This window comes from Thermomonas sp., from assembly GCF_029945965.1.
Classification (GTDB): Bacteria; Pseudomonadota; Gammaproteobacteria; order Xanthomonadales; family Xanthomonadaceae; genus Thermomonas.
In genome coordinates this window covers 111,674-169,204 of record NZ_JAQSDO010000020.1, presented here as the reverse complement: position 1 = coordinate 169,204, position 57,531 = coordinate 111,674, and the positions used below count along the sequence as shown (strand labels likewise).

50 protein-coding genes, 1 tRNA gene and 1 pseudogene (2 of these 52 only partly in view) are annotated in these 57,531 nt (G+C 61.9%); 14 read left to right on the top strand and 38 right to left on the bottom strand.

The annotated features are described in order from the left end of the window. Positions 1 to 1,792, top strand: partial view of an EAL domain-containing protein gene (locus tag PSV05_RS13480; RefSeq protein ID WP_300066127.1) — the 3' portion only. 410 nt of this gene lie to the left of the window's left edge; only the last 1,792 of its 2,202 coding nucleotides appear in the window; its start codon lies off the left edge, out of view; its stop codon occupies positions 1,790 to 1,792. 17 nt (positions 1,793 to 1,809) lie between these two features. On the opposite strand, the gene hmgA is transcribed toward PSV05_RS13480, so the two are convergent. Together hmgA and hppD are read right to left on the bottom strand one after the other, a co-directional pair. Next, a complete protein-coding gene (gene hmgA, locus PSV05_RS13475) occupies positions 1,810 to 3,111 on the bottom strand; it encodes a homogentisate 1,2-dioxygenase (protein ID WP_300066124.1) in 1,302 nt (433 codons plus the stop codon). 2 nt (positions 3,112 to 3,113) lie between these two features. Beyond that, positions 3,114 to 4,205 (bottom strand): 4-hydroxyphenylpyruvate dioxygenase, encoded by a 1,092-nt coding sequence (hppD, locus tag PSV05_RS13470; RefSeq protein ID WP_300066121.1) that lies wholly within the window; start codon positions 4,203 to 4,205, stop codon positions 3,114 to 3,116. Positions 4,206 to 4,318: 113 nt separating this feature from the next. On the opposite strand from hppD, the gene PSV05_RS13465 reads away from it, so the two are divergent. Further along, the gene (locus tag PSV05_RS13465; protein WP_300066119.1) at positions 4,319 to 4,798 is read left to right on the top strand and encodes a MarR family winged helix-turn-helix transcriptional regulator; all 480 of its coding nucleotides are present in this window, start codon (positions 4,319 to 4,321) and stop codon (positions 4,796 to 4,798) included. Positions 4,799 to 4,867: 69 nt separating this feature from the next. On the opposite strand, the gene PSV05_RS13460 is transcribed toward PSV05_RS13465, so the two are convergent. Beyond that, entirely contained in the window at positions 4,868 to 6,343 is a 1,476-nt protein-coding gene (locus PSV05_RS13460; RefSeq protein ID WP_300066992.1) for an oligopeptide:H+ symporter, read from the bottom strand. A 207-nt stretch (positions 6,344 to 6,550) separates the two neighbouring features. Then, positions 6,551 to 7,438: a tryptophan 2,3-dioxygenase family protein gene (locus tag PSV05_RS13455; RefSeq protein WP_300066116.1), complete on the bottom strand. Its 888-nt coding sequence runs from the start codon at positions 7,436 to 7,438 to the stop codon at positions 6,551 to 6,553. 86 nt (positions 7,439 to 7,524) lie between these two features. Here PSV05_RS13455 and pdhA point away from each other — a divergent pair, with 86 nt between their 5' ends. The 3 genes from pdhA (at position 7,525) to PSV05_RS13440 (ending at position 11,033) form a co-directional block, all read left to right on the top strand. Beyond that, complete coding sequence (pdhA, locus tag PSV05_RS13450; protein ID WP_300066114.1) at positions 7,525 to 8,598, top strand: pyruvate dehydrogenase (acetyl-transferring) E1 component subunit alpha; 1,074 nt, start codon at positions 7,525 to 7,527, stop codon at positions 8,596 to 8,598. After that, on the top strand, positions 8,595 to 9,584 hold the full coding sequence (locus PSV05_RS13445; RefSeq protein ID WP_300066111.1) for an alpha-ketoacid dehydrogenase subunit beta: 990 nt from the start codon (positions 8,595 to 8,597) through the stop codon (positions 9,582 to 9,584). The genes pdhA and PSV05_RS13445 overlap by 4 nt, the downstream gene beginning before the upstream one ends. 72 nt (positions 9,585 to 9,656) lie before the next feature. Beyond that, on the top strand, positions 9,657 to 11,033 hold the full coding sequence (locus tag PSV05_RS13440; RefSeq protein WP_300066108.1) for a dihydrolipoamide acetyltransferase family protein: 1,377 nt from the start codon (positions 9,657 to 9,659) through the stop codon (positions 11,031 to 11,033). A gap of 99 nt (positions 11,034 to 11,132) precedes the next feature. Here the strand turns inward: PSV05_RS13440 and PSV05_RS13435 are convergent, their stop codons facing one another. Then, on the bottom strand, positions 11,133 to 12,470 hold the full coding sequence (locus tag PSV05_RS13435; protein ID WP_300066106.1) for a tryptophan--tRNA ligase: 1,338 nt from the start codon (positions 12,468 to 12,470) through the stop codon (positions 11,133 to 11,135). 131 nt (positions 12,471 to 12,601) lie between these two features. Between PSV05_RS13435 and PSV05_RS13430 the strand changes: the two genes are divergently transcribed. Further along, on the top strand, positions 12,602 to 13,429 hold the full coding sequence (locus tag PSV05_RS13430; protein WP_300066103.1) for a hypothetical protein: 828 nt from the start codon (positions 12,602 to 12,604) through the stop codon (positions 13,427 to 13,429). 131 nt (positions 13,430 to 13,560) lie between these two features. Here PSV05_RS13430 and PSV05_RS13425 read toward each other — a convergent pair whose 3' ends face one another. The 4 genes from PSV05_RS13425 to PSV05_RS13410 all read right to left on the bottom strand — a co-directional run bounded on the left by PSV05_RS13425 (position 13,561) and on the right by PSV05_RS13410 (position 16,819). Further along, positions 13,561 to 13,713: an entericidin A/B family lipoprotein gene (locus tag PSV05_RS13425; protein ID WP_300066100.1), complete on the bottom strand. Its 153-nt coding sequence runs from the start codon at positions 13,711 to 13,713 to the stop codon at positions 13,561 to 13,563. A 146-nt stretch (positions 13,714 to 13,859) separates the two neighbouring features. Continuing rightward, the gene (rocF, locus tag PSV05_RS13420) at positions 13,860 to 14,783 is read right to left on the bottom strand and encodes an arginase (protein WP_300066098.1); all 924 of its coding nucleotides are present in this window, start codon (positions 14,781 to 14,783) and stop codon (positions 13,860 to 13,862) included. 378 nt (positions 14,784 to 15,161) lie between these two features. Continuing rightward, the gene (locus PSV05_RS13415) at positions 15,162 to 15,794 is read right to left on the bottom strand and encodes a hypothetical protein (RefSeq protein WP_300066095.1); all 633 of its coding nucleotides are present in this window, start codon (positions 15,792 to 15,794) and stop codon (positions 15,162 to 15,164) included. Beyond that, a complete protein-coding gene (locus PSV05_RS13410) occupies positions 15,794 to 16,819 on the bottom strand; it encodes an ImmA/IrrE family metallo-endopeptidase (protein ID WP_300066092.1) in 1,026 nt (341 codons plus the stop codon). The genes PSV05_RS13415 and PSV05_RS13410 overlap by 1 nt, the downstream gene beginning before the upstream one ends. 421 nt (positions 16,820 to 17,240) lie before the next feature. Between PSV05_RS13410 and PSV05_RS13405 the strand changes: the two genes are divergently transcribed. Then, on the top strand, positions 17,241 to 17,909 hold the full coding sequence (locus PSV05_RS13405) for a sce7726 family protein (protein ID WP_300066089.1): 669 nt from the start codon (positions 17,241 to 17,243) through the stop codon (positions 17,907 to 17,909). On the opposite strand, the gene PSV05_RS13400 is transcribed toward PSV05_RS13405, so the two are convergent. The 4 genes from PSV05_RS13400 to PSV05_RS13380 all read right to left on the bottom strand — a co-directional run bounded on the left by PSV05_RS13400 (position 17,836) and on the right by PSV05_RS13380 (position 25,390). Next, positions 17,836 to 18,873, bottom strand: a complete 1,038-nt coding sequence (locus PSV05_RS13400; protein WP_300066086.1) for a hypothetical protein — start codon at positions 18,871 to 18,873, stop codon at positions 17,836 to 17,838. The two genes, PSV05_RS13405 and PSV05_RS13400, sit on opposite strands and share 74 nt — an antisense overlap. 502 nt (positions 18,874 to 19,375) lie before the next feature. Next, positions 19,376 to 20,566: a GIY-YIG nuclease family protein gene (locus tag PSV05_RS13395; RefSeq protein WP_300066083.1), complete on the bottom strand. Its 1,191-nt coding sequence runs from the start codon at positions 20,564 to 20,566 to the stop codon at positions 19,376 to 19,378. Then, positions 20,559 to 22,652, bottom strand: coding sequence for a DEAD/DEAH box helicase (locus tag PSV05_RS13390; RefSeq protein WP_345782263.1), 2,094 nt, complete (start codon positions 22,650 to 22,652; stop codon positions 20,559 to 20,561). The genes PSV05_RS13395 and PSV05_RS13390 overlap by 8 nt, the downstream gene beginning before the upstream one ends. Further along, complete coding sequence (locus tag PSV05_RS13380; protein WP_300066074.1) at positions 22,649 to 25,390, bottom strand: DNA methyltransferase; 2,742 nt, start codon at positions 25,388 to 25,390, stop codon at positions 22,649 to 22,651. Before PSV05_RS13380 ends, PSV05_RS13390 begins: the two co-directional genes overlap by 4 nt. Positions 25,391 to 25,610: 220 nt before the next feature. On the opposite strand from PSV05_RS13380, the gene umuD reads away from it, so the two are divergent. Then, a complete protein-coding gene (gene umuD / locus PSV05_RS13375; protein ID WP_300066071.1) occupies positions 25,611 to 26,081 on the top strand; it encodes a translesion error-prone DNA polymerase V autoproteolytic subunit in 471 nt (156 codons plus the stop codon). Then, positions 26,078 to 27,382: a Y-family DNA polymerase gene (locus tag PSV05_RS13370; RefSeq protein WP_300066069.1), complete on the top strand. Its 1,305-nt coding sequence runs from the start codon at positions 26,078 to 26,080 to the stop codon at positions 27,380 to 27,382. The genes umuD and PSV05_RS13370 overlap by 4 nt, the downstream gene beginning before the upstream one ends. 83 nt (positions 27,383 to 27,465) lie before the next feature. Here PSV05_RS13370 and PSV05_RS13365 read toward each other — a convergent pair whose 3' ends face one another. The 14 genes from PSV05_RS13365 to PSV05_RS13300 all read right to left on the bottom strand — a co-directional run bounded on the left by PSV05_RS13365 (position 27,466) and on the right by PSV05_RS13300 (position 39,287). Beyond that, positions 27,466 to 27,663, bottom strand: coding sequence for a hypothetical protein (locus PSV05_RS13365; RefSeq protein WP_300066068.1), 198 nt, complete (start codon positions 27,661 to 27,663; stop codon positions 27,466 to 27,468). A gap of 182 nt (positions 27,664 to 27,845) precedes the next feature. After that, positions 27,846 to 28,712 carry a hypothetical protein gene (locus PSV05_RS13360; protein ID WP_300066065.1) on the bottom strand — a complete coding sequence of 289 codons (867 nt, stop codon included), beginning with the start codon at positions 28,710 to 28,712 and terminating at the stop codon, positions 27,846 to 27,848. Between the two features lie 777 nt (positions 28,713 to 29,489). Beyond that, a complete protein-coding gene (locus PSV05_RS13355) occupies positions 29,490 to 30,029 on the bottom strand; it encodes a hypothetical protein (RefSeq protein ID WP_300066062.1) in 540 nt (179 codons plus the stop codon). A gap of 636 nt (positions 30,030 to 30,665) precedes the next feature. Then, positions 30,666 to 30,932, bottom strand: coding sequence for an AlpA family transcriptional regulator (locus tag PSV05_RS13350; RefSeq protein WP_300066059.1), 267 nt, complete (start codon positions 30,930 to 30,932; stop codon positions 30,666 to 30,668). A 90-nt stretch (positions 30,933 to 31,022) separates the two neighbouring features. Then, positions 31,023 to 31,559, bottom strand: a complete 537-nt coding sequence (locus PSV05_RS13345) for a hypothetical protein (RefSeq protein WP_300066056.1) — start codon at positions 31,557 to 31,559, stop codon at positions 31,023 to 31,025. A gap of 278 nt (positions 31,560 to 31,837) precedes the next feature. Further along, positions 31,838 to 32,035: a hypothetical protein gene (locus PSV05_RS13340; RefSeq protein WP_300066053.1), complete on the bottom strand. Its 198-nt coding sequence runs from the start codon at positions 32,033 to 32,035 to the stop codon at positions 31,838 to 31,840. After that, positions 32,032 to 32,271 carry a hypothetical protein gene (locus PSV05_RS13335; protein ID WP_300066050.1) on the bottom strand — a complete coding sequence of 80 codons (240 nt, stop codon included), beginning with the start codon at positions 32,269 to 32,271 and terminating at the stop codon, positions 32,032 to 32,034. Before PSV05_RS13335 ends, PSV05_RS13340 begins: the two co-directional genes overlap by 4 nt. A 455-nt stretch (positions 32,272 to 32,726) precedes the next feature. Then, positions 32,727 to 33,989, bottom strand: a complete 1,263-nt coding sequence (locus PSV05_RS13330; protein WP_300066047.1) for an integrase arm-type DNA-binding domain-containing protein — start codon at positions 33,987 to 33,989, stop codon at positions 32,727 to 32,729. 172 nt (positions 33,990 to 34,161) lie between these two features. Beyond that, positions 34,162 to 34,237 (bottom strand) — tRNA-Thr (locus PSV05_RS13325). A 42-nt stretch (positions 34,238 to 34,279) separates the two neighbouring features. Continuing rightward, on the bottom strand, positions 34,280 to 34,987 hold the full coding sequence (locus PSV05_RS13320; protein WP_300066044.1) for an SPOR domain-containing protein: 708 nt from the start codon (positions 34,985 to 34,987) through the stop codon (positions 34,280 to 34,282). 9 nt (positions 34,988 to 34,996) lie between these two features. After that, on the bottom strand, positions 34,997 to 35,716 hold the full coding sequence (locus tag PSV05_RS13315) for a type III pantothenate kinase (protein WP_300066041.1): 720 nt from the start codon (positions 35,714 to 35,716) through the stop codon (positions 34,997 to 34,999). A gap of 5 nt (positions 35,717 to 35,721) precedes the next feature. Then, positions 35,722 to 36,723 carry a bifunctional biotin--[acetyl-CoA-carboxylase] ligase/biotin operon repressor BirA gene (gene birA, locus PSV05_RS13310; protein WP_300066038.1) on the bottom strand — a complete coding sequence of 334 codons (1,002 nt, stop codon included), beginning with the start codon at positions 36,721 to 36,723 and terminating at the stop codon, positions 35,722 to 35,724. A 7-nt stretch (positions 36,724 to 36,730) separates the two neighbouring features. After that, on the bottom strand, positions 36,731 to 37,393 hold the full coding sequence (gene plsY / locus PSV05_RS13305) for a glycerol-3-phosphate 1-O-acyltransferase PlsY (protein ID WP_300066035.1): 663 nt from the start codon (positions 37,391 to 37,393) through the stop codon (positions 36,731 to 36,733). Positions 37,394 to 37,460: 67 nt separating this feature from the next. After that, positions 37,461 to 39,287: a DegV family protein gene (locus PSV05_RS13300; protein ID WP_300066032.1), complete on the bottom strand. Its 1,827-nt coding sequence runs from the start codon at positions 39,285 to 39,287 to the stop codon at positions 37,461 to 37,463. Between the two features lie 173 nt (positions 39,288 to 39,460). Between PSV05_RS13300 and PSV05_RS13295 the strand changes: the two genes are divergently transcribed. Next, positions 39,461 to 39,730, top strand: coding sequence for a hypothetical protein (locus tag PSV05_RS13295; RefSeq protein WP_300066030.1), 270 nt, complete (start codon positions 39,461 to 39,463; stop codon positions 39,728 to 39,730). Positions 39,731 to 39,824: 94 nt separating this feature from the next. On the opposite strand, the gene PSV05_RS13290 is transcribed toward PSV05_RS13295, so the two are convergent. The 11 genes and pseudogenes from PSV05_RS13290 to PSV05_RS13240 all read right to left on the bottom strand — a co-directional run bounded on the left by PSV05_RS13290 (position 39,825) and on the right by PSV05_RS13240 (position 51,331). Beyond that, a complete protein-coding gene (locus PSV05_RS13290) occupies positions 39,825 to 41,219 on the bottom strand; it encodes an ATP-binding protein (RefSeq protein WP_300066989.1) in 1,395 nt (464 codons plus the stop codon). 94 nt (positions 41,220 to 41,313) lie between these two features. After that, positions 41,314 to 41,997 (bottom strand): response regulator transcription factor, encoded by a 684-nt coding sequence (locus PSV05_RS13285; protein WP_300066027.1) that lies wholly within the window; start codon positions 41,995 to 41,997, stop codon positions 41,314 to 41,316. Positions 41,998 to 42,067: 70 nt separating this feature from the next. Beyond that, positions 42,068 to 42,478, bottom strand: coding sequence for a hypothetical protein (locus PSV05_RS13280; RefSeq protein ID WP_300066024.1), 411 nt, complete (start codon positions 42,476 to 42,478; stop codon positions 42,068 to 42,070). A 120-nt stretch (positions 42,479 to 42,598) separates the two neighbouring features. Continuing rightward, positions 42,599 to 43,510, bottom strand: coding sequence for an arginine deiminase-related protein (locus PSV05_RS13275; protein ID WP_300066021.1), 912 nt, complete (start codon positions 43,508 to 43,510; stop codon positions 42,599 to 42,601). Continuing rightward, the gene (gene dusA, locus PSV05_RS13270) at positions 43,507 to 44,508 is read right to left on the bottom strand and encodes a tRNA dihydrouridine(20/20a) synthase DusA (protein WP_300066018.1); all 1,002 of its coding nucleotides are present in this window, start codon (positions 44,506 to 44,508) and stop codon (positions 43,507 to 43,509) included. Before dusA ends, PSV05_RS13275 begins: the two co-directional genes overlap by 4 nt. Then, positions 44,447 to 45,148: a DUF6671 family protein gene (locus tag PSV05_RS13265; RefSeq protein WP_300066015.1), complete on the bottom strand. Its 702-nt coding sequence runs from the start codon at positions 45,146 to 45,148 to the stop codon at positions 44,447 to 44,449. The genes dusA and PSV05_RS13265 overlap by 62 nt, the downstream gene beginning before the upstream one ends. Continuing rightward, on the bottom strand, positions 45,132 to 46,049 hold the full coding sequence (cysD, locus tag PSV05_RS13260) for a sulfate adenylyltransferase subunit CysD (RefSeq protein WP_345782262.1): 918 nt from the start codon (positions 46,047 to 46,049) through the stop codon (positions 45,132 to 45,134). The genes PSV05_RS13265 and cysD overlap by 17 nt, the downstream gene beginning before the upstream one ends. Before the next feature lie 61 nt (positions 46,050 to 46,110). Continuing rightward, positions 46,111 to 46,572, bottom strand: a complete 462-nt coding sequence (locus tag PSV05_RS13255; protein WP_300066987.1) for a Sua5 family C-terminal domain-containing protein — start codon at positions 46,570 to 46,572, stop codon at positions 46,111 to 46,113. Beyond that, positions 46,549 to 47,064, bottom strand: a pseudogene (locus tag PSV05_RS13250) (L-threonylcarbamoyladenylate synthase); the annotation flags it as partial. The gene PSV05_RS13255 and the pseudogene PSV05_RS13250, both read right to left, overlap by 24 nt. 38 nt (positions 47,065 to 47,102) lie before the next feature. Next, positions 47,103 to 49,637: a DUF2309 domain-containing protein gene (locus PSV05_RS13245; protein WP_300066009.1), complete on the bottom strand. Its 2,535-nt coding sequence runs from the start codon at positions 49,635 to 49,637 to the stop codon at positions 47,103 to 47,105. Then, on the bottom strand, positions 49,634 to 51,331 hold the full coding sequence (locus PSV05_RS13240) for a proton-conducting transporter membrane subunit (protein WP_300066007.1): 1,698 nt from the start codon (positions 51,329 to 51,331) through the stop codon (positions 49,634 to 49,636). Before PSV05_RS13240 ends, PSV05_RS13245 begins: the two co-directional genes overlap by 4 nt. A gap of 105 nt (positions 51,332 to 51,436) precedes the next feature. Here PSV05_RS13240 and PSV05_RS13235 point away from each other — a divergent pair, with 105 nt between their 5' ends. The 4 genes from PSV05_RS13235 to PSV05_RS13220 all read left to right on the top strand — a co-directional run. Further along, positions 51,437 to 52,327, top strand: coding sequence for a LysR family transcriptional regulator (locus PSV05_RS13235; protein WP_300066004.1), 891 nt, complete (start codon positions 51,437 to 51,439; stop codon positions 52,325 to 52,327). 81 nt (positions 52,328 to 52,408) lie between these two features. Continuing rightward, positions 52,409 to 55,018: a Fe/S-dependent 2-methylisocitrate dehydratase AcnD gene (acnD, locus tag PSV05_RS13230; protein ID WP_300066000.1), complete on the top strand. Its 2,610-nt coding sequence runs from the start codon at positions 52,409 to 52,411 to the stop codon at positions 55,016 to 55,018. A 121-nt stretch (positions 55,019 to 55,139) separates the two neighbouring features. Continuing rightward, positions 55,140 to 56,843 (top strand): GGDEF domain-containing protein, encoded by a 1,704-nt coding sequence (locus PSV05_RS13225; protein WP_300065997.1) that lies wholly within the window; start codon positions 55,140 to 55,142, stop codon positions 56,841 to 56,843. 78 nt (positions 56,844 to 56,921) lie between these two features. Continuing rightward, positions 56,922 to 57,531, top strand: the start of a protein-coding gene (locus PSV05_RS13220) for a bifunctional 2-methylcitrate dehydratase/aconitate hydratase (protein WP_300065994.1). 842 nt of this gene lie beyond the right edge of the window; only the first 610 of its 1,452 coding nucleotides appear in the window; the start codon lies at positions 56,922 to 56,924; the stop codon falls past the right edge of the window.

Here is a 57,531-nt window from a genome sequence, read left to right as displayed (position 1 = left end):
CCTGATCCGGGAATCATCGGAACTCGACGCGCTGGTGAAATGGTCGCTGGGCGACCTGCTCGGCATCGTCAGTATTGCGCCCGCATTGCTGATGATCGGTTTCCGCAAGCCGGCCGACAAAATTGACCGGGCATCGAATTACGGCACGGAGAACGAAAAACTGGCATGGAACATGGCCCTCGCCGCCAGCTTTCTGTTGCTGGCCTGGGGCGGTTCGCAAGGCGGCCAATTCGTGCTGGGCCTGAGCAGCCTGCCGTTGTCGATCATGGTCTGGAGCGCGTTGCGCTTCGAACCGATACGCACTGCGGTCGCGGTGCTGCTGAGCGAACTGTTGATCGGCATGCTGGCCGGCCTTGGCCTGGCCGGCTTCCAGGCGCCCGTGCAGGCGCTCGACAGCGCTATCCTGCTCGGCTACCTGTGCCTGCTTGCGATCCTGCCGATCATCCTGACCTTGACCGTGCACGAGCAGCGCCTGGCTGCACGCAGGCTGGCCACGCACGCCAACATCGACAGCCTGACCGGATTGCCGAACCGCAACGCCTTCGAAGCCAAGGTCAACCGGATCCTGGGCGATCCGGGCGAACCACCGATGGCACTGGCTTATCTGGACCTGGACAACTTTTCCCTGATCAACGACACCTCAAGCCATGTGGCCGGCGACGTGATGATCGTCGGTGTCGCCGGCGCACTCGCATCCAGCCTGCGCGAAGGCGACCTGCTGGCACACCTGGGCGCCGACGAATTCGCGGTACTGCTGCGCAATTGCAACCCGACCATGGCGCGCGAAGCCGCCGGTGCGCTGGCCCGCGCCGTCGAACACTATCGTTGCGAATGGCAAGGCCACGCGATGGCCACCAGCATCAGTATTGGCGTGGTGCCGTTCCGCACCGGCGAGGCAAAATTCGCGGAAGTTCTTTCGAAAGCGGATGCCGCCTGCTTCACCGCCAAGGAGCTTGGTGGCAACCGGGTGTTCCTCGCCAGCGGACTGGCCAGCGAGGTGCTGGATCGCACCGCCAGCATGCGCTGGGCGCTGCGGATTCGCGAAGCACTGGAGCATCACCACTTCCTCCTGCATGCCCAGACCCTCGCACCATTGCACGCAAACACGGAGCAGGGCCGTCACTTCGAATTGCTGATCAGGCTCAAGGAGCCAGGCCAGGACACCCTGCTGATGCCCAGTCAGTTCATGCCGGCGGCGGAGCGCTTCGGCCTGGGCCTGCGCATCGACCGCGAAGCGGTCATGCTCGCGCTGGACTGGCTGGAAGCACACCCCGAGCAAGCGGCGCAGGTGGCAACCTGCAGCATCAACCTTTCCGGTGAAGCGATGGTCGACGAAAGCTTCATCGGTTTCGTCGCCGAGCGCCTGCGCAACAGCAGCTTCCCCGGCAATCGCCTGTGCTTCGAAGTGACCGAGACCAGCGCCGTGCGCGACCTCGCCCGCGCGCAGCGCTTCATCGACGAGATGCGCAGCCTCGGCTGCCGTTTCGCGCTGGACGACTTCGGCACCGGCTTCTGTTCCTTCAGCTACCTGCGCGCACTGGACGTGGACTATTTCAAGATCGACGGCAGTTTCGTGCGCGAGATGGACACCTCACCGCTGGCCGCCGAGGTCGTGCGCTCAATCACCAAGATCTCGCACCTGCTGATGAAGAAAACCGTGGCCGAGCACACCGAAACCATCGCCCAGCGCGACGCGCTGGCTGCACTCGGCGTTGATTTCGCGCAGGGCTATGCAATCGACCGGCCGATGCCGCTGGATGAGTATTTCAACCAGCGGCAGGATGCAATCTAGCGGGCGTTTGTGTCTGCTCAGCCGCCGCCGTTGAAATGCTTGCGCAGCCCAGCCCAGCAGGCCTGGTAATCACGCTGCCGATTCGTGGCATCGAGTGCTTGCGCCGTTGGCCGGATGACTTTGCAGGTCTCGAACATGATCGCCATGGTGTCACGCACATAGTCCGGCTTCGACGTGTCCGCATGGCTGGCCTTCTCGAACGTAACCGCATCTGGGCCGTGGCCGGTCATGCAGTTGTGCAGCGAACAGCCACCCGGTGCGAACCCCTCAGCCTTGGCATCGTATTCACCATGGATCAAGCCCATGAACTCGCTGGCGATGTTGCGGTGGAACCACGGCGGCCGGAACGTGTCCTGCGCAGCCAGGACGCGCGGCGGGAAGATGGCGAAATCAAGGTTGCCCACGCCGGGCGTGTCGGTTGGCGAGGTCAGTACCAGGAAGATCGACGGATCTGGATGGTCATAGCTGATCGAACCGATCGTATTGAACCTGCGCAGGTCATATTTGTACGGCACGTGGCTGCCATGCCAGCCGACCACGTCCAGCGGCGAATGACCGATGTCGGCGCGCCACAGATGTCCCTGGAATTTTGCAATGAGTTCGAAGTCACCTTCGAGATCCTCGAACGCCGCATTCGGGGTCAGGAAATCGCGCGGATTCGCCAGCCCATTGCTGCCAATCGGCCCGAGGTCTGGCAGGCGCAGGAATCCGCCGAAGTTCTCACAGACATAACCGCGCGACGGCCCATCGGGAAGCTCGACCCGAAAGCGGATGCCACGCGGGATCACCGCGATCTCCTGCGGCTCGATGTCGAGCACACCGAGTTCGGTTTCGATATGCAGACGGCCTTGCTGCGGCACGATCAGCAGCTCGCCGTCGGCATCGTAGAAGTAGCGCCCCTGCATCGACGCATTGGCTGCGTACAAGTGCACGCCGATGCCGGACTGCGCCTCAGGCGAGCCATTGCCAGCCATGGTCACCAGCCCATCGACGAAATCAACGGATGCATCCGCACCCGGCAGTGGCAGCGGATCCCAGCGCAACTGGTCCGGGGTCACCGGGCCGCTGCCGAAATCGTTGTGTAAGCCAGGCTGATTGAACGGCACGAACGGCCCATGCATCGCCGCCGGACGTATCCGATACAACCAGCTGCGGCGGTTCTGGTGGCGCGGCGCAGTGAACGCGGTGCCCGTCAGCTGTTCCGCGTACAAACCATGCGCGACCTGTTGGGGCGAGTTGCGCCCAACGGGCAATGTGCCGGGCAACGCTTCGGTCGCGAATTCGTTGCCGAAGCCGGACTGATAGCCGTTCGATTGCATGGTCACAGCACGCCGCGTTCCATCTGGTCGCGTTCGATGCTCTCGAACAGCGCCTGGAAGTTGCCTTCACCGAAGCCTTCATTGCCCTTGCGCTGGATGATTTCGAAGAAGATCGGGCCAAACGCGTTCTTGGTGAAGATCTGCAACAGCTTTTGCGTCTTGGTTTCCAGGTCGGCGTCGATCAAAATCGAATTGCGCCGCAGCCGTGCCACGTCTTCGCCATGGTTGGGCACGCGCTGATCGATTACATCGAAATACGTTTCCGGCGTGTCCAGGAACGTGAGCCCGGCCTCGCGCATTTTTTCGACCGTGGCGTAGATGTCGTCGGTGAAACAGGCGATGTGCTGGATGCCCTCGCCCTTGTAGGCGTCGAGGTATTCGTTGATCTGCGATTTCGGATCGTTGGATTCATTCAACGGGATGCGCACGATGCCGTCCGGTGCGGTCATCGCCTTGGACACCAGCCCGGTCTTGGCGCCCTTGATGTCGAAGTAGCGGATCTCGCGGAAGTTGAACAGCTTTTCGTAATAGTCCGACCACTTCTGCATGTTGCCGAAGTACAGGTTGTGGGTCAGGTGGTCGATGAAGGTCAGCCCGAAGCCGACCGGATCCTGGTCCGCGCCTTCGATCGGCAGGTAGTCCTCATACATCGAACCGTTGTCGCCATAGCGGTCGACCAGGTACAGCATGCAATCGCCGATACCCTTGACCACCGGCGCATCGACGGCTTTCGATTCAGGCTTGTGCTCGATCGCTTCACCGCCGTTGCCGATGACCATGGCGCAGACTTCGTCAGCCGGCTTGCGGAAACGGATCGCGAAACCGCAGGCGCAAGGGCCATGCGCCGCGGCGAAATCCGCAGCGAACGAATCCGGGTCTTCGTTGAGCAGGAAATTGACCCCGCCCTGGCGATACACGGTTATCGCGCGCGACTTGTGGCGCAGCACCGCGGTGAAGCCCATGTTGCGGAAGTAGTCATGCATGAACCCGGCCTCACCTGCCGGTGCGGCGAATTCGACGAACTCGAAGCCATCGATCCCCATCGGGTTCTCGAAGGTGGTGACCTGCATGCCAAGATTGGGTTGAGCGCTCATGGTGGTTCCTGTAAGTGCATGTGGCGACTTGCACGTGAACCTCAGAGTCTATAGTTTCACATGCAACCATTTCAAGCCGCGATGCAGCACACGAACACCCCGGGGAACCGACCATGCGGCCTATCCAGCTGGACCTGAAGCATTTCCTGCCCTACCGGTTGAGCGTGTTATCCAACCGGATCAGCAGCGCGATCGCCCGCGAGTACTCGCAGCGGTTCGGGCTGGGCGTGACCGAATGGCGGGTGATGGCCGTACTCGGCCGCAAGGGCGGCCTGTCCGCCAACCAGGTCGCACAGCGCACCGCGATGGACAAGGTCGCGGTCAGCCGTGCGGTGGCCAGCCTGATCGCGGCGGGCCGCCTGCTGCGCGAGTTCGACGACAACGACCGCAGGCGCTCGGTGCTGCGCTTGTCCGACGCCGGTTACGTGGTGTACGACCAGGTCGCACTGCTGGCGCTGGCCTTCGAGAAGCATGTGCTCGGCGGCATGCCCGACGAGGAACGTGACCTGCTGTTCCGCCTGCTCGACCGACTGGATGAGCTGGAACTCCACGCCGAGCAGTTCGCATCGGAACATGACGCCACGCAGGACTGAAGCGAATGCATGCCCCAACAAAAACGGCAGCCGAAGCTGCCGTTTTTGTTGCGCGAAGCGGATCGGGCGTTATTTCACGCCATGCATCCAGCGCTGGATCAGCGGCGCGATCAGGAACAGCAGCACGCCTGCACCGACCAGCGCGTAGAAGCCGAAGGTGTAACCGGCATGCGCCGATTCCACCGTCATGCCGCCTTCGCCGCTAACCTTGCCAGCGAAAATACCGGCCAGGTTGTTGCCGATCGCAATCGACAGGAACCAGCAGCCCATCGCGAAACCGGTCAACTTGGCCGGGGCCAGCTTGGTGGTCATCGAAAGACCAATCGGCGACAGGCACAGCTCGCCGACCGACTGGATCACGTAGACCATGATCAGGGTCCAGAACGGGATCTTGCCGGCATCGTCGACCATGCCCTTGAGCGCGACCATCAGCAGCAGGAAGGCCAGGCCATTGAAGATCAGGCCCAGGCCGAACTTGCGCGGGATGGTCGGGTTGTTCTTGCCCATCCTGACCCACAGCCAAGCCAGGATCGGCGCGAAAAGAATAATCGCCACCGAGTTCACCGACTGGAACCAGGACACCGGGAAATCGTTGGTGCCCGCGAGTGCGTTGAACATACCCACCATGCCGATGTCGCGATTGACGATCTTCTCGGCCAGGAAGTTGAACGAACTGCCCGCCTGCTCGAAGAACATCCAGAACAGCACGTTGAACACGAAGATGGTCAGCATCGCCATTACTTTGTCGCGTTGCACGCTGCCTTCGCGCACGCCCTCGCGGAACAGCATCACCGCCGGAATCACGAACAACGCCATCAGGATGTATTGCAGGACCGTGGCATCGATGGTCAGCAGCGTATAGAACACCGGCACGCCGATCAGCACGCCACCCAGCAACACCAGCGAGACATTGCGCATGCCAGCCTGGTGCTCGGCATGCTGGCCGAGCCCCTTGAGCTGGCGACGGCCGAACCAGAACCACACCAAGCTCAGCAGCATGCCGATGCCGGCAGCGATGAAAACGATCTTGTAGGCCGGCATGTCTTCGATGCCGAAGATCTTCTTGGCCAGGTACTGGGTGATCAGCGGGGCGATCAGTGCGCCCATGTTGATACCCATGTAGAAGATGGTGAAGCCGGAATCACGACGGTCGTCGCTTTGCGCGTAGAGCTTGCCGACCAGGGTCGAGATGATCGGCTTGAACAGGCCGTTACCGACGATGACCGTGGCCAGGCCCAGCTTGAACATCGACTCCGACGGCATCGCCAGCAAGAACAGGCCGGAAGCCATGATGACCGCGCCAAGCAGGATCGAACGCTGGTGTCCGATCAATTTGTCGGCGATGAAGCCACCGAAGATCGCACCGGCATACACCAACGCCAGGTAGGCGCCGTAGAGCTCACTTGCGGGCTTTTCGCCGGAGGCGTCGCCGCCGTGGAACTGGGCGACGATGTACAGCACCATTGCCCAGCGGATGCCGTAGAACGCGAAGCGTTCCCAGAATTCCGACATGAACAGCATCCACAACGGACGCGGATGCCCCATCAGCTGTGGGAAGTCCGGCGGGTTGCCGTTCACGGGTGAATCCACCGATGGGCCAGCTGGCTCCACGGCATTGGGGACATTGGTCGAGGTCATCGCGTTTCCCGGTTGGACGGAGGTCAACCGGCCAAGAATGACCGACCCTGTATCGCAGCGTCAAACCTTGGAAGGCTGCCGAAATATGCTGCGCTGCAGCGCAGTACGTGTAGCTCAGCGCGTGTCCGCGTCCGCGCCATAGCCCTTTCCAGGCCCGACAACGGTGCGCACTTCGAACAATTCAGGGAAGAAGGTCAGCTCCAGCGCCTTGCTCAGGAAGGCCACGCCACTGGAGCCACCAGTTCCTCGCTTGAACCCTATGATCCGCATCACCGTGCGCATATGCCGGAAGCGCCACAGCTGGAACTGGGTTTCCAGGTCCACCAGGTCCTCGCACAGCGCGTACTCGCGCGAGTAACGGTCCGTATCCTCGTAAATGCGTTCGAACACCGGCAGCAGCCCCTGGTCCATCACATGCGGCTGCGACCAGTCGCGCTCCAGGTGGACTGCCGGGATGTCGTGGCCCCAGCGCGCGAGGTAGCGCAGGAATTCGTCGTACAGGCTAGGCGCGTTCAGCACCGACTCAAGTGCTGCATGGCCGTACACGTCATGCGCGAACACCTTCAGCATCGCCGCGTTCTTGTTGCCCATCAGGAATTCGACGGTGCGATATTGCAGCGACTGGAACCCGGACGATGGCCCCAGGATGTCCCGGAACTCCATGTATTCGGAAGGCGTCAGCGTCTCCAGCACCGACCACTGCGCGGTCAATTGATCCAGCACCCGCTTGCAACGGGCGGCAACCTTGCCGAACTGCCAGGCGCGATCATGGCGCAGGTGCTCGGTGGCGGCGCTCAGTTCATGGATCAACAGCTTCAGCCATAACTCGCTGGTCTGGTGCTGGATGATGAACAGCATCTCGTCGTGGTGCGGCGGATTCGACAGCGGATGCTGCGCCGACAGCAGCCGGTCCAGTTGCAGGTAGCCGCCGTAACTTAGCCGTCCGGCAAGATCGGTATGGATGCTGGCTTCCAGGTCGCGCTGGTTCTTTTCGATGCTCATTTCGCAAGTTTGGCATGCCGCGCCGCGCAATGGCCCGAGCGCAGGCTCCGGTATCATGAGCGTTTCCGCCGCGGATGCCATTGCCAATGACCGTCGCCGCCACGTTCGAAATCGAATACCTGCAATACCTGAAACCTGATGGCAGCCTGTCCGGCCCGCTGCCGCCCGCGGTACCCAATGCCGAAGCATTGCTCCCGCTGTTCAAGCAGATGCTCTACGTGCGCACCTTCGACACCAAGGCGATTGCCCTGCAGCGCACCGGCAAGCTCGGTACCTACGCGGCCTGCCTGGGCCACGAGGCGACCCATGTCGGTATCGGCGCATCGATGAAACCTGAAGACGTGTTCGCGCCCAGTTATCGCGAATACGGCGCGCAGTTCATGCGCGGGGTGAAGCCACGCGAAGTGCTGATGTACTGGGGCGGCGACGAACGTGGCAACGATTTCGAAGGACCGCGCAACGACTATCCCTGGTGCGTGCCGATTTCCACCCAATGCCTGATGGCCGCTGGCGCCGCGCTCAGCTTCAAGCTGCGCAAGCAGGACCGGGTCGCGGTGGCAACCTGCGGTGATGGCGGCTCGTCGAAGACGGATTTCTATGCCGCGCTCAATTCGGCGGGCGCGTATTCGCTGCCGCTGGTGCTGTGCGTGATCAACAACGGCTGGGCCATCTCGGTTCCGCGCGCGTCGCAAACCGGCGCGCAGACGCTCGCGCAAAAGGGTATCGCCGGCGGCCTGCACTGCCTGCAAGTGGACGGCAACGACCTGGTGGCGGTGCTCGAGGCAATGCGTCGTGCCCATGAACGCGCACGTAGCGGCGAAGGCGGCAGCGTGATCGAATTCATGACCTATCGCCTGCATGACCACACCACCGCCGACGACGCCCGCCGTTATCGCGGCGAGCAGGAAGTGAAGGATGCCTGGTTGAAAGAACCGTTCCTGCGCCTGCGCAAATTCCTGACCGACCAGAAACTGTGGGACGAGGCACAGGAAAAGGCGTGGATCGAGGAATGCGGAAAATTGATCGACGTCGAGATCAACGCCTACCTGGAATGCCCGGTGCAGCCAGTGGAGGCGATGTTCGATTTTCTTTATGCCGAGTTGCCTGAAGAGCTGCATGCGCAACGCGCGGCCGCAATTGCACTGGAGAAGCGCCCATGAGCGACGCCAAACCTATCGCATTGATCGAAGCGATCACCCAAGCCCTGGCTTATGAGCTGCGCAACGACGACAGCGTCGTAGTGCTGGGCGAGGACGTCGGCATCAATGGCGGCGTGTTCCGCGCCACCGCCGGTCTGTCCGCCACCTTCGGCACCGAGCGCATCCTCGACACACCGCTGGACGAAACCACCATTGCCGGGCTGACCGTTGGCATGGCCTCGCAAGGCATGCGCCCGGTCGCCGAAGCGCAGTTCGATGGCTTCATGTATCCGATGGTCGACTTCATCGTCTGCCACGCGGCACGCATGCGCTACCGCACCCGCGGCCGCCTGAGTTGCCCGATGGTGCTGCGAGTGCCGTGGGGCGGCGGCATCCGCGCGCCGGAACACCATTCCGAAGCCAACGAATCCATCTTCACCAACGTACCTGGATTACGCGTGGTGATGCCGTCGTCACCGGCACGCGCCTATGGCTTGTTGCTGGCTGCGATCCGCGACCCGGATCCGGTGATCTACATGGAGCCCAAGCGCATCTATCGCCAGTACAAGGAACTGGTGCCAGATGACGGCGAGGCGCTGCCGCTGGATGTCTGCTTCGTGCTGCGCGACGGCAGCGACATCACCCTGGTCACCTGGGGCGCGCAGGTCAAGGAAACCCTGGAAGCCGCCGAGGCACTGGCGAAGGATGGCATCAGCGCCGAAGTGATCGATGTCGCCACGCTGACGCCGCTGGACTTCGCCACCATTGCCGAATCCATCGCCAAGACGGGGCGCTGCGTGATCGTGCACGAGGCCGCCAAGACCGCGGGCTTCGGCGCCGAGATCGCCGCGCGCTGCGCCGAGGAATGCATGTTCGACCTGGTTGCGCCGGTCGAGCGTGTGACCGGCTACGACACCCACATCCCGCTGTTCCGCCTGGAAATGAAATACCTGCCCAGCGTCGACAAGATCGTCGCCGCGGCCAAGCGCGCCACGGCACATTCGTAGGGCGGACCCAGGCCTGCCTTCGGATACCACGACATTTCAACGACGGGCCAAGGCCCAACGGACAAAACCAACATGGCGAACAAACAATTCAAGCTGCCCGACCTCGGTGAAGGCCTGCCGGATGCGACCATCGTCGAGTGGTACGTCAAGGTCGGCGACACCATCAAGCTGGACGACAACCTGGTCTCGATGGAGACCGCCAAGGCCGTAGTCGACGTGCCCTCGCCGGTCTCCGGCAAAGTGCTCAAGCTGGCCGGTGACGCAGGTGACATCGTGATCACCGGACACATGCTGGCCGAGTTCGAGCTGGATGCGTCGATGCCGCAGCGTGCCGAAGGCCAGGACACCGGCCACAGCCACGGCTCCGCGCATGAGGAAGAACCTGCCCCCGTACCTGCCGCACCGACCAAGCCCGAACCCGCCGCCAAAGCGGAAGCAGCCGACGACGCCGGCACGGTAGTCGGCGCGATGCAGGTCGGTACTGCGGTGATGGCCCAGGCCGCGATCGCATCTGGTGGGGTCAAGGCGATGCCGGCCGTCCGCGCAACAGCACGCAAGCTCGGCGTCGATATCGCCCGCGTGTCGCCCAGCGGCACCGATGGCACGGTCAGCATGGCTGACGTCAAGCGGGCAGCCGCTGATGGTTCGCTCTTGCTCCCCTCTCCCGCGAGCGGGAGAGGGGCTGGGGGTGAGGGCACGCCTCCCCCATCCGCCCTTCGGGCACCTTCCCCCGCAAGCGGGGGAAGAGAGAGGTCCACGCTGTCGCAATCCGGCAAGCCGATGCGCACCCAGCCGCCGGGTGCAGTCGCGACCGGCCAGCCCGAACAACTCAAGGGCGTACGCCGCAACATGGCGCGGGTCATGGCCGATGCACACGCGCAGGTGGTACCCACGACGCTTGTCGACGATGCCGACCTGCACGCGTGGAGCGGCCGCCAGGACATCACTGCCCGACTGGTGCGTTCGATTGTCGCCGCATGCAAGGCAGTGCCCGCGCTCAATGCCTGGTTCGATGGGCCCAACCTGAGCCGTACCCTGCATCCGCATGTCGACATCGGTATTGCCGTCGACACCGACGATGGACTGTTCGTGCCCGCCCTGCGCAATGCCGACATGCTCGACGCCGTCGGCGTGCGCGCGGCGATCAAGCGTTTGCGCGTGCAGGTCGAGGACCGTTCAATCGCGACCTCGGAACTGTCCGGCTACACGATCTCGCTGTCGAACTTCGGCATGTTCGCCGGACGCTACGCGACACCAATCGTCGTGCCGCCGACTGTGGCTATTATTGGTGCAGGCAAGTTGTCGCACGACGTGGTCGCGGTGATGGGCGGGATCGAAGTGCATCGGCGCATGCCGATCTCGCTGACCTTCGACCATCGCGCCTGCACGGGTGGCGAGGCGGCGCGCTTCCTGGCTGCGCTGCTGGACGACATGGCACAATCGAATTGAGGCAGGACGGCTGTAGGGCGGGCTCAGGCCGCCGAGACACAAGCCCGCCGAGACAGACTCCATAAAAGCTGGCATGCGGTTTCGGTCAGGCCGACAGGTTCACGACTTGTCGGCCTCACCTTCCAGCTGCGCGGCGACGAACGCGGCCAGCGCAGCGTTGACGTCATCGGAACTCACGTCATCACCCAGGCTGAAGTCGAGCTGGTCGCTGTCCAGCGTGCCCTGTTTGATCGCGGCGATGCGCTCGCCGGCATCACGCGGCGAGGCGAAGCCGGCGCTTTGCAGCAGCACGCGCTCGCCAAGCATCAGCTTGAAGTAGAACTTGCCATCGGCATCGCGATATTGCTTGAAGGTCGGTACCAGGGCCGTGTCGGCTTTCTTCGCAGATGCCTGCGTTCCTGCATCGCCTGCATTGGACAGGTCACGTAGCCCGACCGCGTCCCGCAAGGCCTGCATGCTGGGTGTTGCATGCGCCGTGCGCAGGCGCTGCGCGCCATCGCGCAGGATCGCCTCGATGTCGGCAGGCTTGGCGATCAGCGCTTCGTACTGCTCGCGCAGCGGTGACACTTCGGCATCGATGCGCTCGAATAGTTTTTGTTTGGCATCACCCCAGCCAATGCCGTCGGCATAGGCCTGGCGCATCGCGGCGGTCTCTTCCAAGGTGGCAAATGCCTGGTAGATCTGGAACAACGCCGAGCCTTCGGTGTCCTTGGCTTCGCCGGGCGCACGCGAATCAGTGAGGATGCCGGCGATGAGCTTTTTCAGTTCCGCGCGCGGCGCGAACATCGGAATGGTGTTGTCGTAGCTCTTGCTCATCTTGCGGCCATCGAGTCCCGGCAAGGTCGCGACCTGTTCCTCGATCGCGGCCTCCGGCAAGGTGAAGAATTCCCTTGATGAAGGCTGGCCGTACAGATGATTGAAGCGCTGGCCGAAATCGCGCGCCATTTCGATGTGCTGCACCTGGTCGCGACCGACCGGCACCTTGTGCGCATTGAACAGCAGAATGTCGGCGGCCATCAGCACCGGGTACATGAACAGGCCGGCGCTGATACCGGCATCGTCGTCCTCGCCTTCGGCGCGGTTGCGGTCCACTGACGCCTTGTAGGCATGCGCGCGGTTGAGCAGGCCCTTGCCGGCGACGCAGGTCAGCAGCCATGTCAGTTCAGAAATTTCCGGGATGTCGGACTGCCGGTAGAACCACACCGATTGCGGGTCCAGGCCACAGGCCAGCCACGCGGCGGCGATCTCCAGCGTGCTGCGCTGCACCCGCGCCGGCTCGCTGATCTTCACCAGCGAGTGGTAGTCGGCGAGGAAGTAGAAGCTCTCCACGCCGGGCGTGCGCGAGGCGGCGATGGCCGGGCGGATCGCGCCGACGTAATTGCCGAGGTGCGGGGTGCCGGAGGTGGTGATGCCGGTCAGGACGCGGGTCTTGCTCATGGAATTCAGTGCTGTCGATGCGGCGCACAGTTTAACCGCCGCGGCCATCAACCCCATCCGCACGCGTGGGGCGTTTGCATCCATGCACACCAACTGCGCCTTGCGCGCGCCAATCTCTCCTGGAGACCGCCATGATCCGTCGCCCATCGCTCCACTTACCGCTCGTCCTGGCTCTTGCCCTGACGTCCGCAGCGGCCTGTTCGCCGCTATCCGCCCGAGACCTGGTCGGCCTTGACATCATCGACCGCGATACCGGCCAGGTCCTGCCGGAATACGGCCAGCACGGCCAGCGCGGCCAGGACTGGGTCGCCGGCGTACCGGGCCATCGTTATTCGGTGCGCCTGATCAATACCACCGGCGAACGCGTGCTGGTGGTGCTGTCGGTCGATGGCGTCAACGCGGTCAGCGGCCAGACCGCTTCGGCCTCGCAGGGCGGCTATGTGCTGGATCCATGGGAAACCGCGGAGATCGCCGGCTGGCGCAAGTCACTGGACGATGTCGCCCAGTTCCTGTTCACCGACCTGCCTGACAGTTATGCGGCGCGCACCGGGCGCCCGGACGATGTCGGGGTGATCGGCATCGCGGTGTTCAAGGAGCGCCACGTGCAGCCGTACTACGCGCCTACGGCCCCACCCATCGCATCGAACCGTGCGCGCCAAGAGGCTTCAGGCAAGGCTGCCGCGCCGGCTGCGTCAGCCGACCGTGCGATGTCCCAGGCGGAAGCGATGCCGCAACAACTGGGCACCGGCCATGGTGAACGCGAATGGGCGCCGGTCGGGCAGACCGAATTCGTCCGCGCCAGCCGCAGCCCGCAACAGGTCAGCCAGCTGCGCTATGACGATGCCGACCACCTGGTGGCGATCGGCGTGCTGCCGCGCCCGTATCCGCCCTATGTGCAAAGCGGTCCACGCGCGTTCCCGAACGGTTTCGTCGCCGATCCACCACGCGGATGGCGCTAAACGCAAATGCGGCGCAGATGCGCGAATGGCCAGCACAAATAAGACGGGCCAGGTTTCCCTGGCCCGTCGGGCATCCTTGCGTTGTTGCCTTCCTTGATCGCTTGGCAGGCGCTAACTGATCGAAACTTCGATCAGCACTTGGCGTCCTTGCAGTCTTCCGCCTTCTGCTCAACCTTCTCGCCGACCTTCTGCACGTCCTTGCCGGCGCCGGCCATGGTGTTACAAGCGGTCAACGCGAATGTCGAGAACGAAGCCAACACCAACAGGGCAAACAAACGCTTCATAGGGATCTCCTGATGATCGGGGATGATCAAAGCGCAACCGGATGGTCAGCGCGTGCGTGCATGAAAGCGCACCCGACTGTGAAGCCAGTGTGCAATCGCCGCCAAGTGGCACAACCGCGGATGAACCGAAGCGTGGAAATCAAGTATCAATCGCGCATCAAGGTCGACTTGCCGAACAGGCTCTCGACCAGGTCCACGGTCAGTTTGGCGGTGGCGTTGCGCCGATCCAGCGCCGGATTGACCTCGACGATATCCAGCGAGGCCATGCGCCCGGTGTCGGCCACCATTTCCATGATCAGCTGGGCTTCGCGGTAATTCACGCCGCCCGGCACGCGCGTGCCAGTGCCAGGTGCGATCGAGGGATCCAGCATGTCGACGTCGAAACTGACATGCAAATGGGTGTCTGCATCCACGCCGTCCAGCGCTTCCTCCATCACCCGGCGCATGCCGACTTCGTCGATGTAACGCATGTCGTAGATGTCCAGGCCATGCTCCTGCACCAGCCGCTTTTCGCCGCGGTCCACCGAGCGGATGCCGATCAGGCGAAGCTGGTCCGGTCGCAGGGCGGGCGCCGCGCCGCCCATGGTTGTCAACTGTTTCGGCCCCAGACCGCACAGGCAGGCCACCGGCATGCCATGGATATTGCCCGAGGGGGTGATGTCGCGGGTGTTGAAATCGGCGTGCGCATCCAACCACAACACGCGCAGCTTCTTGCCCTGGGTGCGGCAATGCGCGGCTACCGCGGCGATTGAACCGATCCCCAGGCAATGGTCGCCACCGAGCAGGATCGGCATGCGGCCGGCCTGCAGCTCGCGCGTGCTGGCATCGAACACGGCCTGGTTCCACGCGACCACTTCGACCAGGTGGCGGTATCCATCCACCGGCGGACTGACCGGATTGCGCGGCCCGGGAAGATCACCCAGATCGCGGGCATCCACGCCACGCTTGCAGATCGCTTCGACCAAGCCGGCCACGCGCAATGACTCTGGCCCCATCGAAGCGCCGCGACGCGATGCGCCTATGTCGGTGGGCACGCCGAACACGGATACAGGTGGATAGCTGTGGCTCATGGGGTCGTCCTCGTGGGTGGGTGCGAGCAGACGTGCCGCGACGATTGGTGCCGCTTATCAGCACCGAATAGTCAGCCTAAGCGGCTGTTTTACCTGGCACTGGCAAGCGGATATTAGCGTTAGTGCCCCCATTTATGCCCCCGGCGCGGCTTCGCTGGGTGCCTCAATGACGGACGACAACTACCTTGGTCGAAGTGTATCGCGAGGTAGTGCCCGCTCAAAGAGTCAGTGGCTTCTTACTTTCTTCGGTCATTGCGACCTACAAGTTGAGCCGTCACTTACCGCAAGAGTCGACGTTGCGGTCAGTAGTTTCAAGCAGTAATCCCTAGCCTAGAGCGGAATCGTCGTGAATGCGACGTAAAGTCTAGGTCACGCCAGTCAATCCAATCCATGGCCGCGAGCCATCAAGTGAGGCGACGCTTGGTTCAGATTCATTAGGTAGGACGTAAGACCCTCTTCGATTTGCGGCTGCGACTTTGCCTCGGTTCGCCCCACTATCGCGAGCGTTGCCATGTCTCGATCTGGATATTTCCGAACCCGGCGCAACAACTCGTCCGGACCTAGGACAGAGAGAGCGTGCCAAAGCAAATGCTCCATACACAAGACCCGCCCGGTGAGTTCGGGGATCACTCCCTCGGCATGCAGGAGCGCGAGTGCGCGAATGGCCCGTTTGTCGCCCGTCAGAACGAAAGCTTCGGCCGCACCGCCAGTGGCGGCGAACAGCACCTGTTCTCCTACGTCGATGTCAGGACGCCCCTGCAGCCTGGCGATCAGACTGACATCCGGGTCGGGCATTGGAGTGCATTGCGCCAAATACGGAACTAGCGTTGCAGCCACCGCCGGGTCCTTAAACAATTTCGGGTCGGCTTTCCTTGCCCGCGGGGGCAACGATGCTAAGACAGCCACCTCCGCCCAAGTGGCCCCGACGAGGGTGGGCACCATATCCAATAGACCCCAATGGGCTGCGCTGAGCAGCACATCGTTGTCGACCAAAAGAACCACCGTGTGCATCAGGCCGCTCGAGCAGCCACCCCAGTGATCTGTTCGACAAACTCCTGTAGATCGCCGGCAATTGCTCCGGTGTCAATTTGTTTAGCCAACCGATCCACCAGAGTCGCCTGGGCATCCACGTCATCGGCCAAGAACCGCAAGGCCAGATTGGCATCCGCCCATCGCCGTGAAGTGAAGGCGTAACGCAGAATTAGGTGGCCCGGCGCTGTTCTTAGCCGCGGCCCGCCCTCCAGTGCCTTGTCCACGAGCTCCATCATCGTCGCCCGGGTACCCCAACTGCTCACGACCTGCTCGAGATCGCGCCCACCCAAAACGCTGTGCGCAAAAGCATTGGCTTCGCGCTCTTGCTGGTCGAGTTGAGATTCGGCTTCGAAGTCGGACGTATCTTTGATAGACCCCTCCACTATCGAGCCGTTGTCCGGTACGTGGCCGAGCAGGATATGTCCCAACTCGTGGGCCAATATGAAGCTTAGCCAGGCCTTGGAGTCGTTCTTGCGTGCAATCACGATCGCGGGCCGCGACTCAACCTTCATCGCCACCGCGTCCATTTTCTTGACGCCAGGCGGAAGGTTGGGGAGAGGAATCACGGGGATCCCGCATTCCCAGGCAAAGTCGAGGAGGCTGTCGAAGTCGACCCGGCCGTTGCGATTGGCGAGAATCTTGTCGCGCACCTCCTGGGCTGACAGCAGCGGCACAGGCGTCGGGTTCGGCATGGCAGCCACCACCGCCTTGGCCAAGGCGCCTGCAATACGGCTGGCCGCTTGAAGGTCTTCTGCGGTCACTCGGGCGGTGTGCTTGAATCGCGGCTCGGAAACCTCGCCCAAGGAATGAACCTGACCCTGAGCCAGGAGCACTGCATCCAATCCGAGGCGCCGGCTCATCATTAGCACGAACTCCCACGCGCCGGCCGTCGTTGAGGCCGTCGTGTCTTCCCACCATTCGGGCAACAGGGCTCCGACCTGCCTTTTGTTTAGGCCGATCCCACGCATCGTCGCCATCAGATCACGGTATGGGAGAACGTTCATGGGTGCTCCTTATCGGCACGCATCGCCGGCGGGTCGCGTAGTAGCGCCAGAGTGGGTGCCAAGGCCTCGATGACTCTGGCCAAGACCGCCGCGCCGCACGGGTTGTCCATTATGACTTGTCCAACGGCGTAAGAAAGGCGTCGCTCGTGAGCAGATATGGGCAATACCGCTTCAAGGTCTATATTTGCATATTTGCATATCTCACGCACCGGGTCGGTCACACGAGTCCGCTTGCCGGCCAACAAGCGGCTTATCTGGCTTTGCGGCTGCCCAGTCAACCTTTCTACGTCAGGCTGAGTGTGCCCATGCGCCAACATATGGGCTTTGATGCGCGGAATCGCGTCCAATATTCGGGGATCTATGGGCTGTTTTCCTCTCGGCATAATGGCATTATGGCATAAAGCGTGGCATAATCGCCAGCATGAGTTTCGTCCGCCACCGCGTCACCGAGCAGGAGCTTCGCCAAGCTCTCGCCACATGGTTTACGCCTCGGCTCGCCGCGGGTGATCTCCTAGTGGAGGAGATGGGAATCGAGAACGGCACGGCCCGTGTGGACGTCGCTCAGCTTGGTAGCTCGCTGTGTGGGTTCGAGATTAAAAGCGATTTCGATACGCTCGATCGCCTAGCTCATCAGATGCACGCCTACCATCGCGTGTTCGATGAGTTGACCATCGTTACTACCGCAGCGTTCGTTCCTCAGGTGTCGCTCCTGCTGGCACCTTGGTGGGGCATCCTCCAGGCCGAGCGCACAGACTCCGGTGAAGTGAGCCTGACACAAGTGCGCCCTCCCGACTTCAATCCGCGGCAGGAGCTTGAAAGCATCGCCGCCCTCCTTTGGCGCGACGAGGCCGCTGTCATTCTTCGGGACAATCTCGGCGCCAAGGTGGCCAGCTCGGCAAATCGGGCCAAACTCTACCGCCAGTTGGCCGACCTCACCGAACTGGCGACGCTCAAGAAATGGGTAATCGAGGTACTGCGTTCCCGCACATCCCTGCGTGAGCGCGACCTTCTTCGCTTCAAATCAGCACATTCAATCGCCGCGCCGTCTGAACGAGATGATGATTTGCGGCGTCTCGCCGCCATGTCGTGAGATTGCCAGTCTTGGTTTGACTTGGCTGCGCGTGAAAACTGTAACGCCCATCGCCATAGCTGAAAGGCGCCCCTGCATATTGAGGACTGGCGACCAGCAGCTTACATAGCGTGTTGTATTGGCCAAACCCTCCAGCCCCCGCCGTTTTGACCCCTTTGCCCCTCAAAAGCCACCACTCACCATCTAGTGCGTAGCGGATGGCGGCGGAAGGGTTCATGGCCGCCGGATCCGCTATCTCCAGTGGCTCGGGATTGGTTACGGTGAAGTCCCCAAATCGCACGTCGGCGCAGCCAAGCTGTAATCGCAAGTCCTGCCAGACGTGCCACTCCTTGCGCCGCAATTTGTTTTGGGCACCGACGGGAATACCTGTAAGGGTCAATGGGAACGAACCACCAGCCATGGAGACAAAGCTTGCGTCCCCTCCGGCCAAGGTGTCCCTGACGAACGGCTCGACGAATCCGCGCAACCACGGCTCGGGGGCATCGCCAATCGGCCCAAAGTCATAAATTACGTGAACCTGAACCTTGCGACCAACTGCCTTGCGTACGTCTTTGATCACCTTCACTGCTTGGACTAGCGTGAGCAATTGCAAGCGCAGCCGCAGGATGACGATCGAAAATTCCTTTAGTGCGGCCAAGTTCCCCAAGTTAGCGAACAGATCAGGCACATTAATGACCGGATAGGCAAGGTAGCCGTCCTTCTGCAGGCCGGCACACAGCCTGAGAAGTGGATTGAAAACCGATCCTGCCTGCCAGACATTTCGGCCATCGATGCCGAATGGAAAGAAATCGCCATGTGCGCGCTCGAGCTGGGCTCCTAACGCGGACCGCAAGTCTGCACCTGGCTTAGCTAGAACCTCTAAGACAGGCAGCATCACAGCTTGGTCAGCGGTATCCAGGTAACGAACTGCGTCTTGCTCTCCCTTTTTCCACTTTAATATCGGGTAGTACTTCGGACCTGCCATGCCATTCCCCTGCGTTGTAGACCCCGATCGTCGCACGCCAGTGATCCTGCGGCTGGGCATGCGTACCAGAGTTAAGAAACTAAACCATCTGTGCCGGTGCGCTCTTACCTCATGAGATGCAGCAGATCGAGGGATTACTGGGCTCTCGTTCTTTCACGCCACTACATCATTAAACAGGACATCCGTTGGCCGAACCGCATGTGTCGCCACGCCAATTAATTTCTCACATGCCATTCACTAGTTTTAGCTCGACAACTACGCGAGGGGTGTGTCTGACAGCAACTAATCGCGGGTGAAGGCTTAGCCTGCAAATAGCAGGAGAGGCAGAAACATCCGAGTTCGTGTTCGCGTGCGCTGAGTAGGGCTTCAATCCCCCGGCCACCTTCATGGTGTTACCAGGCGGATGACGGCGAGCATGATCCGATCTCATTGCAATGTCGGCGTCTAACGTTTTTATCTAGCCGTCGTAGGACGTCCAACATTCAGCGGAGTAGCACTCAGGTCATGCCTTGGCCGGCACCAGCCGCGCAGATTTCGGATCGTAGACGTACTTCGTAACTGAACCATCACGCATGCGCTCTACAGCCTCGTCAATGACTTGCAGCGGGACCAAGAACCACTCTCGCGGCTTTACAGGTTTTCCGAACCGATCCTCGATTGTTAGGTCGAGTTGCGCGGGAGCGAAAATCTTGTGGAACAAATTTTCCAGCTTGGTTCGGTTGATGTGCGCGAGCTTGTAGGTGGCCACGATAGTCACACCCGCGAGCAGGTACGTTGCGTCGTCTTTCGCACCAGCAATCCGGGTTTCCACCTTCATGCCTGTGACGCCGATCTTGTGGATCAACTCGCGATGTTCCGCCACGTAGGGATGGTCTGACTGGCTTTGCAGGACGTAGATGGTCCCGCTTTCGATGTCGTCTGGCTCCATGGTGTCGCCGAACAGCGGACCATTGCTGACATCGGTGATGCGCCGGCCCGTCACGTCCTTATAGAGCGCCCGTTGCAACGATCGCTGCAGGAGGTTGCTCTCCGTCCCGTTGGAGTAGACAACTCGCATGCGGGCGTCCGCTTCTCCATTCGGCGCCCGGATGGTTTCGCCCACCTCGGCGACGTAAGCCATCTGACCGCCAAGGATGAAGAAGTTGCCTTGAAGCACACTGGCGTCACGTCCGAATCGCAAAGTCTTGCGCAGTCCGGAACTGAGATCATTCTCCACACCCTCGAACTTCGGCTGGAACGTATCGAAGTCCAGGCACCGCGCGCGGTTCGCAATTTCCTCGGCGGCCTTGCGGTCTGCATAGGTCGCGACGTGGCGCAATTGGGTAATGTCATCTTCGCCGGCGGGTGCTTCGGCTCCCAACTCAGCCAGCAGAGCCTCGTCGTCTAGCTCGTCCACCCGGATAGTCGAAGCAGGAATCGCTCCGTTGAGCAATCCTGCCATGTCCATGCTGGCCAACAACTCTCGCGCTTCAGGCATTCCTTTCAATCGATCCAAGCGAACGGCATAAAGCCGCTCGAAGATATCGAGGTCTTCACCGTGTTGCGGTGCCCGCCCATTGGCGTCCACGAAACGCAGGATGTCCTCGAAGCCGGCAATCAGCCGCTCCTGCAGCGCCGTGTGACTGCTGGCCTTGCTGGGTGCAGCTTCGACCCCCAGTGCTGCCAGCAGATCGTCGTCATCTGTGTCAGCCATTGACGCTGGCCTCTTTGGCCTTTTCGTCGGCACGGTACTTGGCCAATGCTGCCACGCCTTCAGCCATTCGCTTCTCCCAAGCATCCGCCGAGTTGATATCTGGCAAGCGGCCCTTTTCCGTCTTGAACTCAAGTGCGCGCTTCGCAAGTTCACGCGCATCTTCTTTCGAAATATTCACCCGCTTGGCCGAAATACTGGCCTGCACTTGGCGCAACACCTTCTCGTCCATCGCTTTTGCCAGAACCGAGTAGGCCGCATCGAACGGATTAATCCGGTCGATCAGGTCGATGTCCAGATCGCGGACATTGATGAATTTGCGCACGCCGTCGATGAGTGAAGTATTGCTGTACTCGCCTTTTTCCTCAGCGACCGCCAAGGCCTGCTTGGCCTGCTGGGTGATGTTGAGGGCAGCGACGGCGTGTTGGCGGATAGCTTCTTGGTCGGATTCGCTCAACTCCGGATAGCGATCTCGCACGATCTTGCCCATCTGGACCTGGGTCAGCTCCTCCGGCAGGGTGTGATCGTTGAACAGGCCTTGCTCCAGCGCGGTCTTGTCCTGGACGAATGCGGTGATGACCTCGTTGAGGTCTTCCTTGCAGATCCGCTTGGCTTCCTGCGTATCCGGCATGGCCAACCCGCCAATCTCGACATGGACCTGTCCGGTTGCCGCGTTGACACCGAGATTGGTGCCGCCTTCGTTGTAGCCGCCCTCGTACTCAAACCCGTCCAACTTGCCTTGGTTCTTTGGTGTGAACTCGAAGCGCGGCGCCAATACTTGTTCCATCAACAGGCTTGCAGCAATCGCCTTCAACGTGTCGTTTACGGCGGCCACGACTTCCGCTTCTCCTGCAGCCGGCTCCGCTATCAGATTCGTAAACCTCGAACGCTCTTTGCCCGGTGCATCGCGGGTGGCCCGGCCAATGATCTGTACGATTTCGGTCAGGCTGCTGCGGTAGCCGATGGTCAGTGCGTGTTCGCACCAGATCCAATCGAACCCTTCTTTGGCCATACCGAGCGCGATGATGATGTCCACGTGGTCGCGGTTGTGTTTCTGCGCCGGATCTTTGAGGGAGTTCAGCACTTTGGCGCGTTTGGTCGCGTCGCTGTCGTCCACCAGATCAGCCACCTTCAGGAGGGAGCCATCGGCACGCTCAATCAGGTGGAAACCTGTGGCGGCATCGACACCTTTCCAGGTGCCCAGTGCCTCCATGACCTCTTCGACTTCCTTGTACTTGTCCTGCAGGCTCTCACGCGAGTTGACGTTCGGGATGTGGACGATGGTTTTTAGTGCCGGGTCCAGGACCTTGGTGATCGCATCCAGATAGCGGCCTGTGTAGAAGAAGTAGCCAATTTCCAGCGATTTCAGGTAGGTGTAGCCGTTCAACTGCTCGTAGTAGGTGTACGTCACCGTCTCAAAGCGGTTTTCGTCGTGTGGCGCCAGAACAGCGGCAGCATCGCCACGAAAGTAGGAGCCGGTCATGGCCACAAGGTGGGTCTTGCCGGCAGCGATCAGTTGCGTGAGCTGGCTGCCCAGCACGTTGTCCGGATTGCTGCTGACATGGTGGAACTCATCGACTGCAATCAAGCGATCATTGAATGCTGCGATGCCGTATTCCTCGACTGCGAAGCGGAACGTGGCGTGCGTGCAGACCAAGACCTTGTCTTCACCTTCCAGGAAGCGACCAACGGCCCGCACTTTGCTCTTGTCGACTTTGACCTCATCATCGCCCGGTGCATTGCACAGGTTCCATTGCGGCTGAACCTTCCAGTCCGCCCAGAATCCGTGCTTGGTCAATTCTTCGTCGGCGAAGCTGCTCCCGATTGATTTCTCAGGCACCACGATAATGGCTTGCTTCAAGCCTTGGTTCTGCAGCTTGTCCAGCGCAATGAACATCAAGGCGCGCGACTTGCCAGAGGCGGGCGGCGACTTGATTAGCAGGTATTGCTCGCCCCGCTTGGCATAGGCGCGCTCTTGCATGGGTCGCATGCCCAGGGCATTGACCTTGCTCGAGGCGCCTGTGCGCGCCGTCGCAATAGAGACCGATGGAACTACCTTCGTGTCGGTCGGCTTGCCATCCGATGTCATTTCGCCTTCCCCTTTTTCGGCTTGGCTTGGCCCGCCGTCATCTTGGTGTAGAGATCGAACAGCTTTTCTAGCCGCTCGGTGTCGTTCTTGAACTTACGGCCGATGTAGATGCGTTCCAGCACTTCATCGTTCTTCTCGTGCGCTCGCCGTAGATCGGACGGCATGGTTTCTGGATCGTAGAGATCGGCAATGGTGGCCGGAAAATGGGTTTCTCTGGCGAGTAGGATTTCCTGGGCGCAAGCAGTCAAGTCGGCCTTGTTCTGGTCGGTCAATGGTGGAATGGGAAATGTGTTGTATACGACGGTATTCCCGTACCGAATGCCATCACCAAGCCGACCAGCGATCGTTTCAGCCCAAATTTTGTGTGTGGATGAAACGACTATCGCGAACTCGAGTAGCGGCGCACCGTACACAACAAATGCATTGTGATTTGATACGTATCCATAGCGCTTGATATCCGCCGGAACGTATGCAAGAGCACTGCCAATGGTGTTTCCAACTTGGATGAAGTCTCGCTCTTCATAAGTCGAGTAGCAAAAAGCATGCGGGCGAGTCGCTGCCTTGCGTGCGTCCCGCCCCGCGCCAAGTCGATAGGCATGGCAGTCATCGATGGCCTTTCTAATTGGCGGAATACTTTTGGCCAAATCAACGTCTTCATTACTGATCCAGAGGCAGCGCCGTGGCACTCCAGAGACCAACTCTTTCGTTCCTCCATACATCCGAATGAACTGGGACGCCTTAGGGTACTTTGAGACAATGTCTTCTGCCGTTTGAGATTCAAGAACCAGTCTCTTCCCGTCCACACTATTGCTGCCCATCTTCATCTGCGAAAGAGGCGAAATCGGGGCATCACTTGGTTCGCAGTAAATTTTTGGCCCTGGAATAAGATAGGGAGAAATACTCTCGCACTGCGTTACCACTTCTCCATCAAATAGTCTTTTGCTCTTGCTTTCGTTTGTAACTAAGCCAATTATTGTGCAGAAAACACCTGCATTTTTTGAGGCAGAGTTTGACCACTTGAATGGTCGATAAGCGAAGGATATTGCCGCCTTAGCAAAGATCCGAGGCCACAGTAGTGAAACCTGCTCGCCTTGACTTATGGAACTGGTCGATACAAATGCCATTGATGTGTTCGTCGCATGTATTACGTCAAGCCCTTTGACAATAAATGCGGCCACATAATCGAGTAGCTGACAATCGCCAAGACCAACAGCCGACATGTCATCTGATTGTTGTTTGCTTTTCTTCTTTGCTCCTAGATATGGCGGATTTCCACAGATATAGGTTTCTCCACCCTCGTTCTCGAAGTCGATTTCAGACTGGTCCAGTGGCGTGTTGAACAAGTCATCGCCTACTAGCTTCACACCCGTTCCTGTTGGCGGACATATCGCCAACCAGTCCAGACGCAGGGCGTTACCACACGTGATCCAGTTCTCGCTGTCCAGCGGCAATACGTCGTTGAGGGCTTCTCGCTGGCCGCGATACAGCACATCGCACTGGAACTCCGCAATTATCAACGCCAAGCGCGCAATTTCTGCGGGGAAATCGCGCAGCTCGATCCCCCGAAAGTTGTTGATCGGAATTTCGGATGCAAGGTTGGCCTCGCATCGAAGGCGATTGATCTGGGATTCGATCTCCCGCATCTGCTTGTAGGCGATGACGAGGAAGTTGCCTGAGCCGCACGCCGGATCAAACACGCGGATGTGTGCCATCCGCTTGCGCAGGTTCAACAGTTTAATCTTGTTGTCGCCCGCTGCTTCCAATTGCACACGCAGGTCATCCAGGAACAACGGGTTCAGCACCTTCAAGATATTCGGCACGCTGGTGTAGTGCATGCCCAACTCGCCGCGCTCTTCATCGTCAGCCACTGCCTGGATCATCGACCCGAAGATGTCGGGATTGATTTCCCTCCAGTTGAGCTGTCCTGCCTGGTACAGGTAGGACCTGGCTGTGCGGATGAACTTCGGCACTGAGGTGCTGCCGGAGAACAGTCCGCCGTTGACGTAGGGGAACTCGGTCGCCCAGCGTGGAATCCCGGCTGCTGCCCGATCTTCCGCCTTGGTGTTCATGGCGCGGAAGATGGTTCCCAACACCTCGTGGACGTTGGAGCCGTCTCGCTCGCTCATCTGGTCCACGGTGGTGGTGAACAGGCTGGTGCCAGGGAAGATGTCGGTGTCCTCGGCGAAGAAGCAGAACACCAGGCGGGCCATGAAGTGGTTCATGTCCGGACGGCGTTCGACCTTGGACCACACCGGGTTCTCACGCAGCAACTCGATGTACAACTTGTTCAGGCGACCAGTGGCCCGGACATCGATGGGGTTGTCCTTGATCTCCTTGATAGTGGAGATGCCGGCCAGCGGCAGGAAAAAGCCGAAGTGGTCGGGGAACTGCGGGTAGTCGCACGCGATGGCATCGCCCGTGGCCAGTTCTTCCGCTTCCAGCGTCGTCCCATCCGTGGCCAGGATGAACTTGGCTTTGGCCTGGGCGGTCTTCGGACTTGCCTTCAGGGCGGTGAGCGTTTGGCTGACCTTGCCGGGTTCGGCCACAACGATGTGGATGTGGTTGCGCTGCAGCACGCCACCCGGCAGGTCGGAGGTGTTGCTGTCGCCCTTGCGTAGCCGCGCGATGGTCGTGGCTTTGTTGCCGAAGGCGGCGAGGAACTGGAATGGGAACTCCGCTCCAGCGAACTCCAGTTCGGCTAGGTCGGACAGTGCCTGTTCAATCTCTACAGCATTCATGCAAGGGCGGCTTCCGGCTCATGTCGCGACCCGAATGGATCAGTCAAGTTGGCATCCGATTGTCACACGGGCCTGCTGTGGAACAAAAAGCCATCGGCGCGTGGAACCTTGCCTGCGTCCCTGTTCAGGGAATTACTAATAGCGAGGCGACTGAGCCAAGCGTAGCCTCTTCACCCCGTGTCTCAGTGTGTGAGTCGCGCGCCTATCAGGATCGCTCGTCATGCATGTCATCCCCGTTTCCAGCCGCCCACTACCTCCCCCACCAACCCTGTTGGGACCGGTGTCGACGTTCACTCAACGCTCGTTGCCCGTGCTGGCCATGCAGGCCGCGTGCGGCTTCCCATCGCCCGCGGAGGACTTCTTTCGCGAAGACGATCGGCTCGACCTCAACGAGAAACTCATCAAAAACCCGGCGGCCACCTTCCTAGTGCAGGCCGACTGTGGCGGTTCAATGGTCGACTATGGCATCCAGGACGGCGACCTGCTGATCGTCGATCGCTCGATCAATCCACGCCCTGGCCATACCGTCGTGGTGTTGTGGGAGGGCGGGTTCGTGTGCAAGAAGCTGTACGTGCGGGGCAACCGCATCGTGCTGGCATCCAGTGCCGGGTTCCCACCGATCATTGTTCCCGAGGACATCGAGCTGGATGTCTGGGGAGTGGTCCGGAGCAACGTTCACTTCCACCTATGAGCATCGTGCAGGAGCCGCCTCGTTTCGGTTTGATCGACGGCAACACGTTCTACGTGTCCTGTGAGCGCATGTTCGATCCCAGACTGCACGGTAAGCCCACCGTCGTGCTGGGAAACGGCGACGGCTGCTGCATTGCTCTATCACCCGAAGCCAAAGCTCTCGGATTGAAGATTGGCACTCCAATTTTCCAAGTGCCCGACGCCATCCGCAAACAGGTCCAAGTACGCTCAGCCAACTTCGCCCTCTACGGCGACTTGTCGGCGAGGATCGTCAGTATTTTGCGGGACCTGTTCCCCAGGGTGGAGGTCTACTCGATTGATGAGAACTTCGTCGATGTCGAGGGAATGAAGGATCCCGTAGCCATCTGTCTGGAAGCGCGCGAGCGGATATTGCAGTGGGTCGGCATTCCCTGCTGCGTGGGACTTGGCGCGACTCGCACGCTGGCCAAGGCCGGCAACAAGTTGGCGAAGACTCAATCCAAGCGCGCGGCCAAAGCTGGACGCCTCGCCGTATTCCACGCGACGCCAGAGAACATCCATCAGTTGCCAGTCGAGGATGTCTGGGGCGTCGGAAGACGCTACACGGAGCGCCTGGCCCAGGAAGGCGTCCAGACCGCGGCCGACCTTGCGTCTCTGCCCACCGATAGCGTTCGTGCCCGCTATGGCGTGGTTCTGGCACGCACTCAGCAGGAGTTGCGTGGCATCCCATGTGGCGACTTGGAGCTGGAAGAGCCTGACCGCAAACAGATCGTCGTCTCACGCATGTTTGGCCGTGATGTCGCCGATCCTCTCGACGCGCTCGTCACCTTCGCAACCGTGGCCTGCGAAAAGATGCGCGGAAGGGACCTAGCCGCTGGCGCTCTTTGGGTGTGGCTCGATGGCAATCCGCACAAGGGTGACGGCTTCCATGTATCGCGCGCGGTGCCCTTGCCTTTCCCGACGCGGGACACCGGCGAAGTGCTGCAGGCAGTGCGGTTCTTGGCCAAGTCGATGATGCGTCCCGACCAGCGATTCAAGCGTGGTGGCATCGGCCTGACGGACTTGGTCCGCAGCGAGCAACGTCATGCCGATATGTTCTTCGCCCCGGACTCTCGGCGGGAGCGTGGCATGGACGTCATGGACAAGATCAACGCCAAGTACGGGCGCGGCACCGTGGGGGTTGGCACCACAGGCTGGCGGGTGGGCGGCGCGCGGCCAGGTGAACCACGAAGGGGCGGCAAAGACGCGCAGTGGCGCCCTAGGTTGAAAGCGCTGTCGCCGGCTTACACGACAAGGTGGAGTGAGTTATTGCGGGTCCAGTAGCAGCACATTGCAGGAGCTCGCTAAAGGCACCCTTTGCAGCCATACCGAACAGCAAACCTCGCCGGTGGGCGGGGTTTCGGGACTTACCAGATAGGCCGGCGGTCCAGTGCGGGATGGCTCAACACCCACTCCATGTCCAGTCTTGCTTTCTCCCGCCAGTCCATCTCGGGCGGCATTTCCGGGTATGTCTGCGGGTGCAGCTTCGTCCACTCGGCCACGGACAGCCTTGTATTCGGCGTCGCTGACTCTGCCGGCTTGGTACTCGGAATCGAGGATGTCATGCGCTTCTCCTTGAGCCCATTGTATCTCTGAGGCCAACGGTTTCGTTGTACCGGATCCATCCCATCGCGCTAGCCGCTCACCCTGACTGTTAGGCTTTGGGCAGCCAAAAATGTTGCGAAATGTTGTGTTTTGTTAGTTTTTCCCAGCTTTCATGGGCTTTGGGTGACGGGTCTCGCACCTTCTAGCATTGAACGAACGCCCCATTGATGAAGCACTGCTTTCCTGTCTTTTCATCCCGGGCGAAGCCTGACCCGGGTGGTTGTTCGTACCAGTTCCCGTATTGATCCTGGAAGCGTTGCGGGCCCGTCTGTGTCCGAACGGTTGCATCGTTACTGGATCTCTTTCTGGATCCAGATCGCAATGAGGTGTAACCCTTCCGAGGATCCCAACCGACGTTGTCAGGATCGAATCGGCTGGGGTTAGCTGCACTCGGCTGCTGTACCTGGCTCTGATATTGCTGCTGCGCGTATTGCCTCGCGCTGGCCGCATTGGCATAACTCGTCTCAGCCTGTGCTTGCGCCTGCAATTCTGCTTGGTACAGCGCTTGTTGCGCAGCCTGCTGTCTTTGAGTCGAGAGCTCTTGCTGGCGCAGCGTGCGGCTGATTTCACGATTGCGCGCCGACTCGACCTGTCCACGGTAAAGGATCTCTGCACTGGTCCGAGCGACCTCGGCACGGTTGAGGAAGTCCTCCCGGGTGTTCTGGAATGCCTGCTTCACAAGCTCGTAGGAGGTCAGGTCAGGGTTGCCCTGAGCCTGGATCGACTCGATCTGTTGAATCAGGTATGAGCTGCCTTCATTGGGCTGCAGCATCCAGTCCGCCTTGTATTCCCGAGCCACTTTGTTGATCGCCTCAATTAGAAGCGTCTGCCTCACAGGCTCCGGCGTTCTGTTAATAGGCATATCGATCGATGGATGCTCTGGCTTGTGATGTGGCGCCTCTGTCGTTGCTGCAGGTTGAACAGCAGCCTCAACGGGTGCCGTCACCGCCCGCTCACTACAAGCTGTAAGCAATGCAAGGCAAATGACTACGAAGACCATCCGCAACATGAGGCACTCCCGATCCCTTGTACGAAGCCTAGCACTGGCTGAAGCGCACTTCTCGTGGGTCTGAGCGGTGTCGAAGGCGCCAAAAATGTTCAGAATTGTTCGGAATTGTTAATTTCCATTTTTGACTATGAGTGATGCATTGAGGTGCTCTCAACAGGCCAACAACCCTCGATGCTAGTCAATTGGATCACCTCAGAAATGTTGCGAAATGTGAAGTTTTGTGAAGTTTTGTTGAGCTGCAATCAGGCTTATTTCCGCTTCTTGGCACGCTCGGTTGTCCGCTGCGCCAGCTTGTCTCGAGTCGCATATAACCCACCCAGTAGCTCACACCTAGCTTCAGATGACAGCCTCTTGTCAGATGTCACATGCTGGATGCGGGTGCTTAATTTCGACATCTCTCGATCTGCAGCCTAATAGAGGCCTCACAGCTTGAGGCGACCATCGCCGGCAAGCCTGCTGTGCACGCTACAGATCACCAGCCCCGCGCGCGCTTAGCTGCAAAACTGTTGCGTCGCGCGCGCTGGCTTTGATTGGCAGTTGGATGTCTCATTCCTAATTTCCTCTGTTTCAGAAAATTCGCAGCGAGTGTCTAAGTCGCGCGCTTTGCTCTTGGACTACAAGAACTGCGATGCCAAGCAAGCCGCAAACCAGCGATGATCTTTGACGCCTCACAGCAGGGGTTGGCACACCCACTAGCTGCCCCTGATTCCCCTGCAACGCTTGGTAGAGTCTTAAAGGTGCCCGATGGTCGGGGCAGTAACGGCCCTGTTTTTAGGCTTATGGACCCGGTGGTCGGGGTAGCGTGGCTATATTTTCACCACTACTGGCCCGATGGTCGGGGTAGCTTGCCCCGATAGTCGGGGTGGCAATTTTTATTCTGGCTACCAATGCGTCCGGTTCACGGTTCCACTTTCCTGAAGCGACTCGGGTTGGCGAAACGTCCAGCTTGCCTTTGCATTGGTCAATTGCCAGCCAAGTGAACGCGTACAAGCTTGCGCCTACCAATCCGCCTTGCCGGGTCTGTTCGATCATCCCCCGCCATCGCAGTTCCGATAGCGCCCGGTGCAAGGTGTCTTTACTCCGCCACCCGCGTTCCTTCATCCATGAATATGGCGCAGCGATGTCGCCATTGTTGTGGCCGTTGTACCCGGCTCCCATGTCCAGAATCAGGGCCTTTGCCTTTGCCGACAGTGCGCGGAAATTCGGGGAATCAATGACGACAGTCGGGATTTTCAGGAACGTGCCCGAATCCTTGCGGCCTAATGTTTTTACTCGCGTCCGGGCCATGTCATGCCCTCGCCATTGCCATGCGGTCATGTAGCTCAGGAACGGACAGTCCTATTGGGCATCCATGCCGTGCCGGTGCATTGGTAGCAGCAGGCTCGGCATCCTCGTTAGCACCCCCTGCACAACGCGACAGCCTTTGCCCTGCTGCCATGCAAGAGCTACTACGGGATGCACGTTCAAGCACCCTGCGGATGCGGTACAGCCTTGCCGCCACCTTTGGCGCTGTCTCTATCAAGGTATCCACCAGCGCGGCAGGTATCACCCCCCTTAGGCGGGATTCCCCGCCATCTTTCACCAGTTCCGACAGAAGGCCGCAAACGCGCTCGCCATCTATGTGGCCGCACCTGCGCCCGTCGACCGCCAACGGGCATACAGGCGAACTACAGCCATCCCAGCGCGGGCAATCACGGGGCCGGGTCATGACCTCACGCGCGGCATCCAGGAAGTCAGCAGCAGCCACTACGCAACAGGCGGGTTCATCAGTTGCCAATGCATAGCTGTCTAGATGTTCGCGTGCACCATCCATTGCAGCCACGGCCAGGTATAGCGGGACGCATCCATGCGAGCTATCCTTCACCTCGCACAGGCCTTGTGCCTTTGCTCCCTCGTCCTGATTCCCGTCGGTCGCCAAACTTGCCGGGGTCAGGACGTTTTCATTGGGCCAGGTCATGTCGCCGCCTTTGCATCGCGAGCGGCAATGCGGGCTTGGCACCATGCGTTGATTTCATGCTCTGGCCATGCGCTTGCACGTTCGCCTAGCTTGACCGGGGCCGGGAAGTCACCCGCAGCGATACGGCGGTAAACCTCGCTCCGTGAATAGCCCGTGCGGGCCTTCACTTCGGGCAGGCGCAGCAGGCGCAGGCTTTGCAGGTGTAGCGAATCGCCGCTTGTGGCATCGGCCAGCATCGGTGCTTGTTTCGTTGCTTGGGACATCGTGGCATTCCTTGCAATGCCCGGAACCATTCCGGGACTGCTAGTTATGCTGGCGATCCGCGCCTATGCCGTGTCGGAACTTCGGATGGATCAATCCGAAGTTCGGATGACTGCCCCGGACAATTTTGCCGCGTGTCTCAGGATGGTGTCAGCCATGCTCGACTTCGCAGGCCTGTCCCATCCCCAAGAGTCGAACAATGCTGAAAGCTTGTCGGCGGTTGTGTTGTGTTCCGCAGGCAAGCCAGATAGCGCCCACAAGCCGGCGATAACGCGCAACAAGTTCTCTTCCCGGTCGGCACGAATCCTTGCTGGCTTTGCGGGTTCATCCGTCACTTTCATGCGCGAAGCGGCGTCTAGGTCAGCCGCGAGGAACCATAAATCGCTGGTTATCAAGTCTTTCTCAATCCTGCAGTAAAAGCCACTCCAAACGTCGCGAACAGGGTCGATGTACAACACGATTTCTGATTCCCACAAGCCTTGATCCCTGATCAGTCCCAAAGCAATTTCGCCGCTAACAAAGAAATAGCCGTCTAGAGCATGCGTCGCGTCGACGGCGGTTATGCCAAACCAGCGCACATATTTTGTACGCCCCTTTTGCGGCACACCCTCTGAATCTTCTAACAACATCCCACGCCCAGTGAACCTTACCAACGGGCATAAGCCGCGAAACTCAATCGCTTGGCGGAGCGATTCACTGTCACCATCAAAGTAAATTCGTAATGCCTCCGAGTATCTGTAGAGCTCTCTCATCACGCACCCTCGCGCCCCTGTGAGAAGGCCCGCGCCAGACCGCCAGGGTGGACGGCTTTTCGGGGATCAGCCTAGGCGCGGATGAAACACCAATTCGTTCTGTGGCCTTTTTTAGGTTTCCAATGGAAACCTGCATGGAAACCTGGGACAGATGTCTAGAGCAAAGGCATTTGCAGAGGTGGCAGCCATAGCTTCCTGCGACTGTCGGACATGACCAAGTAGCAGGTACGCAGCGCGCAATAGAGATCGAGCGTGACTTGGTCCAGCGTGGCCCGCTCGCGATCAATGTAGGCACGCGTGCTTCGGTAGGCATCCAACGAGACTACGGCCTGATCATCTAGTTCCGCACTCATGCCTGCACCTCTTCACTCGCCGAGACGCGCGCTTGTAAGTTGAGCTTACGTGCGATCTCCGATAGTTCCGAGGATGCTTGGCCAATGGTGGTTGAAGCCACAAAGGCCTGACGTGCCACTGTAATGTCTCTGAACTCGATGAAGCCATCGACGATGCACTGAACACCATCCAGCAGGGCAGAGATGCGCCCGATATCAATTGTTGCTTGCTTCAATGCTACATTTTCAGTCGCCATGGTTGACCTCCACCGCTGCAGCAATGCGGGCGCGCCCTTTGGCAGTCAACTCATCAAACAACGAGTCGCCGGCCTCCTTGGCGTTGCGCACGTAGCAACTGCACGTGTCTCCATAGACTGGGCCGCTATCCAGCCAGTAACACACGTACTGCGTGCAATCGAACTCGACGTATGCGAACGCGGTGGGGTTCAACCGTGTACCAGGTCGCCTGATTCGGCGTAAGCGGGTCGGCATGTGACCGCCACGTTCTGCCATCCAGCGAACGAAGGCCGGCACCACGTAGCCGCCCGTGTCAGGAACGCACGCGATCTCGACTACATCCTCACTTGGCGTCAGTTCCAAGCCGTGGTCACCGAAAGCCATACCATTTCACTTGCCATGATCGTCTCCTAACAGACGTGATTGGAAGGCGCTGCCGGGTGGTGATGACACCCGGCACCGCCGCTTTACCGGCTTAGCCGGATGCTTTGCGCCGAATCGGAATCACCTTGTTGGTGTCAGATTTCAGCATGTACAGGTAGTCCGCCCAGGCGCCCATCATTTGCCGGCGCTCCTTCATGTACTGGGCTCGGTTGTAGGCCGCGCGAACCGAATTGCGCTCTGCATGGGCGAGCTGGCGCTCGATGACATCCGGAGCCCATCCCAACTCGTTCAATCTGGTCGAGGCCAGCGCGCGGAAACCGTGCCCAGTCATCGTCACCTTGTCGAAGCCCAAGCGGCGCAGGGCTGCATTGACCGTGTTCTCGCTCATGGGCTCGGTGCCGCTACGGAGGCTGGGGAAGGCGTAGCGGGCGAGTCGGGTGGGCCGGCGAGGATCGGGACCGGTAAGCGGTTCCAGGTCGCGAAGGATGGCCACGGCCTGAGGCGCCAGCGGCACGATGTGCTCTTCACGCATCTTCATCTTGGCGGCCGGGATGCGCCACTCGGCTGCGTCTAGGTCAAGTTCCGCCCATTCCATCTTCCGGAGCTCGCCGGGACGAACAAACAGCAGCGGCGCCAGCCTGAGCGCACAGCAGGTGACGAATTGGCCGGTGTATCCGTCGATCGCGCGCAGCAGGTCACCGACCTTGGCTGGATCCGTGATCGCAGCGCGCGAGGTACGGACAACGGGCGACAGGGCACCACGCAGGTCACCGACGGGGTTGTGCTTGGCTCGGCCGGTGGCGATGGCATACCGGAACACCTGGGCGATTCGTTCCCGGGTTCGGTGAGCGGTCTCGTTCGCGCCCCGGGACTCGATCCGCCGCAAGGTAGCCAGCACCTCGGGAGCCTCGATCTTGGCGATGGGCAATGCCCCCATCCACGGGAACACGTTGTCGACCAACATCCATTGAGCCTTCTCGAAGGTGGATGCGGCCAGCTTCGCGCGCTGGGTCTCCAGCCACTCAAGGGCAATGGCTTCGAAGGTGGTGGCCGCATTGAGCACGGCGCGCACCTTGGTCGCCTTCTTCTCAGCCCCGGGATCCAGTCCCGCGCGCAACACTTCACGGGCACTGTCACGGAGCCCGCGCGCGTCGGCCAAGGTCACTTCCGGGAACACGCCTAGAGCCAGGCGCTTCTCCTTGCCGGCGTAGCGGTACTTCAACCGCCAGTAGCGCGAACCGTTCGGCATGACCTCCAAGTACATGCCGGCGCCATCGAACAGACGCTTGGGCTTCTCACCTGGCTTGGCGTTGCGGATCGCAACCGCAGTCAGACTGCCAACGCTCGCCACCATGGGGGCATCTCCTTCTGAAAAGGAGCAGAAGTGCCCCTGTGCCCCCAAATATGCCCCTTGATGCCCCCGGATGCAATGGGTCGGGATGGGACGGCCTGAAACACGAAACCCGCCATCTAGGCGGGTTCCGTGGGGTTTACGAGACGGGGTGAGACAGTCTGAAACTCGAATGTGGTGCCGCTTATCCGAATCGAACGGATGACCTACCGCTTACAAGGCGGTTGCTCTACCTGCTGAGCTAAAGCGGCGCGGCGGTGATTTTAGCCTGCCGCGCAGATGCTTGCCGCGATTCAGGGCAGTCGAGCGCAGTCAAGGGGCTTGGAGGACGCGATCGCGGCCAGTGTTGCGTGGCTGGCATCCGGCGCAAAACGCGCATCCAGCCACCACTGCGGCGGGGTGTCGCCGAGTGGTTCTGCGCGTGCAGTGAAGCCCTTGCTGGTCAGTTGCGCCTGGCGCCTGCGTGCGCTTTCCTGGCTGCCATAACGGCCCAGCGCAATGCTGTTGGCTTCGCTGCCGTTGGCGATGATGTACCAGTCGTTGATACCGGCGGCCTTGATCTTGTCCACCAGCGCCTGGGCCGCTTCGCGCGTCACCAGCGCCGGCATATAGACTCGCCAGCCACGCGTCGACCGGGCCTGGGAATCACGCGCGACAAGCTTTTGCGCCAGCAATTGCAGCTTGGGACGCGCCGCATCGCGTGCGGCGGCATCGGCGAACGGACCAAAGCTGAGGCACAGCGCCGTTGCGGCAACGGGAACAGGTGGCGCCGCGGGCTTTTCAGCGGCGGTCGTGGATATAGCGGCAGGCATGGCTGCAGGCGCGGGCGAAGAAGCATGGACAGGCGGCGCAACCGGCTCGTTGACCAGGCGCAATCCCGGCTGGCTGCTATCGACCACCGGCGCGGAAGTGGCCGCACGCAGGCCGGCACTACTCAGCCACCAGGCGGCAACGCCCAGGTTGAGCACGAACAGGAACACGATGGCGGCGCGCAGGATCATCTGTCGAGTTTATGCGATGCAGTGGGTATGCCAGCACGCCAGTCCGCGCAGGACCGCATCGGGCACCCACTCGTGCGTCGGCAGGCGCGTGCGCAACGCATCTGCGCCACCGCCGTGCAGCCACAGCATGGGACGCACGCCGAGCAGGCGCTGCGCTTCCGCCAGGCTGCGCTCGACCAGCGCCAGCGCCGCGCCTTCGCAACCCGAAGCCAGCGCGTGGTCGGTATCGTCGGCGAATTCGGTGTAGCGGCCACCACATTCCGGCAGCACCGGCGCACGCGCATGCAGGGCCTGGCGCATCACCATCGGCGATGGTGCGATGCGCCCGCCACGATGCAGGCCATCACCGTCGAGCAAATCACAGGTCAGCGCGGTGCCAACACCGACCAGCAGCGCCGGGCCGACATCGACGGCTGCCAACAAGACCAGGAACCGATCCACGCCGAGATGCTGCGGATTCGGATACGCAATCCGCAAGCAGCCCAGTATTGGCTGCGTGCGCACCACATGCAGGCGGGTGAAGCGCGTGGCCAATGCATCCAGCAAAGCCACGTGACGCGAAGGCGATGCCACGCTTGCAATGCAAGCCACGTTGCCGCACGGCAGGTCGTCCAGCCATGCCTGGCCATCGTCATGTGCGGTGGCGATGGTCTCGCCCGGGCGGCTATCGACGCCGAGTTCGGCAAATTTCAGCCGGGTGTTGCCGAGATCAAACAAGAAGGTCTTCATCGCGTTCATGCGGCGCGCAAGCTCACGTCGGCCGCATGCACCTGGCGCTCGCGGCCATCGCTATCACGTACGCGCAGCGCGCCATCGGCTGCGATGCCGAGTGACGTGGCCGACCAGACTTGAGTGCCCTCGTATATCTGCACATCGCGCCCGGCAAGCGCATCCAGCGCCGCGAAGCGCGGCAGGAATCCGGCCAGGCCTTCGGCATCGAAATGGGCCAGCGCCGGCAGCAGATGCTTCAGCAATCGCGCCACCACGACATTGCGCGATGGCGGCGATGAATCCGATAGCGCGGCGATGTCGATCCATGGTTGGTCGATCTCAACCGCGACTCCCGCCGGCATGTGCACGTTCACGCCCAGGCCGATCACCGCCCGTGCGGCGCCGGCATGTTCGCCGCCGCCTTCCACCAGCAGCCCGCCCAGCTTGCGCAGGCCGCGACCATCGGCCACCACCAGGTCATTCGGCCATTTCAATCCGACATCGGCATGGCCGAGTTCGCGCAGCGCTTCACAGGCGGCAATGCCGGCGACCAGGCTGAGTCCGCCCAGCCGCGCCAGCCCGCCTTCGAAACGGCGACCGATCGACAGGTAGACATGCGCCGCAAGCGGCGAGGCCCAACTGCGCCCACGCCGTCCGCGGCCGCCGGTCTGGCGTTCGGCCAGCAGGACCGCGCAGCCGCGCGCCGGCAACTCACGGCGCAGCAATTCGCTGTTGGTGGAATCCAGCGACCAGCCGATCTCAAGCGATGCCAGTTGCGGCGCGATGGTGTTCGGCAATGCCGTGCGGATCGCATCGGCATCCAGCAGATCGAGCGGCTGTTCGAGTCGATAGCCACGCCCCGACACCGCAATAATCGGAATGCCGGCTTCGCGCAGGCTTTCGATGCGCTTCCAGACCGCGGCGCGGGTTAGCCCGGCCTCGCGCGCCAGCAGGTCGCCGCTGACCGTGCCATCTGCCAGGCGCTGCAACAGCAGACGCTCGTGTGGGTGCGCGTGATCGCTCATGCCGCGCTCACTGCTGATCGCGGCGATGCAGGCGATACAACAGGCGCGCCCGCGCAAACCGGGATTCACTGCCATTGCGCAACCGCTGCAAGTTGCTGCGATGGGTGAATGCGATAAACAGTGCGGCAGCAATGGCGAACCACATCCGGTTCGGCCCGGCATCACTCCACCAAGCCCAAAGCGGCAGGCTCGCCATCGCAAGCACGGTCGACAGGCCGACATAGCCGGTCGTGACCAATACGCTGCCCCATACCAGCAACAGCAGCGGGAGCGACCATGGCCACAACACCAGCAGGCCACCGATCAGGGTTGCTGCGCCCTTGCCGCCGCGGAAGCCGTGCCAGAGTGGCCACACATGCCCGACCACGGCTAGCCCAGCGGCCAGGTAGCCATGCGTGGTAACGCTCAATGGCGCGCCGAGTGGTGCCCAGCGCTGCGCGAACCACGTCGCCAGCATGCCCTTGCCGACATCGATCAGCGCCACGCCGAGCGCGAACTTCCAGCCCTGGGTGCGCATTGCATTGGTGCCGCCGGCATTGCCACTACCCAGCATGCGGATGTCCACGCCACGCATGCGGCCCAGCACCAGGCTGCCCGACACCGACCCAAGCAGGTAAGCGACCAGCAGCAGCACTGTGGTGAGAACAAGCGGTGGCAACGAAGCAGTCATGTCCGAATCATAGACGGCCAGCGAAAAATGAGCCGCGGCATGCATCGCGTGCTTTCACCGGGTGTGCTCAGGGCGCTGGCTGCAGGCCCACCACCAATGTCCCCGGCCCTGCATGCGTGCCAATCGCCGGCCCGACTTCCACCAGATGGCCAGCAACCACCGGCAGGCGTTCGTGCAGGGCTGCAAACAGGCGCTCGCCATCCGCCAATGCATCGGCATGGCCGACGATCAGCCGCCAGCCAGCCACCTTCGGCACGCGCTTGGTTAGGTAATGGGCGAAGGCATCGGCCGCTTTCCGGCGCGCGAACAGGCCACCTACCAACTTGAGCAAGCCATCCGGACTGACTGCGGCGATCGGGGTCAGTCCGCTCCAGCGCATGGCGGGACCTGCCCAGCGCGGAATGCGCCCACCACGCACCGCATGCGAGATGTCACGTGCCATCGCCCAGGTCATGGTCAACGGGCGCAGTCGAATCAGTTCGGTCTCAATCGTCGCCGCATCCGCGCCGGCAGCGGCCATTTCGCCCGCACGCCACGCCAGCAACGCTTGCCCGGTCGTGGCATGGCCGCTATCGAACACGACCAGCGGTTTCGTCAGCCCGCGTGCGCCGGCTTCGGCGGATTGCAACGTACCCGACAACGGCCGAGACAGGCCCACGTATACCGCCGAGTCCTGGTGGCCGAGCACGTGCTCGAAGATCCGGCGGTAGTCCCCGGACGGTGGCTGGCTGGTGATGGGCAATTGCCGCGACGTGGCCATGCGCCGGTAGAACTCGCCAGCGGTAAGCCCGAGTCGATCCAGGTAGTCGCGACCATCCAGGCTGACCCGCGCCGACACTACGTGGATCCCATAGCGCTCGGCCAGCTCCTGCGGCAGGTCGGAGGCGCTGTCGGTGACCACTGCAACCCGATGCGGCGATTCAACGCTGCGTTGCTGCATGAGCATGTCGTCGGCCTTCATCGACTCGACCCGGCCGTGCGCCGCACAGGCATCGAACAACAGCTGCGGCGAGCCCACGTGGCCATGCACGCGAATCCGGCTGGCGCCGCCGGCCACCACCAGCGAATCAATGTCGAGTTCCCCCAGCGCGGCCTGCAGTTGCTCGCGATCCATGCCTTGGCCCAGCAGCAGGCATTCGGTGCAGTAGCGGCGCGCCGGATCGATGTCCTCGTGCACATGCGCCTGCAATTCGACTGCATCGTTCGCTGCATGCGGCACCGCGCCCTGCATGCGCACGGCGCGCGGGCCGCCTTCGACGAATTCGGCGATGCCTTCCAGCCAGTCGACGAAACCCTTTGCACCGGCATCCACCACGCCTGCCTTCTGCAGCAAGGCCATCTGCTTCGGCGTGTCCGCCAGCGCACGGCGGGCGCGCTGCAACGCCTGGGCAAACCCGCGACGTGGGCTTTCCGGTTGCTGGCGTGCTGCCTCATCCAACGCATCGGCGAACGCACTGATGACACTGACGATCGTTCCTTCGACCGGGTGGGCCAGCGCGGCGCGCGCGCTATCCGCACCCCCGCGCACGGCAGCGGCCAGCGCGCGCGCATCGAGGACCGGCGCATTGCGCGCGTGTTCGGCCAGGCCAAACAGGAACTGCGCCATGATCGCGCCGGAATTGCCACGTGCGCCGTCGATGGCGTCGTTGCCGATCCCCACCAGCAATTGCCCGATGTGGCGGCTGCGCCGGCTCAGCGTACCCTGCAGCACGCTGCCCAGGGTCGCAGCGAGATTGCTGCCAGTGTCGCCGTCGGCGACCGGGAACACATTGATCCGGTTCAATTCGTCGCGCGACGCCATCACCCGCTGCGCACCCGCGATCAGGGCACGACGCAGGGTGGCCGCGGTGAGGTCGGGTGTTGCTGACAACATTTCTGCTTGCGCGATGCTCATGCCCCAGTCTGCAATGCAGACGTGCGCAAAGCCTGCTGCGATGCAGCAATGCGGGTTTTCGCCTCCCGCCCGCATCCACGCTATAGTGGAGGATGGGAACGTGCACCCGCACCCTTCAAGTTCGCGCCCTTCATTTCGTGGTGAACCTCATGCGCCGTAGCAGCCCGCTCCTGTTGAGCATCGCCCTCCTGTTCGCTTGCGGATACGCCACTGCCTCTGCCGTGGAATCCCAACACCTGAGCGCCGATGGCAGCACCAGTTGCCCGGACAGTACCGCTGCCAGCAATGATCGGAATGAGCTTGGTGATACCGACCCGGCCACCACCACGGTCGCCCCGGTGCGTCGCACCGAGAAGGCCAAGACCGTGGGTGCACCGCGTAGCAGCGGCACTCGTGCCGCCGCACCGCGCTGGCACAGCTTCCTACCGGGTATGTTCCGCTAAGCAAGTCGCAACACCTTGCGAATTGAATCAGGTCATATTCGACCGGGCCAGCACGCAATCAGGCGTGCTCAATCAGGCTAGTCCCCCGGTAGGTTTAGACCCCCGGTGGCAAGGTGACCTCGAAACGCGCACCGCCCAGCTCTTGCGAACGCCTGACCTGCAATTCGCCGCGATAGCTGCGCACGATGTCCTGAACGATCGCCAGGCCGATCCCATGCCCCTGCACACGTTCGTCGCCGCGCACCCCGCGCTGCAGGACATGCGCGATGCGGTCTTCGGCAATGCCCACACCATCGTCCTCGACGATGATTGATAGCCCTGGCCGGCGGCCCGGTGCATCCACGCCCTCGGTCACAGTCAGCAGCACGCGCGCGCCTGCCCACTTGAACGCGTTTTCCAGCAGGTTGCCGAGCAACTCCTGCAGGTCGCCGGTTTCGCCATGGAAGCGCACCTGCGGCGCGATCTCGAATTCGCACAACACACGCTTGGCCGCGTAGACCTTTTCCAGGCCGGTCACGATCTGCTCGGCCAGCGGCTCGATCTCGATCGGCGCGGCGAACAGCTGGTGTCCCGAACGCGCGGCACGCGATAACTGGTAGGTCACCAGATCGTTCATGCGCCGCAATTGAGTGTCAACTTCCTCGCGTAACTCGCCTTCGCCCGCTTCGCTATCCATACGCGTGCGCAGCACCGCCAACGGTGTCTTCAGGCTATGCGCAAGATCTGCCAGGGTGTTGCGCTGGCGATCCAGATTCTCGCGCTCGCTGTCGATGAAGGCATTGATGCTGCGGGTCAGCGGTTCCAGTTCGCGCGGGTGCGCCTCGCTCATCCCCGACGCAGCACCGAGCTGCACACGCTTGAGTTCGCCGATCACCGCATGCAACGGGCGCAGGCTCCAGCGCAATACGACCATCTGCAGCAACAGCAATACCAATCCTGCCCCGCCCAGATTCAACCACAAGGCAGAACGAAACGCAGCGACCTGCCGGCCGAGCGCAGTGGTGTCCTCCAGGATGTACACCGTGTAGGGGAATTCACGACCCTGCTGGTCGTTGCCGCTCCAGATCAGCCCGTAGCCATAACGGTAAACCTCGCCCGCCTGGCCATTGATCTGGGTAATCGGCAGAGGTCCTTCGAAGGCCTGCTGGCGCGCTTTGAGCATTGGTCCGACTGGCAGCCGCGGCCCCTGTGCCGAATCGGATTCCCAGCGACCCGACGGCAACACGATCTGCGCGTACAGGCCGCTGCCCGGACGCTTGAAGCGCGGGTCGGGCAGTTCGAAGGGCGGTACGAGGCTACCATCGCGGGCGAAATCGCTGTTGGCATAGGCCAGCGCGTAGCTGTGCAGGCGCTCGCGCATGCCGCTCTGAGCGGTACTCAGAAACGAGCGATCAAGCGCATAGCCGGCGAGCGCGAGGAAGGCCACCAGGCCCAGACTGGCTGCGAGCAGCTGGCGAGCCTGCAGGGAACGCGGCTGTACGATGCGCAAGCGGCGACGCCGGGTGGCGTCGCCGCTTGCGGGATCGCTGGTTGGCTTGGCAGGCGCATCCACGGGCGTTATCCGCCGTCAGCTGGATGCGATATCACTCGCCGGTGCGCGGGATCGCGAACCTGTAGCCACGGCCACGCACGGTCTCGATCGGCTTCAGTGCGCCTTCCGGGTCGAGCTTCTTGCGCAGGCGACCGATGAATACTTCGAGCACGTTTGAGTCGCGGTCGAAGTCCTGCTGGTAGATGTGCTCGGTCAGGTCCGCTTTGGAGACCAGTTCGCCGGCATGCATCATCAGGTATTCGAGCACCTTGTACTCGTAGCTGGTCAGGTCCACATTGGCCCCGTCGACGCTTACCGTCTGCGCGGCCAGATCCAGCATCACCGGCCCGCATTCCAGCGTCGGCTTGCTCCAGCCTGCAGCGCGGCGCACCAGCGCATTGACACGTGCCAGCAATTCCTCGACATGGAACGGCTTGACCAGATAATCGTCAGCACCCTGTTTGAGGCCGTCGACCTTGTCCTGCCAGCTGGAACGCGCGGTTAGGATCAGCACCGGGAATTTCTTGCCTTCGTCGCGCAATGCCTTGATCAGTTCCATGCCCGACATCTTCGGCAGGCCAAGATCGATAATGCCCACGTCGAACGGCACCTCACGGCCCATGTACAGGCCTTCCTCACCATCTTGCGCGGCATCCACCGCATATCCTTCGCGCTTCAGGCGCGCGGCCAAGGTCTCGCGCAACGGGGCTTCGTCTTCGACGAGCAGGATACGCATGGAAACTCCTTACCAATAAATGGGTGGACGGGAACATGGACGTGCCATGCACCTGCACAGGATGCCGGGATCAGTCGTCGTTATCGCGTGTAGGCCGCGGGCGGCCCCGTGAACCATGGCTATCGTCCTGACCGTCGTTTCGATTGGAACCTGCTCGATTTGGGTCAGCGTTGTTGTCGTTGCGTCGGTTCGGATCCTGCATGAAGACGCGCACGCGGCCCTCGTCATCAACCACCTTGACACGGTGCATGTCGCGACCGTCGTATTGGACGCGTTCGGCCGACAGCACTTCACCACGCGTGTCGCGCTCGATCCGGCGTACCGCATCGGACAGGCTGGTGTTGTCGCGTGATCGACCTCGATCCTGACGGCTGTCCTGCTGCGACGCCGATTGCGGCCCGGCAAACGCAGTCAGCACTGGAAGCATCGCCCAGATGGCGATGGTCAGCAGTTTCAGCGATGGCAATTGGCAGCGGGACATGTGCGACTTCCAGCTTCTGGTGCAGGAACAGCCATTCTGGCGACAGCCGGTGAATCGGCCCTGAAGTTTCCTGAACAGGATACCGCGCGGTTCAGTGACATCGTGAAAACGTGACAAAGCTCAAAACAACTCACCGATGCAGCAGCGCAGCGAACCGCCAGCGGCTTCGATCGCATCCAGTTCGACCGCGGCCACCTCGAAACCGGCATCGGCCAGTTGCTGGCGATGGGCAGACTGCAAGGCAGCATCCGCCGCCGCGCTCATCCAGACCTTGTCCTGGCCAAGCGCAATACAGTTGCCAACGAAAGCCGCATGTTCGCCGGGCGCGCAGACAATCGCATGCGGCGCATACAGCGACGTGATCGCCTCGACCACGGCCAGATCCGCAAAGCCATCTGGACAGATCACCGCCGCACGCCCGGCCAGCACCGCCAACACGACATTGGTGTGGTATTCGCCGACGGCCAGGTCGAACATCAGGGTCGCGCGCAAGCCGAAGGCCTCATGCATCAGGCGTGCGCCTTGTTCGTCGCAGCGTTCCGACAGCCCGCAGAAGCCCAATCCGCGTGCGCGGTCAATCACCAACGCGCCGGTCAGTTCGCAGACATTCGCCTGTGTCGAAAGATCGACTTCGCGGTAGCCCAGCACGTCGCCGAAGAACTGGCGGATATCGGCGCGCGTCGCTTCATGTTGGCGCACCGGATGACGCATGCGCCCCACGACGTAACGCCCCGCAGCTGTACCGAACACGTTGTTCGGGAACAACGCATCGGGCGTCTCCGGATCGCCGGCGAAACATACCGTCGGCAAGGCCGCCGACAACGCGCGTTGCAGGTCGCGATGCTGCATCGATGCGCGACCGGCATCGAATGCGGCGGCATCGGCCATATAGACATTGTCCTGTGCGGACTGCTCGGCCAAGCGGAAGCCGTCGGGCGCGACCAGGAACGCGGCGCGCGCGGTGGCTGGGCCGAAATCAGGTGCTGCAGTGCGTGTAAACGCGAGAAAGGATTCGATGTCGCGGGTAATCATGCGGCGTGCTCGATGGCTTGCTTGTTGGAATGCGTCAGTGAGAGTGCGCGTTCGACCAGTGACCAGTCGGCGCCGGTCTTGTGCGCGCCTTCGCTGAGGATCTGGCGGAACGCACGACCGCCGGGCTGGCTGGCGAACAGGCCGAGTACGTGGCGGACGATATGTTTCAGCAGACCACCACGCGCGAGCTGCGCTTCGACATAGGGCTGCATGGCGCGCAACAGATCGCCGCGGCTGCGAAGCTCGGCACCGAACCATTCGACGTCGAGCCGATGCAGCAAATACGGATCGTGGTAGGCGGCGCGGCCCAGCATCGCGCCATCCATGTGTGACAAATGCGCGCGCGCTTCGGCGGCATCGGCAATCCCGCCATTGACGATCACCTGCAACTGCGGCCGCTCGTGCTTGAGCCGGTAGGCCCAGTCGTAGCGCAGCGGCGGCACTTCGCGGTTTTCCTTCGGGCTGAGACCCTTGAGCCAGGCATTGCGCGCATGCACCACGAACAGCCGGCAGCCGGCATCGGCAATGGTGTCGATGAAGGCCAGGAAGTGGTTCCAGTCGTGGTCGTCATCCACGCCCAGCCGACACTTCACGGTCACGGGTACATTGCACGCCGCTATCATCGCCGCCACGCCCTCGGCCACCAGCGCCGGTTCGCGCATCAGGCAGGCACCGAAACGACCCGCCTGGACGCGGTCGGACGGGCAGCCGCAATTGAGATTGATCTCGTCGAAGCCGGCCTCGGCGCCAATCCGCGCGGCTTGTGCGAGCAACGCCGGATCGCTACCGCCAAGTTGCAACGCCACCGGATGCTCAGTCGGATCCATGGCCAGCAAGCGCGAACGGTCGCCGTGGATTACAGCATTGGCATGCACCATCTCGGTGTACAGACGTGCATGCGGCGCCAGCAGCCGATGGAAGACCCTGCAATGGGTATCAGTCCAATCCATCATCGGGGCAACGGACAGGCGCAGGGCAGCAGGATCGATCAATGTCATCCGCGCATTCTAGAAGAGCGGGCGCCAGTGGCGACAAAAGCGAGCAGTCAGGGATTACAGAAGTCACAGTGAGCCGGATCCGCGACACGCACGTCGGTGCGTTCACGCTCGCAATGGTGGTCGCACTGCACGCACGCCAGTATCTCTGCGACGGCGTCCCGCGTGGCTTCACCGCATAGTCCACGGGGCAGTCCGGGCACAATCCGAACGCGCCAGAAGCCCGGAACCTCACAGCAGGGACACTGCATGCGAGGCGCTGGCCAGGTTCGATCGCTGCGCTGCGAATGACGTTCATGCGCGAGGGATTGGCATCGGCGCGCATGTCGGTTTCGATGAACACCTGTCCATTGGTCGATGTTTGCCGGGCCCAGCGGAAATGCCGTTCAAGCTGTTCCCAGGATGCGATGCCCTTGCGGATACGCGAATCGCCATCACAGGCCGGGCGCACCACCATGCGGTGGCCGGGAAAGCGCCATTGCCGTGCGAACGTGCCAAGCAGATCGGTGTCGATGCCGGCGACCCGCTCGACCTTGCAGCCGACCGCCGCATGCAGTGCAGGCGCAATCACCTGCTGCTTGCCATGCTGGGTCAGCAGCGCGACGCGTTGGGACAGATACGGATGATCAGAAATAGCCTTCACGTTTCTTCTGTTCCAGTGAGCCGCCATCCTCGTTGTCGCCCAGCCGCCCGCTGCGTTCCGACTGCCCGCTTGCCAGCGTTTCCAGGATTACCTCTGCCAGCCCGCATGCCGATGATTCGACCGCTGCGGTGACCGGCCAGCAACCAAGCGTGCGAAACCTCACGCTGCGCGTCTGCGGCACGTCACCGGGCCGCCAGTGCATGCGCCGGTTATCGTCAATGACGATCCATCCACCATCGCGTTGAACCACTTGTCGAGGCGTTGCGAAATAAAGTGGCGCCAGTTCGATCCGATGCACGTACACGTACAGCAGCACGTCGAGTTCGGTCCAGTTGGACAGCGGGAACACACGCGCCGACGCGCCGCGCCCTAGCCGCAGGTTGTAGAGGTTCCACAGTTCAGGGCGCTGCTGGCGCGGATCCCACCCATGCTGCGCACTGCGCACGGACACGATGCGCTCCTTGGCCCGCGATGCTTCCTCGTCGCGGCGCGCGCCGCCGAAGATGATGTCGAAGCCGCCATCGGCCAACGCCTGCTTCAACGGCTGCGTGCGCATCGCGCTGGTGTAGCGGTCACCGTGATCGAAGGGATTCAGACCTTTGCGGCGCCCTTCCTCGTTCGCATGCACGATGAGTTCGAAGCCGTGCCGCGCCGCAAATGCGTCGCGGAACGCAAGCAGTGATGCAAATTCCCAAGTTGAATCGATATGCAGCAACGGCATCGGCGGTCTGGCGGGATGGAACGCACGCATCGCCAGATGTGCGAGCACGGTTGAATCCTTGCCCGCAGAGAACAGCAGGACCGGTTTGCACGCTTCGGCGACGGCTTCACGCAGGATGAAAATTGCCTCATTCTCAAGTGCGGCGAGGTGCGCTGAAAGCGTGGCATCCATTAGTGACATTGGCGCTCTCACGCGCAGAAACGCAGATGTGAGCCGAGCGTGGCACGTGCCGTTTTGGTCTTCATGACGTGTGGCCAACAGGCGGCATGTCACCAAGCCCTGCCGCACGTTGCAGGCGGTCGCGCAGCGCATGTGCCAGTCCATCACCGGCCGGGACCACCGCCACCACGACGTCCAGCGCCAGATGATCGGCATCGCGCAAGCGCTGGTACAGCTGTTGCGCCTGCCCGGCGACGTCCTGGCGCAAGCCCAGCCAATGCACGTCTGCAGGCAGGCTGCGCGGCTTGTGCGTACCCAACAACCCCACCCGGCGCCCGCGCGCGCGACATGCCGCAACATCGTGCGTGGCCTGCTCTGGAGAAGACAGCAACACGCGTGCGTTGGGCGCGTAGTGCGAGGTCTTCATGCCGGGACAGGGCGTGTCGGGCTCGATGCCTCGGCGCAGCGCCTTGTCCAATGCCTGATGCAGGTCCGTTTCGGTGATGGCGCCGGGCCGCAGCACGCAGGCACTGCCACCGGTCATGTCGACGATGGTGGATTCGATGCCGATCCAGCATGGACCACCGTCCAGCACCAGGTCGACCGCATCGCCCAGTTCCTCGCGCACATGCGCGGCGAACGTTGGGCTCACACGCCCGTAGCGATTGGCCGAAGGCGCGGCGATGCCATCGCCGAACTGCTCCAGCACCGCCAATGCCAGCGGATGATCTGGTACGCGCAAGGCCACGGTGTCCAGCCCGCCGGTCACGGCATCCAGCACGCCTGTTGCCCGGCGCAGGATCAGGGTGAGCGGGCCGGGCCAGAACGTCCGTGCCAACCGCCATGCGTCTTCGGGAATATCGCGCGCCTAGGCTCGAAGTTGTTCGGCATGGCGCAGGTGCACGATCAACGGATGGTCCACGGGACGTTGTTTTGCCGCGAAGATCCTTGCAACCGCCGCTGGATTGCGCGCATCGGCCGCCAATCCGTACACCGTTTCGGTAGGCAAGCCGACAAGCCCGCCGTTGCGCAACACATCAGCGGCTTGGCGGACGCTGTTCGAGGAATGCAGGTTCACGCAGGCTCCCAGCACAGATTGCCGATGTAGCGTTGCAGTGGCGTGCCTGCATCGCCCATCGCGAACAGGTGCAGCCAGCCGTTGTCCACCAGCTGGCGGACGGACGCATGCTTGGCAATGACCGCGCCAATCGCGGCAAGCGGCGCGTGAATCACCACCGACAATCGCATCGGCTCATGGATCAAGCGCTCGCCGTCATGCAGCGACTGCCAGGGCAGGCCACTACGCAGGTCGCCGCCGTTGCCTTCCAGCACACCCAGCGTGCCGACCACGTTGTGCAGGACCTTGTTGCCACAACCGAACACGCGGTTGTCGACGGTCGATCCGTAGTACTGCAGGTTGATCCAGCTGGCGACCACCATCGGCGCGGTCATGATCAGCTCCAGTACGCCGAAGCCGTCGTCCTGGCGCCAGTCGTAGCTGTGCAGGAAGGCGCGACCTTGCAGGTCCAATGCTGCCGTGCGCCCGCGTGGCGCCGCAATGAACGCCGCGCATCCGGCCAGGCCCCATTCGGGTCGCACCTGACTCCAATCGCGGGTGCGTGCCAGTAGCTGTGCATCAAGTGGTTTGTCTGCATCAACATGCAGCAGTGCAGCGCGTTCGCGGCGCGCCGCGCGACCTGCCAGTGCCAGCCATTGCTGCGTCTGCTGCATATCGCCGGCGTGACTGGCGGGCAGCAACGCCTGCTCGAACACGGTGACGACGTCAGTGGTCGTGTCATGCAGGCATCCCACGAACACGGTGTCGTCGGGAATCGCGATACCGCGCGCCGCAAGCGCATCGCGCACCTGCGCATCATTGAGGACGGCCGCCGCCACGCGTGCGTTGGCATCACCCGGGTGACCACCGCAAGCACCGCAATCCAGACCGCTGGCATGCGGGTTGTTGACGGTAGTGGCGCCATGGCCGACCAGCAGCACCAGGCGGGCGAAATCCCGCTGCAGTGACATGCCGCGCAGGATCGATTCCGCCAGCGCGACCCGGTCCTCTGGCAGCACGCCCGTCGCTTCTCCGTGGACATGGGATGGCGCGATATCCGGTGCCAGCCGCTGGCGGATCGCGGCGTCCACGCCGTCGGTGGCGGGATGCGGCACCACACGGCTCACACCCAGCGAATCACCGGCCAACTTCACGGCGTAGGTCCAGCCCATGGTTTCGACAAAGGCGAACGACGACACCGCTGCGGTACGAAATGCACGCCATGCAGAAGCAACCCTGCGCCGCACCAGCCGCAGCTGCAGGATGCCGGCCTGCGCATCGGCCGGTGCGCCCTGCACGGTTTCACGAATCGTGAAGCGTGGCGCCAGCAGCACCGGGCATTGCGCGCTGCCTTGGCGTTGGCCCAGCGGTACATGGTCCATCGCGACACCAAAGAATCCGGCAAAACCAATCGTTTCGATGTCGGTTCCCGCCGCCTCGAATGCACGCCGGAACACTTCGGAGCGCACGTCGATGCAGAACGCCGCCTGTACGGAAGCGCGCATGTGCGCTGCCGGCGGCACTGGTGATGCAGTGCGATCAAGTGCACCGATCAGGGTGCGCTGCCAGGCGATTTCGTAGGCGTCCTGCAGGACGGCGTTGATCGCACTATTGGCATCGATGTCTGCTGGACTGGAGGCAAGTTCCGCGCGCGCATCAACCCATCCCCGTACCACGGCCGGATGACCAGCCAGTGCTTCCAGCACAGCCACGTCCCAGGCCAGGCACACGGCGAGTAGTTCCAGCACGCTGCGATCATTTCCACCCTGCAGTGCGCATTGCCAAGTCTGGTAGCGCGCATACCCGGCCCAGCCCGCCACGCTCATCAGCAAGCGATGAAAGTATGCCTCCAGCACATCCGCGGACAGGCCGAGGCGACGCGCGCCCTCCGCGATCATGGACTCGGCATCGTCCGGCAGTGCTTCGATGATCTTGTGGAACCCTTGCAGACCCATCACCTGCGGCGTCCGGTCGATACAGGCCTCGGCGCGCCACGACGCATATGCCGGAAGCGCGCGCGTGACCGGTTTCCACGGGGCTTGGCCTTGGTCGTAATGCGTGGCGGCCCACGTCGAGATCCGCGCCACTGCAAAGCCTGCCCAATCCCGACCGGTCGCGTGGCTGGCAACATCGGCGGCCGTTGCCATCGCTTGGACATGCATGGGCTCGCCGTGTGCAAGGATCTGCTTCAACTCGGCAACATCCTGCGGCCACTCGTGAGGCCCATCGTGCGATGCCGGGATCCGCGCCAGGGCGGCGGCGAGGTCGGCATCGGCGATGCGCCCGCTGGCAAGTGCTTGTGCATAGAACGCGCGCGGCATGGTCATGCTTGCGGATGCTGCACGCCGCATGGTTTTGCCGGCTTCGACGAAGGATGTATCGGCGAAACCAAGAAACGGATTGACTGCCACGAAATCCTTGAGCGGCCACAGCGGCGCGATCCGGTTGGCCGCGCGCTCGGCAGCATCGCGCACACCACTCACTGCGATCGATGCGGCTGAATACAACACTTCGACCGTGTCGTCCGCTACAAACCGTGCGGGTGCGTTCATGCCGCCTGCTCCTTTCCAGATGTGTTGCCAGATACATGGGCAAGCGGGCGCCGCAACGCGCCTACCAAGCGGTCGAACCATGCGTTGACGTAAAGACCATTTGCCAGATGCACGCGTGCCGCGCGCCAGTGCGGATTGCCGATTCGCGCCGGTGCCATCAATTGCAGGAGGGCGACGATCGCGAACGACAGCACCGCTAGCCCCATGATCGCCAACCCGACCGGGCTGGCGACTGGTATTGCGGGCAAGCTGGGTTGCGTCCACCAGGCCGCGAGTTGTTGCAGCAGGAAGTAGGCAGCGGTGGCGAACGCAGCAGCCGCCAACGTGCGAACCAACACGCGCAAACTGAGATGCGAGGTTTGCGCGTTCGCTGCATCCATCGCAGGCATATTGGGCGATGCCGCCATGCTGCCGGCACCTGCTGCCAGCGGAACGGATTGGGCAATGAACAACGCCACACCAAGCACCAGGATCGTGCCCAGGGTGAAGACGGCGGGTGAAAGCGTGGCATCCGCATCCACAACTGATGCCAGCGCGAAATTCATCGCAACGTAAAGCGCCATCGCAAACCCAAGGCTGGCCACGCCCACCATGACCCGGGACGTGCCTTGCTCACGGGGCGCTACCGCGCTGCGCGCAAGCTCGACGACGCTGCCGGACGACAGGAACGCATGCGCCTTGTACAGCGAGTGCGCCACGATATGCAGCAGGGCGACCGAGAACGCGCCAAAGCCGCACTGCAGCAGCATGAATCCCATTTGCGACACGGTCGACCAGGCCAGCGATCCCTTGACACTGGGCTGGGTCAGCATGACCACGCTCCCGAACAGTGCAGTAAACCCACCGACCACGGCGAGCACGTGCAGTGACGGTGCCGACAGCAACATCACGTCGGCGAACCGGATCACCAGGAAGCCACCCGCATTGATGATGCCGGCATGCAACAGCGCCGACACCGGCGTCGGCGTTTCCATCACTTCGGGCAGCCAACCGTGGGTCGGGAACTGCGCCGACTTCAATAGTGCGGCGCAGGCAAGCAGCAAGGCCGCAAATTGCAGCGATGCGGGCACTGCAGCAGCATCGAGTTCGCGCGCACGCTCAAGGATGGTGGCGATGTCACTGCTTCCGAACGCGGAGGCAAGCAGCACGCATGCACCCAGCAAGCCGGTATCGCCAAGCCGCGCGGTGATGAATTTCTTGCGCGCCGCCAGCACCGCTGCAGGTCGCTCGCGATAGAACATGAGCAGCTGATGCAAAGACAGGCTGGTCGCGATCCAGGCCGCCGCCAGCTGGAACAGGTTGCCGGCCAGCACCAGTAACAACACTGCAGAAATCGTCAGGCACAGGCCGCCGATGAACGCGCCCTGGCGTGCATCGCCATCCAGATAATTGCGGCTGTACTGAACAACGATCGTGCCCACGAACGCGACCAGCAGGAACATCGTGCAGCTGACCGGATCCAGCCTGATGGACAGACCGAGCCCGCCAAGCCCGAGCAGCGGACTGGTGACCGGCCCCTGCCATGTCACCCAGACTGTTGCTGCGACCGCAAGCAGCAACGCTGCCAATGTCGCGATGCGGCTACTCAGCAGGATGCCAGCGGGCCGCATGCCGGACGTTGACAGCGCCAGCAAGGCTACGCAAAGCAGCAGACCGGGCGCGACCAAGACCAGTGCAGCAAAAAATGGGGGCATTGCGGGCTCCGGAACAGCGTTGAAGTCCCGGCACGCTACGTGAGCACTATCATTCTATAAAATTCATTATGTGCAATGAATCAATATTAAAAATAGAATGATCACATGGCGGGCTTGAACTACAACCACTTGCGCTATTTCTGGGCGGTCGCGCGCGACGGCAACCTCACGCGCACGGCGCACCGGCTACACGTCTCGCAGTCCGCGCTGTCCATCCAGATCCGCAAACTGGAAGAACAGATCGGCCATGCCTTATTCGAACGCAGTGGCAAGCAATTGCTGCTGACCGAAGCCGGGCGCATTGCGCTGGATCATGCCGACGTGATCTTTGCCACCGGCGCCGAACTGCTCGGCACCCTGCAGGAACAGGCCGGCAAGCGTCGCCTGGCGCTGCGGGTGGGCTCACTGGCCACGCTGTCACGCAATTTCCAGATCAGCTTCCTGCGCCCATTGCTGGGACGCGACGATGTGGAAATCATCATCCGCTCGGGTGCGACCGGCGACCTGCTGCAGGGACTCGAAGCGCATCGGCTGGATGTGGTGTTGGTCAACGCGCCGCCCACGCGCGATGCCGCCACGCATTGGATCTCGCATCCGATCGCCGAACAGGCCGTGAGCCTGGTTGGCACGCCGGCCCGCATCGGCCAAGGCGCCACGCTGGAACAACTGCTGGCGCGCGAACCCCTGGTATTGCCCACCCTGCATAGCAGCATCCGCACCGGCTTCGATGCGCTGGTCGACCGGCTCGGCATCCGCCCACGGATTGCCGCCGAGGTGGACGACATGGCGATGATGCGTCTGCTGGCGCGCGAAGACATCGGGCTAGCCGTCGTCCCGCCGATCGTGGTCAAGGATGAGCTGGCCAGCGGCCAGCTGGTCCAGGTCGATGCCCTGCCACGCCTTAGCGAAACGTTCTACGCGGTGACCCTGCCACGGCGCTTTCCCAATCCGCTGCTGCGTGAACTGGTTGCAACGCAGGCACTTGAAGTGCCGTAGCAGTGCACAACCTGGCAGGCGTGCAACCGGCGACAGCGCTGGTGCGACAATGGCGGTTCTGCCGCAACGCCCGCGATCACGATGAATACCCAGTTCCGCAAGCCCCTGCCCGGCACCGACCTCGACTATTTCGATGCGCACGCTGCAGTGGATGCGCTGCAGCCAGGCACCTGGGACCAGCTGTCCTACACCGCCCGCGTGCATGCCGAAAACCTGGTGCGCCGTGCCGAGCCCGAGCTGCTGGATGCCTACCTGACCCAGTTGATCGAACGTCGCCGCGACCTCGATTTCCCGTGGTTCCCAGCACGCGTGGTCTGCCACGACATCCTTGGCCAGACCGCGCTGGTCGATCTGGCGGGCCTGCGCGATGCGATCGCCGAACAAGGCGGCGACCCGGCGCAGGTCAATCCGGTGGTGCCGGTGCAGTTGATCGTGGACCATTCGTTGGCGGTGGAAGCGGCCGGTTTTGATCGCGATGCATTCCTGAAGAATCGCGCGATCGAGAACCGTCGCAATGCGGATCGCTTCGATTTCATCGATTGGACGAAACTCGCGTTCCGCAACATCGACGTGATCCCGCCGGGCAACGGGATCATGCATCAGATCAACCTGGAACGAATGAGCCCGGTGGTCGCGGTCGACGATGGCGTCGCCTTCCCGGATACCTGCGTCGGCACTGATAGTCATACCCCGCATGTCGATTCGCTCGGCGTGATTGCGATTGGCGTGGGCGGGCTGGAAGCGGAAAGCGTGATGCTTGGCCGCGCGTCGTGGATGCGCCTGCCGGACATCATCGGCGTGGAACTCAGCGGCAAGCCGCAGCCCGGCATCACCGCCACCGACGTCGTGCTGGCGATGACCGAATTCCTGCGTGCGTCGAAAGTCGTGGGCGCCTATCTGGAATTCCGTGGCGAAGGTGCTGCCGCATTGACCCTGGGCGACCGCGCGACGATTTCCAACATGGCGCCGGAGTACGGCGCGACCGCGGCGATGTTCTTCATCGACGACATGACCCTGGACTACCTGCGCCTGACCGGCCGCGAAGACGCGCAGGTCGCACTGGTCGAAACCTATGCGAAGCAGACCGGCTTGTGGGCCGATGCACTCGCGAATGCGAAGTACGAACGCACGCTGCACTTCGACCTGTCGTCGGTGGTGCGCAACATGGCCGGGCCATCCGTTCCGCACAAGCGGGTGGCGACCAGCGAGCTTTCCAGCAGCGGCATTGCAAACAACCTCGACGGTGCGCTGAAGCAGGAAGCGCAAGGACTGATGCCGGATGGCGCGGTGATTATTGCGGCGATCACCAGTTGCACCAACACCAGTAATCCACGCAACGTGATTGCCGCCGGCCTGCTGGCACGCAACGCGAATGCCAAGGGGCTGACCCGCAAGCCATGGGTGAAGACTTCGCTGGCGCCGGGCTCCAAGACGGTCGAGCTTTATCTGCAGGAAGCCGGCTTGCTCTCCGAACTCGAAGCACTCGGCTTCGGCATCGTCGGTTTCGCCTGCACCACCTGCAACGGCATGAGCGGCGCGCTGGATCCGGCGATCCAGCAGGAAGTCGTCGAGCGCGACCTGTATTCAACCGCAGTGCTGTCCGGCAACCGCAACTTCGACGGCCGCATCCATCCGTATGCGAAGCAGGCGTTCCTGGCCTCGCCACCGTTGGTGGTCGCGTATGCAATCGCCGGAACTATCCGCTTCGACATCGAGAAGGACGTGCTGGGACTAGACCATGATGGCAAGCCGGTCACGCTCAAGGACCTCTGGCCGAGCGATGAAGAAATCGACGCAGTGGTGAAGGCCTCGGTCAAGCCAGAACAATTCCGCCAGGTCTACGATCCGATGTTTGCGGTCCATGCCAAGGGCGCGGCGGTCAGCCCGCTCTACAACTGGCGTGAGATGAGCACCTATATCCGCCGCCCACCGTATTGGGAAGGCGCGCTGGCCGGCAAACGCACCATGACCGGCATGCGTCCGCTGGCGGTGCTCGGCGACAACATCACCACCGACCACATGTCGCCGTCCAATGCGATCATGGCCAGCAGCGCCGCTGGTGAATATTTGACCAAGATGGGCGTGCCGGAAGAGGACTTCAATTCCTACGCCACCCATCGCGGCGACCACCTGACCGCGCAGCGCGCGACCTTCGCCAATCCGAAACTATTGAACGAAATGGTGCGCGATGCCGATGGCAAGGTACGGCAAGGTTCGTTTGCACGCATCGAGCCCGAAGGCGAGGTTGTGCGCATGTGGGAAGCCATCGAAACCTACATGGACCGCGCGCAGCCGCTGATCATTGTTGCCGGCGCAGACTATGGCCAAGGCAGTTCACGCGACTGGGCCGCCAAGGGCGTGCGGCTGGCCGGCGTGGAAGCAATCGCCGCCGAAGGTTTCGAGCGCATCCACCGCACCAACCTGATCGGCATGGGTACATTGCCGCTGCAGTTCCAGCCGGGCACGACGCGGCAGACGCTCGGCATCGACGGCAGCGAAACCTTCGACGTGCGCGGCACACCCGCGCCGGGTGCGGAGCTGACGCTTGTCATCCATCGCCGCGATGGCGAACGCATCGACGTGCCGATGACCTGCCGGCTGGATACCGCCGAAGAAGCGTCGATCTACGAAGCCGGCGGCATGCTGCAGCGGTTTGCGCAGGATTTCCTGGAGTCGAGCAAGGCCGCTTGACCGCGGCCAGCACCAGCCGCCTGACGGCGCTGGTTGGGACGTCTGATTTTTTGCGTGATACGGAATTACCCATGCATCGTGCCGTTATGTTTTGGAAACCCCGACTTACGGGAGGCTTGGTTTGGCAGACGACCTGCACTTGAGCGACGAGAAAACACCGCGCTGGGAAGCGGTGCTGCAGGCCACCAGGCAGAGTGCGTGGGAATACGATGCCTGCACCGGCATGATCTATCACTCCCCCCTGTGGAAGGCCTTGCTCGGTTACGCCGAAGAAGATATCGGCAACGATCTGGAGGAATGGATTGCACGCATCCATCCGGATGATGTGGACCGTGTGCGGACCGAAATGCGGCAACACTTATCAGGAGAGTTCCCTTTCTACGACAGCGTGCACCGCATCCGCCGCAAGGACGGCAGCTACCTCTGGATCCAGGATCGTGGCCAGGTGATGGAGCGTGATGCGGACGGTAATCCGCTGCGGATCCTCGGCACCAGGATGGAGGCCAGCAAGCGGCAGCTGTTCCAGGAACAGCTGGACCAACTCGCCGAAAACGTGCCCGGGATGCTCTACCAGTACCAACTAAATCCCGACGGCAGCAGCCACTTTCCCTATGCAAGCATCGGCACGTACGCAATCTTTGGCGTATCACCCGAACAACTGCAGGCCAATGCGTCGCTCGTGTTTTCGCGCATCCATCCGGACGATCTACCTGGCATCAAGAGTATTTTCCAGCCGACTCGCCAGATCACCGCATGGAAGGCCGAATTCCGCGTGACCCTGCCCGAACGTGGCATGCGCTGGCTCAGCGGATACGCCAAGCCGCAACGGCTGGAGAGCGGGGCCATTCTTTGGCACGGCTATATTCGAGACATCACCAGCGACAAGCAGCGCGCGTTGAAGCATCAGGAAACAGAACGCCTGCTGCAGCACCTGATGAACGAAATGCCCATGGGGCTGTCGCTAGTGGACGCCAGCGGGCACATCTACTTCCGCAACCGGCGCTTCCACAAGTACTTCAGCTTCCTTGATGGTAAAGAGCCCACGCTGACCAATTGGTGGCAGATGGCCTACCCGGATTCCGCCTACCGGGCCCAGGTGATCAGCGACTGGAATTACAACATAGCCGAGGCGGCCAGACACGGTACCGAGATCCAGCGCAAGGATTACCGGATGACCATGCGCGACGGCACCCAGCGGATCATGGCCATCGGCGGCCTCGCGTTCGGCGATCATTTCATGGCCACCTTCGAGGACCGCACCGAGCAGACCGCACATAGCGAACAGCTGCTCAAGATGGCCTATATCGACGGCCTGACCGGTATTGCCAATCGCCGGCATTTCGACGAGACCTTGCAGACCGAGTGGCGACGCTGCCAACGCAGTGGAAAGTCGCTGTCGTTGTTGATGATCGACATCGATTATTTCAAGGCCTACAACGACCGCTACGGTCATCTGCACGGCGATCAATGCCTGCAGACTGTTGCCACCGCCCTACGCGCTCGACTTGATCGCGCGCAGGATCTGGTGGCGCGCTTCGGCGGCGAAGAGTTCATCTGCCTGCTGCCCGAATGCGATCTCTCCGGGGCCAACCGCGTAGCGCAGGCACTGTCCCTTACCGTGCAGGAATTGATGATCGAGAACCACGACTCACCTGTTAGCCGCACGCTCACCATCAGCATAGGCGTGGCCACCCAGATGGCCGATGACGAGTCCACGCCCGAAGCGCTGCTGGCACGCGCCGACGTCAACCTGTATCGCGCCAAGCAGGCCGGCCGCAACCGCGTGGATGACGGCACCGATGTTGCGGCGGACGCGAAAACCTAGCCGCCGTCTTCATCCATCCTGTGCGTGCCGTGGCGCAGGATGCATGAACACTCACCACGCGACGGCAGGAAGACCGGGATGACCTCGCTTGACGACAACACCCGCCCAGACTGGGATCAGGTTCTGGTCGACATCGCCGATTACGTGCGCGACTACGAGCCCGCTTCAGAGCTGGCCTGGTATACCGCACGACATGTACTGATCGATTCGCTGGGTTGCGCGATGGAAGCGCTGGAATATCCCGCCTGCCGCAAACTGCTGGGCCCGCTGGTCCCCGGCGCCACGCTTGAAAATGGCGCGCGGGTACCTGGCACTAACTTCCAGCTCGACCCGGTCAAGGCCGCGTTCGACATCGGCGCGATGATCCGCTGGCTGGATTTCAACGACACCTGGCTGGCCGCCGAATGGGGCCACCCGTCCGACAATCTCGGCGGCATCCTGGCCGTTGCCGACTGGCGCAGTCGCAACGCAGCATCCACAGGCCAACCGCCATTGACGATGCGCGACGTGCTGGCCTGCGTGATCAAGGCGCACGAAATCCAGGGCGTGATGGCGCTGAAGAATTCCTTCAATCAGGTTGGTCTGGATCACGTGGCGCTGGTCAAGCTGGCCTCCACCGCCGTGGTCTGCCAGTTGCTTGGACTGAGCCGCGAACAGTCGCTGGCCGCGCTGTCACAGGTATTCGTCG

Bases quoted from the DNA above. Each gene is read 5' to 3' on its own strand.
- hmgA (WP_300066124.1), bottom strand. From the start codon at position 3,111: ATGCAATCGAACGGCTATCAGTCCGGCTTCGGCAACGAATTCGCGACC.
- hppD (WP_300066121.1), bottom strand. From the start codon at position 4,205: ATGAGCGCTCAACCCAATCTTGGCATGCAGGTCACCACCTTCGAGAAC.
- PSV05_RS13465 (WP_300066119.1), top strand. From the start codon at position 4,319: ATGCGGCCTATCCAGCTGGACCTGAAGCATTTCCTGCCCTACCGGTTG.
- PSV05_RS13460 (WP_300066992.1), bottom strand. From the start codon at position 6,343: ATGGGGCATCCGCGTCCGTTGTGGATGCTGTTCATGTCGGAATTCTGG.
- PSV05_RS13455 (WP_300066116.1), bottom strand. From the start codon at position 7,438: ATGAGCATCGAAAAGAACCAGCGCGACCTGGAAGCCAGCATCCATACC.
- pdhA (WP_300066114.1), top strand. From the start codon at position 7,525: ATGACCGTCGCCGCCACGTTCGAAATCGAATACCTGCAATACCTGAAA.
- PSV05_RS13445 (WP_300066111.1), top strand. From the start codon at position 8,595: ATGAGCGACGCCAAACCTATCGCATTGATCGAAGCGATCACCCAAGCC.
- PSV05_RS13440 (WP_300066108.1), top strand. From the start codon at position 9,657: ATGGCGAACAAACAATTCAAGCTGCCCGACCTCGGTGAAGGCCTGCCG.
- PSV05_RS13435 (WP_300066106.1), bottom strand. From the start codon at position 12,470: ATGAGCAAGACCCGCGTCCTGACCGGCATCACCACCTCCGGCACCCCG.
- PSV05_RS13430 (WP_300066103.1), top strand. From the start codon at position 12,602: ATGATCCGTCGCCCATCGCTCCACTTACCGCTCGTCCTGGCTCTTGCC.
- PSV05_RS13425 (WP_300066100.1), bottom strand. From the start codon at position 13,713: ATGAAGCGTTTGTTTGCCCTGTTGGTGTTGGCTTCGTTCTCGACATTC.
- rocF (WP_300066098.1), bottom strand. From the start codon at position 14,783: ATGAGCCACAGCTATCCACCTGTATCCGTGTTCGGCGTGCCCACCGAC.
- PSV05_RS13415 (WP_300066095.1), bottom strand. From the start codon at position 15,794: ATGCACACGGTGGTTCTTTTGGTCGACAACGATGTGCTGCTCAGCGCA.
- PSV05_RS13410 (WP_300066092.1), bottom strand. From the start codon at position 16,819: ATGAACGTTCTCCCATACCGTGATCTGATGGCGACGATGCGTGGGATC.
- PSV05_RS13405 (WP_300066089.1), top strand. From the start codon at position 17,241: ATGAGTTTCGTCCGCCACCGCGTCACCGAGCAGGAGCTTCGCCAAGCT.
- PSV05_RS13400 (WP_300066086.1), bottom strand. From the start codon at position 18,873: ATGGCAGGTCCGAAGTACTACCCGATATTAAAGTGGAAAAAGGGAGAG.
- PSV05_RS13395 (WP_300066083.1), bottom strand. From the start codon at position 20,566: ATGGCTGACACAGATGACGACGATCTGCTGGCAGCACTGGGGGTCGAA.
- PSV05_RS13390 (WP_345782263.1), bottom strand. From the start codon at position 22,652: ATGACATCGGATGGCAAGCCGACCGACACGAAGGTAGTTCCATCGGTC.
- PSV05_RS13380 (WP_300066074.1), bottom strand. From the start codon at position 25,390: ATGAATGCTGTAGAGATTGAACAGGCACTGTCCGACCTAGCCGAACTG.
- umuD (WP_300066071.1), top strand. From the start codon at position 25,611: ATGCATGTCATCCCCGTTTCCAGCCGCCCACTACCTCCCCCACCAACC.
- PSV05_RS13370 (WP_300066069.1), top strand. From the start codon at position 26,078: ATGAGCATCGTGCAGGAGCCGCCTCGTTTCGGTTTGATCGACGGCAAC.
- PSV05_RS13365 (WP_300066068.1), bottom strand. From the start codon at position 27,663: ATGACATCCTCGATTCCGAGTACCAAGCCGGCAGAGTCAGCGACGCCG.
- PSV05_RS13360 (WP_300066065.1), bottom strand. From the start codon at position 28,712: ATGTTGCGGATGGTCTTCGTAGTCATTTGCCTTGCATTGCTTACAGCT.
- PSV05_RS13355 (WP_300066062.1), bottom strand. From the start codon at position 30,029: ATGACCGCATGGCAATGGCGAGGGCATGACATGGCCCGGACGCGAGTA.
- PSV05_RS13350 (WP_300066059.1), bottom strand. From the start codon at position 30,932: ATGTCCCAAGCAACGAAACAAGCACCGATGCTGGCCGATGCCACAAGC.
- PSV05_RS13345 (WP_300066056.1), bottom strand. From the start codon at position 31,559: ATGTTGTTAGAAGATTCAGAGGGTGTGCCGCAAAAGGGGCGTACAAAA.
- PSV05_RS13340 (WP_300066053.1), bottom strand. From the start codon at position 32,035: ATGAGTGCGGAACTAGATGATCAGGCCGTAGTCTCGTTGGATGCCTAC.
- PSV05_RS13335 (WP_300066050.1), bottom strand. From the start codon at position 32,271: ATGGCGACTGAAAATGTAGCATTGAAGCAAGCAACAATTGATATCGGG.
- PSV05_RS13330 (WP_300066047.1), bottom strand. From the start codon at position 33,989: ATGGTGGCGAGCGTTGGCAGTCTGACTGCGGTTGCGATCCGCAACGCC.
- PSV05_RS13320 (WP_300066044.1), bottom strand. From the start codon at position 34,987: ATGATCCTGCGCGCCGCCATCGTGTTCCTGTTCGTGCTCAACCTGGGC.
- PSV05_RS13315 (WP_300066041.1), bottom strand. From the start codon at position 35,716: ATGAAGACCTTCTTGTTTGATCTCGGCAACACCCGGCTGAAATTTGCC.
- birA (WP_300066038.1), bottom strand. From the start codon at position 36,723: ATGAGCGATCACGCGCACCCACACGAGCGTCTGCTGTTGCAGCGCCTG.
- plsY (WP_300066035.1), bottom strand. From the start codon at position 37,393: ATGACTGCTTCGTTGCCACCGCTTGTTCTCACCACAGTGCTGCTGCTG.
- PSV05_RS13300 (WP_300066032.1), bottom strand. From the start codon at position 39,287: ATGAGCATCGCGCAAGCAGAAATGTTGTCAGCAACACCCGACCTCACC.
- PSV05_RS13285 (WP_300066027.1), bottom strand. From the start codon at position 41,997: ATGCGTATCCTGCTCGTCGAAGACGAAGCCCCGTTGCGCGAGACCTTG.
- PSV05_RS13280 (WP_300066024.1), bottom strand. From the start codon at position 42,478: ATGTCCCGCTGCCAATTGCCATCGCTGAAACTGCTGACCATCGCCATC.
- PSV05_RS13275 (WP_300066021.1), bottom strand. From the start codon at position 43,510: ATGATTACCCGCGACATCGAATCCTTTCTCGCGTTTACACGCACTGCA.
- dusA (WP_300066018.1), bottom strand. From the start codon at position 44,508: ATGACATTGATCGATCCTGCTGCCCTGCGCCTGTCCGTTGCCCCGATG.
- cysD (WP_345782262.1), bottom strand. From the start codon at position 46,049: ATGTCACTAATGGATGCCACGCTTTCAGCGCACCTCGCCGCACTTGAG.
- PSV05_RS13255 (WP_300066987.1), bottom strand. From the start codon at position 46,572: ATGACCGGTGGCAGTGCCTGCGTGCTGCGGCCCGGCGCCATCACCGAA.
- PSV05_RS13245 (WP_300066009.1), bottom strand. From the start codon at position 49,637: ATGAACGCACCCGCACGGTTTGTAGCGGACGACACGGTCGAAGTGTTG.
- PSV05_RS13240 (WP_300066007.1), bottom strand. From the start codon at position 51,331: ATGCCCCCATTTTTTGCTGCACTGGTCTTGGTCGCGCCCGGTCTGCTG.
- PSV05_RS13235 (WP_300066004.1), top strand. From the start codon at position 51,437: ATGGCGGGCTTGAACTACAACCACTTGCGCTATTTCTGGGCGGTCGCG.
- acnD (WP_300066000.1), top strand. From the start codon at position 52,409: ATGAATACCCAGTTCCGCAAGCCCCTGCCCGGCACCGACCTCGACTAT.